Genomic DNA, 57,671 nt, shown 5'->3' with positions numbered 1-57,671 from the left:
CGATGCAGGGCTTCGCCGGCTTCCTCCGCCAGGACCTCGACGCCGTCACCGCTGGCCTCACTCTGTCGTGGAGTTCCGGCGTCGTCGACAGAAGGCCACGTGAACCGGGTGAAAACACTCAAGCGAGCCATGTATGGCCGGGCCTCGTTCGAACTCCTCCGCACTCGCATCCTCACCCAGCCGTCGATGCCCCTTCAGCGGGCCTCTTGGTGTGAGGAAGGTTGAGCTGTTCATGCAGGAGAGACGCGGCCTGGAGGTCATTGGTGACCATCACCTGAGCCAACCTGCCTGCGACTGCGATCACGTTGCTCCATCCTGGAGCATCTAGATAGATCTCGTCCGGAGCACCGCGACCTACCGCTTCCTGCACGGCCGAGTAGGCCTCCCAGCTCCTTGATGAGCGCGACTTCCTCCTCGCTCCGCAGGCTCTTGCCCAGACACGGCGCGGGATCGTCTGCATTGCAGAAGTCGTCGAACAGCACGGTGACCACGTAGTCCAGGTCCTCGAACTCCTCCGGTCGCAGCCAGACAACGCGCCGCCACGAGGGACTCGCAAGGGCGAGAACCGCTGGCACAACATGAAGTCGGAAGACCGGGAACTCAATGCCGTGATCCGTCACGTCGCGAGCCTACTGACAGGGCGAGAGACAGCACCCACTTGCCAGTGCGCCTGATCACGAAAACGCCGTCAGAGCCGTTTTTCTGTTCGCAGTTCCGTGAATGCCGAAGTCACTTCGTGGGCCGTCTGGTTCGCTACTGGCGGCTGGTTGCACGTGAGATGCCGGCGGCGACGGTCGTGGCCAGGATCCACCCGGCAGCGGTCAGCGCGTAGGCGAGCCATTGCCCAGTGTCTCGTGGTGCGAAGGCAGCTTCCTGTCCGAAGGCGGTAATCGGGACGAGCAGGTCGAGGGTGTAGAAGACGGCGTTGAAGGGCGGTGCCTTCTCCGCTTCGAGGTGCAGGTTTCGAACATCATCCGTGCACACTCCTTGGTGGCGGGAGATGCCCGCCGGTCACCGCGCCAGCGGGAGAGGACCTATGCAAACGCGTTGCCTTCGAGGCCCACATGCAGACCCGTCCCTCCCGCTGGAGGCGGGCCGCGAACTGGCCAGCGGGAGTTGCGCTTCGAGCGCCGAGATGAGGTACCAGCGGGGCCGCCCGGTCGGTGACCTGGACCGACAGGACGGAATCCATGGACCACTCGTTACCCACCAACCACACTGAAGCGACTGGGGTGTTCGCTGGCCTCGACTGGGGCAACGCCCATCAGCAGCTCTGCCTCGTGGACACGGCCGGTCAGGTCGTGCACCAAGGCCGCTACGCGCACACCGCTGACGGCCTCGAGCGTCTGGACCGGCACCTGCGTCGCCACACGCCGTTGGCCGGGATCGCCATCGAACGCGGCGAGGGCCTGCTGGTCGAGCGCCTCCAGGCCGCAGGTCACACCCTCTACTGCGTCTCCCCGAAGATCTCCGCGAGAGCGCGGGAACGCTACCGGATGGCCCCGAAGAAGGACGACGCCTTCGACGCGTTCGTTCTGGCCGACAGCCTGCGCCACGAGTACCGGCACTGGCGCCCGCTGCCGGTCGCATCGCCGCAGCTGGCCGAGCTGCGGGCGGTCATCCGCGACCGTGAACGTGTTGTCTGGAACCAGCGTGACCTGGAGAACCAGCTGTGGGCCATCCTCGAGTCCTACCACCCGGCCGTGCTACACCTGTTCTCCTCCCTCGACCGCGACATCAGCCTCGCGTTCCTGCAGGACTACCCCACCCCCGAACAGGCCCGCCGCATTGGACCCGAGCGGATGAAGGCGTTCACCGGCCGCCACGGCTACTCTGGCCGCACCCGCCCCGAAGTACTGGTGGAACGACTGCGTACACACCTGCTGACCGCGGCCCCGGGCACGGTCGCCGGCAAGCAGCTGACCGCCGTCCTGTTCGCCGAGCAACTCGCCCTGCTCAACGACCACATCCGCATCCTCAACAAGCGGGTCGACACGCTGCTCGCCTCTCATCCCGATGCGCCGATCTTCCTCAGCTTCCCCTGCATGGGTCGCTCCTGCGCGGCCACCCTGCTGGCCGAGATGGGCGAAGACCGCGACCGGTTCCCCACCCCGGCCGCACTCATGGCCGAGACCGGAGTCGCCCCGGTCACCCGATCTTCCGGCCGCACCCGACAGGTCCGCTTCCGCTACGCGACCAACAAGCGCATGCGCCACGCGGTGGACTGGTGGGTCTTCAACATGGCCCGCGAAGTCCCCTGGGTGCGCGAGGCATACGAGCAGGCCAGAGCCCGCCGCCAGCCCCACCACCGCACCATCCGCGGCCTCGGCGCCCGCTGGATCCGCGTCCTCTGGCGCTGCTGGCAGGACCACACCCTCTACGACCCCGAATTCCACCTCAGCAACCGCTCGGAGGCCGACCTCACGGCCTGAACACCACTCGCCGCATCTGCGCGACCACGAGGTGATCGAAACGACACCCCGCGGCTTTTCGGCATGCCCTCAATCAGCTTCCTACCGACCATGTCAACACGGCGCAGAACCAGGGAGGTGGACAGGGGGAGTCTGCGTCGTCCACCTGCTGCGGAACAGCTTCCGTTACGCAGCCCGCCAGGACTGGGACAAGGTCGCCAAAGCACTCAAGCCCGTCTACACCGCTCCCAGCGAGGACGCGGCGACGGAGCGGTTCCTGGAGTTCCAAGAGGCATGGGGCCGGAAGTATCCGGCGATCGTGAAGCTGTGGTCGGACGCCTGGGCCGAGTTCGTGCCCTTCCTCTCCTTCGACCTCGAGATCCGCAAGGTCATCTGCAGCACGAACGCGATCGAGAGTGTCAACGCGCGGATACGCAAAGCTGTTCGCGCTCGCGGCCACTTCCCTTCGGAGACCGCTGCCCTCAAATGCGTCTATATGGCGCTGATGAGCCTCGACCCGACCGGCAAAGGCCGCAAGAGGTGGACCATGCGCTGGAAGGCACCCCTGAACGCCTTCCAGATCGCCTTCGAAGGCCGGCTCACCCCGGCCAACAACTGAACCTCAACAACCAAGATCAGCCGTTAAATTGACACACCCGCTCCTGACCGAGCGCCGCGGCCCGGAACTCGACTCCTGGACGAAGGACGTACGCGAGATATCCCTGCCCGAGCTGGCCCCGTTTCTCAACGGCCTCGACCAGGACCACGACGCCGTCGCCGCCGGGCTCACCCTCCCCTACAGCAATGGACCCGCCGAGGGTGTGAACACGAAGACCAGCTGATCGCCAGGCAGATGTACGGCAGAGCGGGCTTCACCCTCCTCCGCCACCGCATCCTCCTCGGATAGCCCCACACTGCGTTACCACCGAATGCGAGACAGGGCCGCTCGTTTGACAGACCCATATCTGGGGGCGGCAAGCCAGGAGCCCTGACGCGTAGGCGCGTACGTACCACGCCCACCGTGTGTCGTCCGTGGCTCGCCAGACGTCATGGGCTGGCTGGACACCCGGCGCGCCTTGGGCAGGTCACAGCTGCCGATGGGGCGTGGGTCTTCATGCTCTTCAATCTCGCCTTCCAAGGCCTCGACCTTGGCACGCCAGTGGAGCCGACACGGATAAAGAGTCGTGCCGGTGGGCATCGTCTCCTTGGGAGAACCGGCGATCGAGCGCGACCCCGACTCCGCCTTGGGGAGGCATCAGCGCCGTCGAGCCCAATGAGGAAGCCGTGACGCTGCGACCCGCCCCCGGCGAGGGCGTCCCGCTCGGGGCAGTGGGCCAGAACGGACTTGAGCTTCAGTCGCTCGTTCCCCGAAAGGACGTCCGAGTGGGTGAGGATCCACCCGGCGACCGTCTTGGGCGATGGCGGCCGACCTTCCGGCATCCAGTGCGCGCGCCGACGATGTAGCCACCCACCCACCCACCGCACCGCGCGCCGCCCGGACGATGTCGTGCACTCTCGCGGTGTGCACGATGCACCGCACCGGCTGCATCCGCCGGGAGCGGAATGTGATCCGCAGGGGGCACAGCCCGGGCTGCAGGACGCGGCCGACTCGAAGACGCCGGAAACAGCAGCGGCAGGCCCGTCCAGGTGGCCTTGCAGCCGAGAAGGGACCGGGCGTCGTCTGTAGCGCCGTTACCGCTTGGAGCGCTGGGTGCGAGGGGTGCCGGGGGTGGTCCCGAAGGAGCACCCCCGGCCGTTTCACAGGGGTCCTGGCCGTCAGAGAGTCAGGCGGGGTCGCCGCCGCGGTTGAGCCAGGCGTGTACCGCGCCGTTGTCGTCGAGGACGAGGTAGTCGTCGCGTCCGTCGCCGTCCATGTCGGCGAAGACGACCGCCCCGCTATGAGCGCCTGCGGCGATCTGGCCGCGGGCGGTCCAGCCGGGTCTGCCACCGGAGTCAGCGCCACGGTTCAGCCACGCACGCACCGCACCGGTCGACCGGTTGACCACCAGGTAGTCGGACAGGCGGTCGCAGTTGATCTGGCTGAACGTGATCGTGTCAGTCCTGGACAGGGGAACGCCCGCGGCGATCTGACCACGAGGGGCCCAGCCGGCCGAACCACCGGAGTCACCGCCACGGTTCAGCCACGCGTACGCCACACCCGTCATGCTGTTGACCTTCAGGTAGTCGTCGCGTCCGTCCTCGTCGATGTCGGCGAACGTGATCCAGTCATCGCCCGTCAGGGGAACGCCCGCGGCGATCTGACCACGAGGAGTCCAGCCGGGCGTACCCCCGGAGTCACCGCCACGGTTGAGCCACGCACGCACGACTCCGGTCGAGGCGTTGAGCACCAGGTAGTCGTCGCGTCCGTCCCCGTCGATGTCGGCGAACGTGGTCCGTTCAGCTGCCGTCAGGGGAACGCCCGCGGCGATCTGACCACGAGGGGCCCAGCCGGCCGAACCACCGGAGTCACCGCCACGGTTGAGCCACGCACGCACCGCACCGGTCGACCGGTTGACCACCAGGTAGTCGTCGCGCCTGTCCCCGTCGATGTCGGCGAAGGCGATCTCGGTAAGGGGCGCGCCGACACCGGAGGCGATCTGCCCCCGGGAGAGCCACCGGTTGGGCGCGTCGTTGCACACGGGTCCGGGTCCGGGTCCGGCGTTCTTGACCATCCCCGAGAGGATCGACTGGTCGATCGCATGGTGGAAGACGTCAGCCATCTTCCGGTAGCCGCTGTCGTTCGGGTGCAGCCTGTCGACGAGGTCCGCGTTGGTGAGCGAGCTCATGCTGACGGCACGCACCTTCTTGCCGGCCCTGAACCTCTGCTCGGCCAAGTCCACGACCTTCTGGTTGAACGCGTCGATCCGCTTCTGTACCGCCGCGTCACGGGAAGGCACCAGGGTGGCGACCAGGACGGTCACGCCCGGGGAGTCCGCGAGGATCTGGTCGATCATCGCTCCGAGCCGGGCCGGTGCGCCGGTCGGATCCACGGTGCGGTCCATGTCGTTGGTGCCCGCGTGGATCGTCACCACATTGGGCCGGTACATCCCGACCGCAGTTCGCGAACGGTCGGCGATCTGCGAGATCAGGTTGCCTGAAACGCCCTCATGGTCGGTGTCCGGCAGCTGGCCGGAACGCTGACTGCCGACGAAATCCACGGTGTGTCTGTTGCCAGACAGGCTGTTCCACAGGTCGGCCCGGTAGCTGGAGCCGGTCGAACTGCCGACGCCCGAGGTGATCGAGTCCCCGAGCGGCATCACCCTGAGCGTGGTGGGGGCGCCCTTGATCCCTGCCTTCCCCACCACTTCGAGGAGCTTCGCGTACAGCTGCCCGCCGATCTGCCGGGCGACCCCGGCCGCGTAGTCGACCGCCGCGCGGAACTCCGTAGCCAGCTTGGATCCCAGGTCCTTGACTCCCTGGGCTATCTGCTGCATCAAGGGGTGGGAGTTGAGTTGGGCCCAGTTCATCACGCCGCCCATGACGGCACCGGCAACGGCCTGGGAGATGGCCACGGCGAACGCCTCCGCCCAGACATCGCCGTTGATCTCCCTCTCGTCGAACACGGCGTTGAGCAGCTCGTTGACCATGCCTCCTACGAAGCCGCCGACCGCCCCGCACACCGGCAGGGCGAGAGGCGCTCCCACGGCGAAGAAGCCGACGCAAATCACGGAGGACAGGGTGCCCGCTGCGAATCCCGCCCAGAAAGCGATGACCTTCTGCCACCAGTTCGCCTGAGGAACGATCTCGTCGGCGGGAAGCACCAGTACCAGGCTGCCGTCTACGACGTCAATGGTGCCGTCGAATTCGAGGCCGTCGCCAGGCACCGCGTACACGCCAAGGTTGTAGGTGCTCGCGCGGGACTTGAAGATGTCGCTCAGGGTCTGCCCCGCAGCCTGGGACTTGCGCACCTTCTCGACCTCGTTCTCCAGCTGCTTCTGGTCGATTTCGTCGGTCTCGTCGATCTCGAAGGTCATCAGGAAGTCGTCGGGGGCCGCCGCTCTCTCGGCGAAGCGTTCAGGGGCATCGGCCGCGCACCCCATGTGGAAGGACGCCTTCCCGGCGGCTCCCGGGCGTTGCCTGTCGCTCGCTGCTTCCGCCTCCTGCCAGTTGGAGAGTTCACAGGCGGTCATGGAGGCAGAGTCTGCGGACTGTGCCTGCGCGGAGGGAGCGAGGCCGACCACGGCCAGCGCCAGCGCCATCACGAGCGCGACGACGCGGAACTCCTTCCCGGCCAGTCTTCGGCGTGTTCGTCCGCACGGACGGCTGTAGGTCAACAAGGATTCCCCTTTGTCCTGCCCCCGGTCGGCCCGGCGGCCTTGAGTCGGTTTGCCGTCGCGGCGCCCGCACCCGCCCCGTGCGGAGGTGGAAAATCGCTCCCTCCGCTCGATTGGTCTCGGGCAAGGGCGCGCACACGGAGGGCCGCGCGAGGGAGGTGGGTTGATCCCCGGGAGCTTGCGCGGCGCGGGACACGCCGGCCCGTGACGATCGCTTCCTCCCGGACCGGCAGCAGGGCGAGCAGCTTCCCCCGATCGCGACGACTGTGTATGCCGGAACGGCACATCACCAGCGTCACGGACGCCGCTTTCGTTCCGCCAACGCGCCGCTAACGTCGCCCGCAGACGGCGTGCTCCAGGCAGCTCTCCCCGGGAGTCAGCAAGGCTCAATCTCGGACATGTCCCGCTCCACGGCGGGGAGTCGGACCGATATCGACACCCTACTGGCGGGTAGGGTGACACTGTGCACGTCCTCCTCCTCGGCCCGACCGAGCTACGCGGCAGGGACGGCGCCTCCCTGCACATCGGCGGGGCGAAGCGGCGGGCCGTGCTGGCCACACTCGCTCTGGACCTCAACCGGGTGGTACCGGTCGAGCGCCTGATGGAAGCCGCGTGGGGGGACACTCCGCCGGCGACGGCCAGGACCGCCCTACAGGGCCATGTGGCGGCGCTGCGGCCGGCGTTGACGGGCGACTTCCGACTGGTCACCCGGCAGCCGGGTTACTGCCTGGAGGCAGACCGCGGCCGGGTGGACGCCCATCGGGCCGCGGATCTGCTGGCGGCAGCAGCCAGTGAGGACGACGAGACAGCCGTACGGACCTTGCGAGCGGCCCTTGACCTGTGGCGCGGTCCCGCCCTGGTGGACTGCGGCTCCGACCTGCTGCGCAGGGTGTCGGCGCCGCGGCTGGCGGAGGTGCGCCTGCAGACTCTCGAGCAGTTGGCGGAGCGGATGCTGCGGACGGGCTGCGGAGGGCTCGTCACCGCCGAACTGGCCGACGCGCTCGAGGAGCAGCCGTTGCGGGAACCGCTGGCCCGCCTGCTGATGCTGTGCCTCCACCAAGACGGTCGGCACGCACAGGCACTGCAGCAGTACCACCGAATCCGGGAGCGCTTGGCCGAGGAACTGGGCGTAGATCCGGGGGCCGCGCTGCAGTCGGCGCTCGCCGACGTCCTGCGAGGCGGCCCACCCGAAGGCAGCCGGAGACCGGAGGAACCGGCCCCGAGCACGGCGACGATGCCGCCTCCAGTGGCGTTCCCGCCGTCGGCGAATGCCCCCGTGCCGGCACAACTCCCCCGACAGCCAGCGGCCTTCGTCGGGCGGGACGACGCGCTGGCGACGCTGGCTGCTGCTGTGGCCGATGACCCGGGCGCGCTGTGCGTGGTGACGGGGCCTGCCGGGGTCGGCAAGACGTCCGTGGCACTGCGCTGGGCGCACTCCGCGGTCGGGCAGTACCCGGACGGGCAACTGTTCGCCGACCTCCAGGGCTTCGACGATTCCGGCCCGGTGGACCCGGCGAGCGTGCTCCACGGGTTTCTGACGGCCCTGGGGGTCACGCCCCGGGACATTCCCGCGGACACGCTCGCGGCCCAGGCCCTGTTCCGCTCGACGGTTGCCGGGCGGCGGCTGCTCGTGGTGCTGGACAACGCCAGGCGGTCCGAACAGGTGCGACCGCTGCTGCCCGGCGGTGGTGCGTGCACCGTCGTGGTCACCAGCCGCAACCGTCTCGACGGACTGGCGGTACGAGACGGAGCCCGCCGAGTCGGCCTTGAAACCCTCACCGGACCGGAGAGCGTGGCCCTGCTGACCGCGGTCGTGACCGACGGGCGCATGGCCCGCTCCCCGGCATCCGGGCGGGCCCTGGCCCAGCTATGCGGCGGACTGCCGCTCGCGCTGCGGATCACCGCCGCCAGGCTCGCGGCACATCCCGCGTGGCCACTGGAGGCGGTGGTGGACGAACTTCTCGACGAACAGAACCGGCTGGCGGCGCTTTCAACGGAGGATTCGGACGTCACCGCGGCACTGAGTCTGAGTGTGCGCACACTTGACCCGGACGCCCGGGCGGTTGTGCCACTGCTCGGCGTCCACCCCGGCGCCGACACGGACCGCTACGCCGCCGCCGCGTTGAGCGGACTGAGCGTCGGCCAGGCCGGACGGGCGCTGGCGAAACTGGGCGCGGCGCACCTGGTGACTGAGACGCTCCCCGGCCGCTTCAGCCGCCATGACCTCGTGCGCCTCTACGCCCGCCAGTACCCGTCCGACGACGGGTCGGCGACACGGCGGCTGATCGACTACTACCTGCATGCGGCCTACGTGGCGTCCCGTCTGGCGGACCCCTCCGGCCGGCCGTGCTGTGACCTGCCGGCATGGTGCACGACGCCGCCGGCCATCCCGAGGTGGGAAAGCGCTCGGCAGGCGTTGCACTGGTACGCGGCGGAGGCCGACAATCTGGGCGCGATCGTGGAACTGGCCTTCCGTGCCGACCTGCCCGAGCGCGCCTGGCGCCTGACCGTGCTGATGTGGCCGCTGATGACCTGGCAGAGCCACCGTTACTGGATACCCGTGCTGGAACACGGGATGGAGGCGGCCCGCCGCGCCGAGGATCCGGTCGCCCGCACGCGGGTCGGCAACCTGCTCGGGTGGGCCCTGATCGAGGCGGGAAGCGCTGTGGCTGCCGTGCGGCACCTGGAAGAGTCGGTGGAGTCGGCCCGTCGCGGCGGCGACCGCTGCGACGAGGCCACCGGCCTGATCAACCTCGGTCTTGCCCATGGGCGCACAGGGCGGCCCACGGCCGCCCTGGCCCACTACGAGGCGGCCGCCGATGCCGCCGGATCCATTGGCGACCACCGGACCACGGCCCTGGCGCTGCACCATCTGTCCCAGCTCAGTCTGGGCCTGGACGCGGCCGAACAGGCGCTGACGTACAGCAGCCGAGCGCTGGAGCTGCGCACCACGGTCACACTCGGGCTGCTGGAGGTCCTGCTGCTGGACGACCACGCGGTGGCGCTGCGCAGGTGCGCACGGCCCGACCAGGCCATGCCGCTGCTGCGGGAGGGCCTGGCACAGGCCCGACGTGAGGAATTCATTTCCGCTGAGGCGACGATTCTCGACCACCTGGCCGACGTCCTGGCCGACCTGGACCGGCCCGGCGAGGCGGCGGCGCACCGCGAGCGGGCACGCGAGCTGCACGACCGGATGGAGTCGGCCGGGAACGCTCCCGAGCCGATGGACGCCGACGGTTCACCTACCGGTTGACGCCCCGGACTGAGGTTGATCCCCGGGGGTGGACACCGGGTTTCACGCGACGAGTGACAGCGTACGTGACGTGATCAATTGCTGTTCGTATTCGGCTGGTGTGAGGTAGCCGAGGGCGGAGTGGCGGCGGCGCCGGTTGTAGTACGACAGCCACCTGAACAGCTCCAGCCGTGCCTGCGCCTTCGAGGTCCAGCGCCTTTTGTGCAGCAACTCGCGCTTGAGGCCCTGGAAGAACGATTCGGCGAGGGCGTTGTCATAACTTGAGCCGACGCGGCCCATGCTGCGGCGGATGCCGTGCCGACGGCAGACCTCGGCGAAGGCGGCCGATCCATATTGCGCGCCCCTGTCCGTGTGAAAGACGACGCCGTGGACCGGGCCGCCGCGGGCGGCCACGGCCATCTCGATCGCGTCGGTGACCAGCGAGGTGCGCATGTGGTCCGCGATCGACCAGCCGATCACGCGCCGCGAGCAGATGTCGATGACCGTGGCGAGATACAGCCAGGTCGAGCCGACGGCGACGTACGTTATGTCGCCGCACCACTTGGTGTTGAGCATGTCCGCCGTGAAGTCACGCATCACCAGGTCCGGCACCGGCGGGGCCGCCTTGTCCTGAATGGTCGTGCACTTCTTGCGCCGCAGGTGCCGTCCGACGATGCGGTTGATCCTCATCAGTCTGCTCACGCGTTTGCGGTTGATCCTTCTCCCGCGGGAGCGGAGTTCGGCATGGACGCGCGGGGCGCCATAGGCGCCCTGGTGGTCGGCATGGATCTGTCGGATCTCCGACACCGTTCGCTCTTCCTCGACGGCTCGTTCGGCGCGGGCGTCTGCAGTGGCCCGGTGCTGGTAGCAGCCGGAGCGGGAGACGCCCAGGACCCGGCAGATCCGTTTCACGCCGAAGGTGGCGCGATTCTCGGAGATGAAGTCCCAGCGGCGGGGGCTCACTTCACCTCCCGAGCGAAATAGGCGGCTGCCCGGCGCAGGATCTCGCGCTCCAGCTGCCACTCCTTCTCCGCCTTCAGCAGCCGGGCGTTCTCCGCCCGCAACCAGGCCAGTTCCTCAGCCGGACTCCCGCCGGCCTCGCGGCGATCGGGCAGTGCCTGGGACTCGTTTTCCTTGCGGACCCACGTCCGCAGCGACTCAGCGGTGATGCCGAGGTCCGCCGCCACCGCCGCGTATGTGCGCTTGCCGCCCGCGGCGCGGTAGAGCGCGACCGCGTCCTTCCTGAACTCCTCCGGATACGGAGACTTGCGTCCCACCTGGACATCCCTCCCTGGACCATCAAGATCCATTGTCAGGGTGTCCACTCCAAAGGATCAGCCTCACCTCGGCATCGGCCCCTACAAAGAGTTCCGGCCCCACCGTGGGCAGGAAGCCCTCAAGCTGTACACCAGCGCGTCGAAGATCACCACAACGAGCAGCGGCGCCGCCAGCAGCAGCTCGATCAGCCTGCCGATCAGACGGGCCCGACCGTCGCCCCTCCCGCCTGACCCTGGGAGACGACGACAGCCCCGACGCCGGGCGCGGAGTCGGGGCTGTCACCCACACGAGTCCGCCGTGAGGGGGGGACGGAACAAGTACACGTGTCGAAGAGTCAACGCAACAGGACACCGCCTGGTTACGCCCCCGAACGGCGGACCGCCTGCGAGTGGCCGCGGTTTCTGACGGAGGCCCTGATCACATGGGCAGCGATCACCCTCATGAGCCGCCGTCTGACCCGATAGCACCGCTCTCGTCGACGGGCCCGGGGGCCCGCCCTTGCACCATCGCGCCCCGCGAACGGACAGCAGCGATCGCCTCGGCAAGCTGCTCGCAAAGCAATCGACCGACATCTGTGGACCCGGCTGCCACCGCGGCCGGCTCCTGGACGTCCTGCCTCTGACCGTTCATATCAGGCGGATGCCCTTACAACGCGATCCTGAACACCCCCGATCACACGATCGGGAGCAGACCCAGAACCGGGCGCCAATCCTCGTGTGTTCGCGTCGTCGGGCCTGAGCGCGGGTCAACACAGCTCCACCCTCACACCAAGGCCCCTCCACGTCCAGCAGTTCCCGCCCCGAGTGATCAACTTCGACGGCTGACAGCGGTTCGAGCGCGAGGGCATGCCCGGCAGGACCCGAACCCTCACCATCGGGCCCGCCAGGGCCCGAAGCGGCAAAGCCATTCTCGCTGCTGGCGATCCGGTCGAAGTCGACCGCAAGCCAGGTAGGCCTCGCCCTGGCGGGCCGCATCATCCTGCTGGGGTTTCGGAGAGCAGAAAGCAGGGCCGCGTCCGTGGGGTTCCCTGCCGAACATCTTCCCATCAACGTCATGCCGGACATGATGCGGTGGTCACCGTTTCAGGTGAACGAGTCAGAGGTCCGGCCCTGTGACAAGTATGACCGGCATGCTGTTCGTTGCAGATGCGCGCCGGCCTTCAGCCCGGTGAGCCGGTGGAGGGACTGAGTTGCTGGGTCGGGACAGTCTTGCTCAGGAATGGCCAGCGTGGGGGAGCCATGGTTGGCCGCAGTACGCAGCGGGTGCGGTTTCGGTGGCGCTTACTGCGTGCGCTCTTGGCGGGCTGGTGGCAGGACCGGGGGATCTGCCGCTCATGGCGCCCGTCAGCACACTCGCCGCGCAGGGAGTGGTGGCCGTCTCACTGTTCGCGCGTGCTTACCTGACTTCGGGGCGGGTGCGGCTTCGTCTGACACTGCTGGGCGCCTCGGCGGTCGGCGGTGGTGCGTACGAGGTGTCCAGAGGTGTGTCGGGGGCATTGGAAGGATCGGTGGGCGGGGACTCCCCAACGCTGGCCCCCCTGTTCGTCATGGCAGTGCTGGCGATCGCGGCGGGTATGGCGGTGGCCGGGCTGGTGGTTGCGGCCGAGGGCGGAGGGCTACTGAGGCGGCTGCTTGACGGGTGGATGACCGCCGGGTCCCTATTCACCGTGGGCTGGACGGTCGTATTGCGACGGACCGAAGCGGGCGACAGCCTGTCGGCGGGCGTCTCGGTGGCCGGCCGCACGGTGGTGCAGATCCTGGTGCTGGGTCTCCTGGCTGGGCTGTGGTTCGCCGTGCGCCGCCAGGAGCGAGCCACCGTGACTGTCGCCGCCGCCGGGCTCGCCATCATGCTGACTGGTGACATGCTGTTCCTGTGGTGTGCCGGGCCAGGTGCCTGGTGGACATGTTCCGGTGCGCTGGAGTGCCGCGTTGCGGGCCTGCTCATCATCGCCGTGTCACCCTGGATGCGCGGGGGCGGCAGCCTTCTGCGGGGCGGCCGCAGCGAACCAACGGTGCGAGAGACAGTCACGGCGCTCATCCCGCTCATCGTGTGCATGGTCAGCATGACCCTCCAGGCCCTGGCACTGCGACGGCTGGATGCCACCACACTTGCGGTCAGCAGTTTCGTGGTCGTCGGGCTGGGCGTGCGACAGGCCGCTGTGCAGGCGGACAACCGGCGGCTGAACAGGGAAATCACGGCCCGCGAGAAGTACTTCCGGTTACTTGTCCAGGAATCGAGCGACATCATCATGATCGCCGCGCACGACGGCGTCCTGCGCTACCTCAGCCCGGCCGTATACCCGGTCCTGGGACACCGGCCCGAGGATCTTCTCGGCACCTCACTCACGCATCTCGTCCACCCCAATGACCGGACCAGGTTGATGAGCATCGTCAGGAGACCGCAGGACCCCGGCACATCCGCGGAATGGGCTGGCGACCACGTTTCATACCGTCTGCGGGCAGCAGACGGGCAGTGGCGCCACATCGAGTCTGCGATCAGCAGTCATTGCGAGGGAGCCCTTCTCAGTAGCCGGGACGTGAGCGAGCGGGCCGCGCTGCACGCCAGGCTGGAACACCTTGCCTTCCACGATGCCCTGACCGGGCTGCCCAACCGTGCTTTGTTCCACGACCGAGTCCGCCACGCACTGAGGATGCGCTCGGCTGCCACCTACCCGCCAACGGTGCTCTTCGTAGACTTAGACGGGTTCAAGGCTGTCAACGACTCGGCAGGACATGCAGCAGGCGATGAACTGCTGGTCCAGACAGCACTCCGACTGCGAAGCGCAGTCCGGGCAGAAGACACCGTGGCCCGGCTGGGCGGAGACGAGTTCGCCGCGCTGCTCACAGGAGGAGCCGGAAGCGAAGGACACGCACGGGAGGTAGCGGAACGGCTCCTCCACACATTGTCCCAGCCCTACGACATAGGCGGAATTCAGGTCACAATCGCCGCCTCGATCGGCACTGCCGCCGCGGCTCCCCACACCAGCGCGGAAGAACTGATACGCAACGCCGATCTCGCAATGTACCGAGCCAAGGCAGCCGGAAAGGGCTGCATCAGAGCCTTCGATACTCGGCGGATTCCCATAAGCCGCCCGGCCGGCGACGGCAACTGACCTGGCCCATCGCATCTTCGCCGCAACGTGGGTTGAGGTCGAAGCCACCGCGGTCATCGACTGAACAGGTGTGCTTCGCTCTGACCTTGTTCGTAACCCCGGGCCTCGAACGGTGTCCGGAACTGGTTCGCTCCCCTGGGCATTCGCCGGACGTTGAGGCGGTCTTCGTCTGATCATGTGCTCCGGCCAAGGTGCACGTGACCACGACGAAGGCCGTGAGGGTGAGTCTGCTGCCTGATGCTGTTCCGGGAGAAGCGTTCGCGGAAGCGCGGGAATGTCGCCTCGGTAGTGCTGACGGGCATTGCGGACGGGCCCCAACCCTCCCGCTGAGGGGTGCGTCACTGAGGGGTGCGTCAACATTCAGGTTGGTGAGGCGTCAGTGGATCGGCCCGCCGGAGCTGCCCCGGCCGTCCAAAGGAGCGTCGTTTCCCCGCGGCGAGCCAGACTCCTCATCCAGGCGTAGTCATCACGGAAGCCTGGTAACAACCCCACAGGTGTGCTGAGTTCGGCCTGTTGCGCCGGATGAGATCCTCGCCGGGGAAGTCCGTGGCGTGGCTTCGGCTACGACGCTCCGGCTTCCGGCGCTTCCAGGACCATGCGGACAATGTCGTGGTGGAAGCCCCTGATGTGCGCTTCCACGAGGTCACCGGCCCGCTCGGCGTCTCGCTCCATGATGGCGTTGTAGATCGCGTGATGCTCCGCGCGTAGCCGGGCCGCGACGGATTCCCAGTCCGAGAGCTTGTGGAACGCGGTGAGCAGGGTGTGGCGTACCGCGCTGCGGACAGCGATCGTCATGTCGGCCATTAGCCGGTTGCCGCCGGCCTCGGCGATGGCAACGTGGAAGTCGGTGTCACAGTCGTTGAACTGCTCGCGTGCCAGTCCCGCCACATCCATGCGCACGAGAGAGTCCCGCATCTGGGCAAGATCGTCCTCGGTGGCCCGTTCAGCCGCGAGGCGGGCACTCGAGCGCTCCAGCGTGGCACGTGCCTCGACGACGTCACCGAGCGGGAAGTTGGCCAGCGCCATATGGAGCCGCAGCAGCTGGGTGAGGCCCGCGCTGGGCATGGCGGCGATGACGGTGCCCGACGCCGGTCCGGTGCCCACACGTGAGCGCAGCACACCTTGCGCCTCCAGCACCCGCAGAGCCTCCCGTACGGCGGCGCGGCTCACCCCGAGAAGGTCTACTAGCTCCCGCTCCGGTGGCAGCCGGTCGCCCACGCGCAGGTTGCCCGCCAGGATCTGTTCCTCGATCCGGGCCAGGACGAGCTCGAAAGTGCGTGAGCGCGGTACCGGTTCCCAGGCCGCGGTCGTCTCAGCCAATGGAAGCCCTTTCACCCTTTGGTCGCCCCGCGTCCGCGGTCGGGGCGAGTCCCCTGTTACCGCATCCGATCATAGCTTGAGGCATCCAGTCTTTGGTCAGACCAAGTCAAATTCCGATGACAGAACCCTGGACATGGGCACTTCTGGGTGCCTAGCGTGAGAAGGCCAAAGCATGGTCTGACCAAACACCTGATGTGAGAGTCGCATGTATCAGCCCAACCTTTCCCCCATCGCCGACAGCCTCGCGATCTCCGCGCTCGTCGCCGCCCTGCCGTTGCTCACCCTCTTCCTGCTACTCGGCGGTTTGCGACTGAAGGCCCACTGGGCCGGCCTCGCATCACTCGCCGTGGCGATCGCCGTCGCTGTGATCGGCTATGACATGCCCGCGGACCTCACCCTGCTGTCGGCGAGTGAGGGCGCGGCCTTCGGTCTCCGATCATGTGGATCGTTCTCACCGCCATCTGGCTCTACCAGCTGACCGTCGTCAGCGGCCGCTTTGAGGATCTCCGCCGGGCTTTCGGCCTGATCAGCGACGATCCGCGGATCCAAGCAGTGGTCATCGCGTTCTGTTTCGGCGGCCTGCTGGAAGCGCTGGCCGGATTCGGCGCTCCCGTGGCGATCACCGGCGTCATGCTCATGGCGCTGGGCTTCGCTCCTGTACGTGCGGCGATCACCGTACTGGTTGCCAACACGGCCCCCGTCGCGTTCGGCGCCATCGCGATTCCCATCATCACGGCAGGCAATCTCACCAAGATCCCCTACACGGACATCGGCGCCTACGTGGGTCGACAGACGCCGCTGATCGCCCTCTTCGTGCCCCTGCTGCTTGTGGCGCTCGTCGACGGCCGACGCGGGATCCGCCAGACCTGGCCGGTGGCGCTGGTGTGCGGAGTGGTGTTCGCGGTCGCTCAGTTCGTCAGCTCCAACTACATCTCGGTGGAACTCACCGACATCATCGCTTCACTGGCCGGCCTCGCGGCGGTCGTCCTCTTCCTCCGCGTGTGGCAGCCGCAGGGCGCCGATCAAGCCAGGGCCGACCTCGAGGCCGACGCCGCGTCCGACCGGACCGGTGACTCCGGCCCCCAGGCGCACGGCGGCCGGCCCGCCCCCGGCCCCGAGCCGAGCGGCAGTGCCGGTCCAGCCACGCAGGGCCGCCCGGCTCCGAGTGGCATAGCGACAGCCGAAGACCGCAGCAACGGCCCCCGTGTCGTGATGGCGTTCCTGCCCTATCTCATCGTGATCGCGGTGTTCTCAGTGGCAAAACTGTGGACACCGGTCAAGGAGTTCCTCGCCGCCGGCGATCTCAAGATCAGCTGGCCTGGGCTTGACGGGCAGGTCCTGACGGCCGCGGGCAAAGCATCGACCACCACGGTCTACATCTTCCCTTGGCTGTCCTCCCCGGGCACGCTGCTTCTCCTGTCCGGGCTGGTCGTTGCCGCCGTCTACCGGGTGAGCGCGGCGTCTGCGGTCCGCGAGTTCGCCGCCACGGTGGCCAAGCTGCGCTGGGCCATTCTGACCGTCGCCTCCGTCCTCGCGCTCGCCTACGTGATGAACCTGTCCGGGCAGACCATCACCATCGGTTCGTGGATTGCCGGTACGGGCGCCGCCTTTGCGTTCCTCTCGCCGATCCTCGGCTGGCTGGGCACCGCGGTCACCGGTTCGGACACCTCGGCCAACGCGCTGTTCGCGACCCTTCAGCAGGCGGCCGCGAGCAAGGCCGGTCTCGATCCGACACTGCTCGTCGCCGCCAACACCTCGGGCGGCGTGGTCGGCAAGATGATCAGTCCGCAGAACCTCACGATCGCCGCCACCGCGGTCGGTCTGGTCGGTCGGGAGTCCGTGCTCTTCCGGGGCGCGATCAAGTGGAGCCTGCTGCTCCTGCTCGGCATGTGCGTGCTGGTCTACCTGCAGTCGGGACTCCTCGCCTGGATGCTCCCCTAAGCGCCGTCGCACCCCTGTCGCGCATCGGAGGAATCATGCGTATCGCGCTGTTCATCACCTGCTTCAACGACACCCTCTTCCCTTCGACCGGCCGAGCGGTGGTGAAGCTGCTGGAGCGGCTCGGCTGCACGGTGGAGTTCCCACTCGAACAAACCTGCTGCGGCCAGATGCACTTCAATACCGGCTACCAGCGGGAATGCGTGCCGCTCGTACGGCGCTTCGTCGAGGCCTTCGCCGGATACGACGCGGTTGTAACGCCGTCGGGCTCGTGCGCCGCCATGGTGCGCGAGTACCACGGCCGGGTGGCCGAGGTGGCACAGGACACCGGGCTGGCTGCTGCTGTAGCAGCCACCCCGAAGGTGTACGAGCTGTCCGAGTTCCTCGTGGACGTCCTCCATGTCACCGACGTCGGGGCCTACTTCCCGCACCGGGCCACTTACCACCCGACGTGCCACTCCCTACGCATGCTCGGCGTGGGCGACAAACCGCTCACCCTGCTGCGGGCGGTGCGCGGCATCGACCTCGTCGAGCTGCCCGCGGCCGACCAGTGCTGCGGCTTCGGCGGCACCTTCGCGCTCAAGAACTCCGATACGTCGGCGGCGATGTGTGCGGACAAGGTCAGCCACGTCCTGCACACCGGAGCCGAAGTCCTGTGCGCGGGCGATAACTCCTGCCTGATGCAGATCGGCGGCGTGCTGTCCCGGCTGCGTACGCGTGTGCGCACACTGCACCTCGCCGAGATCCTCGCCTCTACCGAAGAGGAACCGGCCAAGGACGAACCGCGGCCGTCAGACCAGTCCCGGCCCATGACGGAAAGGGTGAAGTTCCTGTGAGCGACACGACGTTCCTGGGCATGCCGGCGTTCCCGAGCGCCGCAAAAGGCGCTCTCACCGATGCCCAGCTGCGCCGCAATCTCGCGCACGCCACCGGCACCATCCGGAACAAGCGGGCGGACGCGGTGGGCGAGTTGGAGGACTGGGAGGGACTGCGCGAGGCCGGGCGTGCGATCAAGGAACGCACCCTGCGTCACCTGGACCGCTATCTGTTGGAGCTGGAGGAACGGGTGACCGCGGCGGGCGGGCGGGTTCACTGGGCCCGCGACGCCGAGGAGGCAGGCCGGATCGTGGTCGACCTCGTCCAGGCCACGGGGGAACGGGAGGTGGTCAAGGTCAAGTCGATGGCCACTCAGGAGATCGGGCTGAACCGGGCGGTCGCCGACGCGGGCATCGCCGCGTACGAGACCGACCTGGCCGAGCTGATCGTCCAGCTCGGCCAGGACCACCCCTCGCACATCCTCGTGCCGGCCATTCACCGCAACCGGGCAGAGATCAGGGAGATCTTCCGGGGTGCCATGGCCGCTTACGGCACCCCGGCGCCCGCCGATCTGGGAGACGAACCGCGCGAGTTGGCCGAAGCGGCCCGGCGGCACCTGCGGGAGAAGTTCCTACGGGCAAAGGTCGGCATCTCGGGAGCGAACTTCCTGGTGGCCGAGTCGGGTTCCGCGGTCGTGGTGGAGTCGGAAGGCAACGGGCGGATGTGCCTCACACTTCCCGAGACGCTCATTTCCGTGGTCGGCATCGAGAAGGTCGTGCCCACCTGGCGGGACTTGGAGGTCTTCCTGCAGCTTCTGCCGCGTTCCTCCACGGGCGAGCGGATGAATCCGTACACCTCGGTGTGGACCGGCACCTCCGCCGGGGATGGACCGCGCACATTTCACCTGGTGCTCCTGGATGGCGGGCGGACCGACACCCTCGCCGACCCGATCGGCCGCCAGGCGCTGAACTGCATCCGCTGCTCAGCCTGCCTCAATGTCTGCCCGGTCTACGAGAGGGTCGGCGGGCACGCCTACGGTTCGGTCTATCCCGGCCCGATCGGCGCCATCCTCAGCCCCCAGTTGCGCGGTACGGCCTCGGAGGTGGACCGCTCCCTGCCGTACGCCTCGACGCTGTGCGGCGCGTGCTACGAGGTGTGCCCAGTCAAGATCAACATTCCGGAGGTGCTCGTCCATCTGCGCGCGCGGGTGGTGGACGAGAGCCGCGTGCACCGGATGCCGAAGCCGGAGCGGCTGGCGATGAAGGCCGCGCGCTGGGTGCTCTCCGCTCCGTCCCGGCTGGCGGCGGCACAGCGCGCGGGCTCCGCAGCCGGACGACTGCTGGCCCGGCGCGGACGCATCGGCCGCGTGCCCGGGCTGTCCGCCTGGACCGACGCCCGTGACGCGCCGCTCCCGGCTCAGGAAAGCTTTCGGGCCTGGTGGAAGAAGGTGCACCGATGAACGCACGCGAGGAAGTTCTCAACCGCATCCGCCGCGCGCTGAGGGACGTACCGGAGTCCGAGCGGCCCGAGGACGTGCCGGTTCTCCGGCACTACTCGCTGAGGGGTAGCCCGCCCGCCGGGTCGCGGAAAACGGTCGAGTGGCTCGCCGAACGGATGGCCGACTACGGGGCTCCGGTGCGGCTGGTGACGGCTGAGACAGCCGCGGCGGCCGTCGCGCAGGCCCTTGCCGCTCGCGGCGCCGGCAGCGTGGTGATCCCCCGCGGATTTCCGCGGGAGTGGCGGGCCGAGCTGGCTCCGGAGCGCGTGCTGAGGGACGACCCGCGGCTACCCGTCAATGAACTGGACCTGGTCGACGGCGTGGTCACCACGGTTGCCATCGCCATCGCCGACACCGGCACGCTCGTCCTCGACGGCGGCCCGGGGCAGGGGCGCAGGGCCCTGACCTTGGTGCCCGACTACCACCTGTGCGTGGTGCGAGCCGAACAGGTCCTCGCCGGTGTGCCGGAGGCACTGGCCCGGCTCGATCCGATGCGGCCACTGACGTTCGTGTCCGGCCCGTCGGCGACCAGCGACATCGAACTCGACCGTGTCGAGGGCGTTCACGGCCCACGCACGCTAGAAGCCCTCGTCGTCATCTGACGTACTCATTCGATCCGTTCGCTCCAGGGAGTTGTGATGCAGCCCCGTTACCCACCATCACCAGGACACCGCATTCAGGCGGCACTCAAACCGGCCATTACGCAGCCAGCGCGCCGCAGTGCCCTGGCATGCTGCACCCTGCCGACCTCGGAGCAAGCAGTATCGCGAGCACGAGCCTTCACCAAGGCGCGGCTGGCGGCATGGCGGGTCGGCGACGAGGTGGCCGACGCGGCACGCGTCATCGTCTCGGAACTCGTCACCAATACGATCCGGCACAGTGGTTCCCCCGACGTCAGCATTCGCCTCGCACACTCCTGTTCCACGGTGCGGATCGAAGTCCTCGACAAGGGACTGTGGCGGGTTCCGGACCAACCGCGCCAGGGCGAGGACGTTGCGGAAGGCGGCCGGGGACTCCACCTTGTGGGGGCTCTCTCTCAGCTACACGGAGTTCACCGGACACCCACGGGAACCCGTGTCTGGGCGCTTCTGCCTGAAACGCCGTCCGGCGGCCTTGCGGAGACATCCACCAGCCCCTGACCGGCACGCCTTGAAGGCTCGGGTCGACTGCCTGAAGGGACAATAGGCCCCCACGGACCTCGGCCCGGCCGGCTCGATGCCTCGGGTCTGGCCGACGGGTGCTTCGGGGCCAGGTCGACGAAGTCGGCGAACTTCCCGTACAGGGTGCGGCATCGGGCAGCTTGGGAAAGGGTGTCCGGCTCGGTGCCCTCCCGCAGGGCGTCCAGGATACGTACGAGGTTGTGGCCGGCTCCTGCATCCCGTCCTCCCTTCGTGATTCTGCCGACGGGGAGGTTGAGGTTGGGATGATCTTCTCGTACACGTACGGCCAGGGGCCGGAGGTACTCGAGTTCGCCGACATCCTCTCGCTGGTCACCCAGTCCGCCTGCCAGAAGCCGAACGCGGAGTCATTGGGACGGGCACGGAGTCCACGGACTCCGTGCCCTTGTCCCTCACCCGCGGCCGCTCAACCGCACCCCGCGAGTCCCCCCGGCGGCCAGAGTGAAACCCCGCAGGCGTGAGCAGAAAAGTGCCGCGAACCTGCGGCGGTCTCGTGATCGACCTGGCAGCATCTCGCGGACAACTCACCGCCCGCCCAGCAACCCTGGAGCCTACTCATCAACGAACCCGACAAGGGCAACACCGACCTGCCCAACGACCTGCAGCAGACGGCCGACCGGGCCGGCCACCACGAGGTCCGGACGCACACCGATGACCTCCGGCCGCACGCGCGCGCCGGCAGGTCCGCTGCCACGCCTTTCCCTTCCCGGTGATGACCAACAACGGCCGGAGCACTGCCGGCCGTGCGACCAGAGACACGGACACGATGCAAAGGGGTCTGCAGATCCGCCCCAAACCGCCCGTGATGACGTTGCGTACCTCAACACCGAGCGTCCACGATCGCGTCGACCACGGAGTCGATGTCGTCGCCGAAGGTGGTCGTCGGAACCGCGGCGCTACCGGCCACGCCGACGAGTTCGCCGGCCAGCACGTGCGCCTGGTTCACAGCGGTGATGTCGAGGTTGATGCACAACGCTCCGAAGACGCTGCCCGCGGAGTCGCGCAGGACCATGGTGGACGACTTGGCCGGGCAGCGCAGCCGGTCCGGGCAGCTGCGGGACAGCGAGAGCCGGCATCGGCTCCGGGGCCGACGGAGCGACATGACACGACTCCGGGGATTCCCGGCCGGCCGCGACGGGCCAGCCGGGAATCGCGCCTTGGACCGTCACCGGTTCGCGTGTCCCATGATCCGGGCCAGGTGCGTCCAGCACAGGTGCGGCGCCCGGGGGCGCGGATCACCACGTATGGGCGACGTCCACGATCAGCTTGTCGCCGGACTGGAGCACCCGGAACGGCAGCCGTGCCCTCACACCGAGCCCCACCTGCGTCTGTCCTTCGAAGCTCGCCCCGAACCTGGCGTCCCGGAACGTCCTGTACCCGGCAACTTCCACCCCGGGCAACGGCTTGCCGGCCCTGCCGGCATATGTCGGGCGAAGCGTCAGCGGGTCATAGCTGGGAGCGGAGACGAAGATCTGCAGAACGGCGCCCCCGCGCACGCGTATCGGGTCACCCGAGCCGTCCTGACGGAACGCCTCGACATAACCGACGTGATGGCCCACCTTGGCCGACGCGCCCGTGACATCGAAGACCATGCGGTCGAAGCACGCGCCCCGGCTCACCGTTACGTTCCTCAGCGGCACAGCACCGGCCTCAGCGGCCAACTTCACGCCGCTTCCCCACGCGGTCGAGCACGCGGAGGCGGATGCCGTCGCCCACCTGCCCGGCATCGCGGCGCCCGACGGCACCGCCGCGCCTGTCAAGCCCGCTCCCGCGAGCACCAGCGCCGCACTCACTGCCCATAAACGCTGCACAGCGTGCTCCCACTTTCCGCCGCTATCGGTTACGTACCCGTACGCATAGGCATACACCCGAATGCCATCGGCAAGGACACCGATGGTGGCCGAAACCACCGATCGATGCCCTTGAGCCTCTGCACCCGGATGCCCTCAGAATTCGAAGACGCCCGACCCTTCGGCATTCTTGATGCACTCATTGGAGAAGGTGTGCTCGTAGGTCACGCGCTTGCCGTCCCATACCCCCTGCGCGGTGACGGTGACGGGGTCGTACTCCTTGGTGCAGAAACGGGGCTGGCCACGGCTGATCTCCGCCAGGCTGCTGAAGACGCCGTTCACCTGGGTGAGAGCGGCGCAGGCGTCCTCGGCGGCCGGGTGCGTGCCGGTCGCGTCGGGCGTACAGGTGAGGGTCACGGCGCGCTCCGGAGTCGCGGTGGCGGCGTTCTCTCCGTGTGCCGTGGTCAGGACCAGCGCCGAGGGCGCGTAGAGCGAGGTGGGCTCGGCGTGCGCGGTACCGGCCGTCGATCCCAGCATCGCTCCTGCGACGAGAACGCCGGCCGCAGTCCATCGAGTGGTCTTCCGCATGGTGCGCATCCTTTCCTGGCTGTGCTGAATTGTGTGGGAACCGATCGGCGTCCTCGAGTTTGCCTAGCGCTCGCAGCAACGGCACGCGCACCCCATGCGTTTCAGATACCTTGCGGGTTCAATCAGTGGCCAGGACGCAACGGCGCGGAAAGGGAACTTCCCTGGCGACCGTCGACCCGCGTGCGTCCGTTTCGGGCGCGAAGGCCGAATCACCCCGGATCGCATTCGGCCGGAACGGTCCGCTCCCCAGTCAATGACCGGCGTGGCTCATTGAACATCGGAAGGGTGAAGCAGGGCGCTTGTCACGCCGTTGAACCTCCGGCCCTGCATAAAAGGGTGGTCGAGCGCCATGGTGAGATCCGGTCCGAGAAGCGACGCGGAAGGGACCCCGATGCGCGGCCCTCGACTCCGTCGCGAGCCGCAACCCGTGCGGACGGCCGGCGAAGAGCGGCGACCTGAACGTGAGCAGAGACGCCGTTACCGGAACGGGCAGCGCGACCGCGGCAAAAGGGGCTGAACCTGGGTACCGCCCCGGCCGGGGCGGCTGGCATGGTTGGAAGCCGAGCGCGCAGCGGCCGGCGCACAAGACGGGGCGCGATGGGAGGCGGGTACCGATCGGTCTGCGTCGGAGCGCGCCGCGCCCGAAGACAGGTCAGCCGGTGACACCCCGGTCTTCCAGCACATTCCGCAGGGGCCGCAGCGCGTAGTAGGAACGAGACTTGACCGTGCCGGGTGGAATGCCGAGGTGTGCCGAAACCTGGGCCACGCTGCACTCCAGGTAGTACCTGAGTTTGATGATCTCGCGGTGCTGGTCGGTCATTTCACCCAGAGCCTCGATGACGACCTGGGACGTGAGCAGGCGTTCCGTCCCGTCTGCCACGGAGATGTCCAGGAGTTCGAGCGACATGGTCTCCGCGGGGCGGCCCGACCCGGACCTGAAACGCCGTCACGCCGCTGTGACTTGCATGGCGTACGGCGGGCCGCCTTCGCCCTGGGCGGACTTCAGGGCAGCCGTACCTCGACGCGTAGACCGCCCCCGGGCCCGGGTTGGGCAGTGGCGGTGGCGGTGCCGCCGTGGGCGGTGGCGATGGAGCGCACGATGGACAGGCCCAGGCCATGGCCCCGGCCCGCTCCCGCGTCGGTGCGGTCCCGGCCGTGGCCCCGGCGGAACGGTTCGAAGAGCGTCTCGACGGTGTCGGGCTCCACCTCGGGTCCGGTGTTGGTCACGGTCAGCCGGCCACGGGAGACGGCCACCTCGACGCGTCCGCCCGGTTGGTTGTAGGCGATGGCGTTGCGCAGCAGGTTCGCCGTCAACTGGCCGAGCAGGACCCGGTCTCCCGGTACGGGCGCGGGCGACGGCTCGGCCTCGACAGTGACCACGACGCCCGCCTCGGCGGCAACAGCCCCGCAGGAGGCGACTTCCTCGGCGACCACGTCCGACAGATCCACGGTCTTGTGGGTCTCGATGCCCCGCTCGCTCTGCGCCAGGAGCAACAGCCCTTCGATGAGCTGCCCGTTGCGCCGATTGGCGTCCAGGAGGGACTGTCGCACCTGGGCCAGTTCCTCGGGCGTCGGGTTCTCCAGGCCGATCTGGAGGGCTGCGCGCTGCGCAGCGAGCGGGGTACGCAGTTCGTGGGAGGCGTTGGCGATGAAGCGGCGCTGGCTGTCGAAGGAGGTTTCCAGGCGGGCGAGGAGCGCGTCGAAGGTGTCGGCGAGTTCCTTGAGTTCGTCCCGCGGGCCGTCGAGAGCAATGCGTTCGTGCAGGTTCTCCTGGGAGATCCGGCGGGCCGTGGACGTCATGGAGTGCACGGGCCGCAGCACCCGCCCGGTGATCCACCAGCCGACGCCGACGGCGAACACCGCCATCACGAGCAGAGCCGCGCCCGACCAGAGCAGGACCTGCCGGGAGGCGAAGTGGGCGAGCTCGAGGCTGACCGTTCCGGCATCGGACGGCGGGTTCCCCTGCGGCACCATCCGTGGTCTGCGGTCCATCAGCTCGTTGGCCTTGGCCATGGCGTCCGCCCGGGACAGGAAGTAGACGAGGGCCAGCAGGATGCCGCCGAGCAGGACGAACACCAGGCCGTAGACGGCAGCGATGCGGATGCGGACTGTGGCCCGGTGCGCGCGCCCCCGCCCCCCGCCCCGCCCCCTCACAGCGCGTACCCCACGCCCTGGACGGTCCGGATCAGGGGCGGCTCGCCGAGTTTGCCGCGCAGCTTGCTCATGGTGACGCGGACCGCTGAGGTGAACGGGTCGGCGTGCTCGTCCCAGGCACGCTCAAGGAGCTCCTCCGCGCCGACCGGGGCCCCGTCGGCCGCCAGCAGCAGATGCAGTACGGCAAACTCCTTCGGCGTGAGATCCAGCAGCCGGCCGTCCCGTGAGGCGGTGCGCTGCGCAGTGTTGAGCACCACCCCCGACTTCTGCAGTACCGGCGGCAGGGGCGGTGCGCTGCGGCGGCACAACGCGTGGACCCTGGCGATGAGTTCGTCGTACTCGAAGGGCTTGGCGAGATAGTCGTCGGCCCCCAGGTTGAGGCCCTGGACCCGGTCGTGCAGACCGCCGGCCGCGGTGAGCATCAGGATGCGGGTCCTCGCCCCCGAGCCGGCCAGGTCCGCGGCGACAACATCCCCGTGCACCCCGGGCAGGTCCCGGTCCAGGACCACGACGTCGTAGTCGTTGACCTGGAGGCTGTGTGCCGCCTCGGCTCCGTCGTGGACGGTGTCCACCGCGAATCCGTGGCGGCGCAGCCCGAGGGTGACCATCTCGGCGATCAGCGCGTCGTCCTCGGCGACAAGTACCCGCATGTCGTTCTCCCTTACTTGCTCAGGATGTGATTCAACGGTGGCCGATCAGGGTGGTCAGGTCGCGGCGAGCGCGACCGTGGGGGCCAGCCCGGCGGCCCGTACCGCCGGATAGAGACCGGCCACGCCGCCGATCATCAGAGTCGAGCCGACCCCACCTCCCATCACCCACGGCGGCACCACCACCGGCCAGCCCTGCGTAGCGGCATACGCGGCGGTGACCGCCGAACCGATCACCACGCCCGCCCCGCCGCCGAGCGCGGACAGCAGCAGCGACTCGGTGAGGAACTGCAGGCACACCTGGCTCCGGGTGGCGCCCAGGGAGCGTCTGAGGCCCACTTCGCCGCGGCGCTCCAGAACCGAGATGACCATGGTGTTGGCGACACCGATCCCACCGACCAGCAGCGCCACGCCGCCCAGCCCCAGCAGCAGCCCGGTGAAAGCCTTGTCGCCGGCCTGCTGGGCGACGAGTGCGTCGGAGGGGCGGGAGACCTTCACGGTGGTGGGGTCGGCCGGGTTCGCGGTCGGGCCGATCAGCTCCCGTACCCTGCCGACGGACTTCTCGGCGGCCCGGGTGTAGACGAGGGTCGGGTGACCGTCGAAGCCGAGGTATTTCTTGGCCGCGTCCCAGCCGACCAGGGCGGCGGTGTCCAGCTCGGGTGCGAGCGGCACCGGGGCGAGGATGCCTGCGACGGTGAACCACTGGCCGCCGAGCCAGACCCTGGTGTCCGGCCCGGGTTCGGTGATGCCGAGCAGCTGCGCGGTGGTTGCGCCGAGGACGGTGACCGGATACTCGCCGGTGGCCTCGTTGAGCCAGTTGCCGCGCGCCATGGTGGCGCCCACAGACTTCAGCAGATCCTGCCGGGCACCCGCGGCGGTGATCCCGTTGGACTGCGCCTTGGGGATCTTGTCCGTCCGGTAGGTCTTCACGCCGTCGATCGTCCCGATCGCGGTGGCCGACTCCGCGCCCTCGATCCGGCCAATCATGTCCATGGCTTCCTCGGGCAGCTTTGCCGTGCCGCCGTCGAGGGCCTGCCCGGGCGCGGCGGTCAGCAGATTCGTGCCGAGCCGGGCGAGGGTGCGGTCCAGCTCGGCCCGGCTGGAGCTGGAGATACCGACGACCGAGACCATGGCCGCGATGCCGATGGCGATGCCGAGCGCGGACAGCAGGACGCGTACGGGACGGCTGCGCAGGCCGAACCCTCCGACACGTACACAGTCGGCGGGGCTGAGACGGGCCGGGGTCAGCATGTGGCCCCCAGCGCGGCGGAATCGGTGGCGGTCGCGGTGGCTGTGGCGGTGGCGGTCGCCGAATCGGACTGCACGCGTCCGTCGAGCATGGCGACCTGTCGGGGCAGCGAGTCCGCGATGGAGTGGTCGTGGGTGATGACGAGGATGGTGGTGCCCGATTCGTGCAGCTCGTGCAGCAGCTCCATCACCGCCGCGCCCGCCTTGGAGTCGAGCGCTCCGGTGGGCTCGTCGGCGAGCAGGACGGCCGGTTCGCCGACCACCGCACGGGCGATCGCGACGCGCTGCTTTTCACCGCCGGACAGCTCGTGGGGGCGGTGGTCGAGGCGATGGCCGAGCCCCACCCGTTCCAGGGCGGCCGCCGCCCGCTCGCGGCGCGTGCGCTGTCCGGTGCCGCTGTAGAGGAGTCCGTACGCGACGCTGTCGAGCGCGGAGACTCCGGCCGGGAGGTGGAACTGCTGGAAGACGAAGCCGATGCTCTGCGCGCGAAGGGCCGAGAGCTGCCGGTCGGCGAGGGCGGCCACGTCATGGCCGTCGATGACGACGCGGCCCGAGGTGGGCCGGTCCAGTGTCCCAATCACGTTCAGCATGGTGGATTTCCCAGACCCGGAAGGCCCGACGATCGCGGCCATTTCGCCGCGGTGAACGGTCAGGCTGACGCCGGCGAGCGCGGCGACTCCCCCGGTGTACGTACGGGTCACCTCCTCCAGTACGACGACGGATGAGCCGGCGGCAGAGGCGAGTGCGGTCACTTGGGCACCCCCACCCTCATGCCCTCGCGCAGCCCCTTGCCGGTGATCTCGACCCGGCCCTGGGCGAAAAGCCCGAGCGTGACGGGCACGGTACGGGTCCGGCCGCCGCCCTCGACGACCTGCACTGCGTACCCACCGTCGTCAGGCAGCGCCACCAGTGCGGTGACGGGCACGGACATGGCCTTCTGCGCGGTGGCGCTGATGAACTTCACATCCACCGTGGCCGCGTCCAGGCCCTTCAGCTTCTTCTGATCGGGGATCTCGATCTCCACCTCGACCTCGGTCTGCGGCTTTTCACCGCCGCCGCCCTGCTGTGCGGCGTCGTCCTTGGGCGGTGACACCGTCCGTACGGTGCTGACCTTCCCCGTGACGGTGGTGCCATCGGGCAGGATCACACCCACAAACGCGCCCTTCTTGGCCAACCCCTGGTCACCGACGTCCAGTTCGGCTCTGACGCGCTTCTCCCGGCTCGTGTGCCTCAAGATCCTGCCGTTCGCCGGATCGCCCACGGCGGCCTCCAGTGCGGCGACACGGATCAGTCCGGAGGAGGCGAAGGCGGCCTGCCCATTCTTGAGCTCGCCGGTCGTCTTCACGCCCCGCTTCTTCTGGAACTCGCGGAGTGCGGCAGCTGTACGGGCGGTGTAGCCGTCCCCGTCGGGGGCGTCGTAACCCAGCGCCCGCAGGTTGTCGTTGAGCTGCTCGACATCCGGTCCCTCGGTGCCGGGCACCAGGTCCCGGTACATCGGGACGGTGCCGTACATCAGCGTCACGGGCTGGTTGTCGACCTTGTAGAGCGTATCCCCGCGCCCCACCGTCGACCCCGGCTCCGGTAACCAGGTCACTGTGCCAGGCAGTCGGCCGCTCACCGTGACGGGATCCCCGTAGCCCAGTTCGCCCGCGACCAGCTTCGAGGCGGCCAGATCGCTGCGGCTGATCTCACCGGTGGCGGACGGCAGTTGGGCGGAATGTGTCGCGGCCGTCGTGTCGCCATCGCCGCCCAGCCCAAGTGCGGCAACGGACACCCCGCCCCCGGCCAGCACCACCACGCCAGTGACCAGCACGGTCTTCGGCCATCGCTTCCGGCTCACTGGCCGCTCACGTCCTGCTCCTCGCCCTTCATGTACTGCTTGCATGCCTTCATCGCCTTCTTGAAAGTCGGCGTGCTCTGGGCCGCCTCGCCCTGCGGCGGGATGAAGGCGCCGTTCACCGGGTCGTCGACCTCGACGCCGTTCTTCCGGAAGCATTTGGCCAGTTCCAGAGCCTCCTTCTGGAAGGAGGCCATCTCCTCTTCGGTGTGCGCCTGAGGGGCGTACTTCTTGCATGCCTCCTGCGCGGCTTCCACCTTGGCCCGTGGAAGGTCTGCGGGGAACTGGTTCACCTGTTCACCGGGCTTGGGGTCCGCAACGTCCACACCCTGGTCCCGCAGGCACTTCGCGTACTGAAGGCTCTTGTCCTTGCCGCTGTCGGCGGCCTCGTCCCCGCCTTCGCCGTCGCTACGGCCGCACGCTGCCAGCGACACGACCGCCGCAGTTGCCGCCCCGGAGACGACCAGCATCCGGCGGGCGCTGCGCCACCGGTTTCTCCGCGCCGTAAGCATCAGCATTCATGGCTCCTCTTGTCCCCGGCGGGCGGCCTCGCGCCGTCCCGCCGTAACAAGGGATACGGGGAGGGATGTTGCGCGGAGTTTTCGCGGCGTTCCGCGCCACACCAGAGGGCCTGGCCGTTTGGTCCCGTGGCGAGTTGGCAGACCCTGGATCAGAACTGCCTTACGAATAGCGCACTTTCCGAGTCCGCTGTCGTGTTCGTGGACCTGACCCACCGCAAGCTCTTCTCGCTCGATCCCAACGCTGACCCCGGTGACGAAGCGAGACAGCTTCGCGCTCAGGGCCCCCTGGTTCCGGCGGAGTTGCCCGGGGGTGTAGCAGCCTGGGCAGCCACGGACCTCGCCACCGCCAAGGCCGTTCTCGGCCACGAGGATCTGACCAAGGACCCTGAGCACTGGCCTGCCCTGCAGGCCGGCCGGATACCGGGCGACTGGGAGCTGATCGCCCTCGTGCAGCCCGCTCACGAGCCCATCAGCAGCACCACCTGCGCGGGACAGGGGTCTGCGACGCGCATCTGTTCATAGGTGCGGGTGGTGCTGATGGTTATGCTGCCCAGCGGCCACAGCGACCAGCTCACCGAGGCGTCCGCGGCGGGCAGGGCCGCGAGATCCATGGCGTGCGCAAGGTCACGGACGCGTCGGCGAGCGGGCTGGCGGAGTCTGCTGGCTGCAGCCTCCTACTGCGCGCGTGCCGCTCGGACCACCCGGCTTGCGGCTGCCGCAAGTTCCAGGGCCCGGGCGTTAATGAGTGACCCCCACAATGCGGTCCCCGGCTCCAGCCGGTGCTGGATTATGCGCTCGAGGTTGGCCAGGCTGTCTCGCACGGGATTCGGGGCGAGTTGCGCACTAGCTGCGAGGTCACAAGCAGCAGCAACGCGGCGGACAACCCACAGCGGGTCTTCCGCGGCACTCCGCCCTGCGCTGGATATCGGTGAGGCGCCAACAAAGCGAGCCTCGCGGTGCATGGCGAGCTGATCGAGATAGCGGTGTCCTGCCCGGTGGACAGTGTCGGACGTGCCGAGGCTCACGGCTGCCAGGGCGACCGCACCCAGCTCCACGGCGCCATCGCCCACACCGCCGAAGACACCTACACCCAACTGCCCCCCGACCAGGCCATCCTCGCCCGCCGTATCCTGCTGCGCCTGATCACCCCCGGGCAGGGAGCCCAGGACACCCGCCGCCCCGTCCACCGCACCGAACTCGACACGGGCAACCCCGCCGGCACCACAGCGGTACTGGACCGCCTGGCCCGCGCCAGGCTGGTCACCCTCGACGACACCACCGTCGACCTCGCCCACGAAGCCCTGATCACCGCATGGCCACGCCTGCGCACCTGGATCCAGGAAGACCGTGAACGCCTGCGCTTCCACCGGCAGCTCACCGACGCCGCCAAAACCTGGGAGAGCCTCGAGCGGGACCAGGGAGCCCTGTACCGGGGCACACGACTCGCCATAGCCGAGGAACAACTCGCCGGGCCGGAACACTACGAAGACCTCACCGAGCTGGAACGCTCCTTCCTGACCGCCAGCACCACCGCCCACGACCAGGAGCAACGCGCGACCGCCCGCACCACCCGGCGGCTCCGACAATTCACCGCGGCTTTGTCCGTCCTGCTCGTCCTCGCCCTTGTTGCAGGCCTGGTTGCCTGGCAGCAGTACGGGGCCAGTGAGCAGCAGCGGCAGAAGGCCGTTGCGGCGCAGCAGGTACTTCTGTCACGCCAGCTCGCCGCTCAATCCGCCACCCTCGTCGGCTCCACTCCCGACCTGGCTTCGCTGCTGGCCGTCCACGCCTACCGGACCGAGCCCACTACCGAAGCCACCGCCAGTCTCTACACGGCCGCTGCCCTCCCCCTCCAGCGCCGCCTTACCGGCCACACCAGCAAGGTCGCCTCTGTGGCGTTCAGCCCCGATGGCCGCACCCTAGCTTCGGGCAGCTACGACAGCACCGTGCGGCTGTGGGACGCGGCCACTAGCAAGACCCGCACCATCCTCACCATTCCTGGCAGCGTGTGGTCGGTAGCGTTCAGTCCCGATGGCCGCACCCTGGCCACCGCCCTTGACAGCACAGTGCAGTTGCTGAACGTGGCTACCGGCAAGGCGCGGGCCACTCTCACCCTCGGCACTGGCCTCGTGGCGTCAGTTGCGTTCAGCCCAGACGGACGCACCCTAGCCGTCGGCAGCAAAGACGGCACAGTGCGGCTGTGGGACCCGAAGACCGGCAAGGCTCGGACCACTCTCACCGGCCACACCGGCAACGTGACGTCGGCGGCGTTCAGCCCAGACGGACACACGCTGGCCACCGGCAGCGACGACGGAACTGTCCGGTTGTGGATCGTGGATTCTGGCAAGCCTCGAGCCACTTTCACTGGTCATGCGGCCACTGTGACGTCGGTGGCGTTCAGCCCCGATGGCCGCACCCTGGCCTCCGGGAGCTACGACAGCACCATGCGGCTGTGGGACCCGGAGACCGGCAAGGCTCGGGCCACTCTCACCCTCGGCACTGGCGTCGTGACGTCGGCGGCGTTCAGCCCAGACGGACGCACCCTTGCCAGTACCAGCGACGACAAGACCGTGCGACTGTGGGACCCGAAGACCGGTAAGACTCGGGCCACTCTCACCGGCCACACGAACGCTGTGACGTCGGCGGCGTTCAGCCCAGACGGACGCACCCTTGCCAGTACCAGCGACGACAAGACCGTGCGGCTGTGGGACGTATCCGTACGCAAACCTCGAGTCACCGTTAGCAGCCCCGCATTGGTGGAGTCGGTGGCGTTCCGCGCGGACGGCCATCCTTTGGTTACCGCCAGCGACGACAGGAGCGTGCTGTTGTGGGACCCGGAGACCGGTGAGGCTCGAACCACTCACGTCGGCCGCACAGAGGCCGTGAATGCCGTGGCGTTCAGCCCCGACGGACACACGCTGGCTACCGGCAGCGACGACGACACCGTGCGGCTCTGGAACGCACACACCAGCAAGACCCACGCCATCCTCGCGGGACACACAGAGGCCGTGAATGCGGTGGCGTTCAGCCCCGACGGACACACGCTGGCCACCAGCAGCTACGACGACACCGTGCGGCTCTGGAACGCGCACACCGGCAAGTCCCACGCCATCCTCAGACACACCAATTTTGCCTCGGTGACCTTCAGCCTGACGTTCAGCCCTAGTGGGCGCACCCTGGCTGCCCCCGACGGGGTTTTTGGGAAGGTGCGGCTGTGGGACGTGCCTACTGGCAAGACACGCACTACCGTCACCAGTCCTGCGTACGTGCATTCCGTGGCGTTCAGCCCCGACGGGCGCACCCTCGCCACCAGCAGCGATGATCACACGTTGCGGTTGTGGGACGTGACCACAGGCAAGACGAAAGCCACTATCCCCAGCCCTTCCGGCAACATCAGGGCGGTCGCGTTCAGCCCCGACGGACGCACCCTCGCCACCAGTGCCGACACCACGGTGCGCCTGTTGGATGTGGCCACCGGCAAGAACCGAGCCACCCTCACTGGCCACGAGGACATCGTGGAGGGGTTGACGTTCAGTCCTGATGGACGCGTCCTTCTCACCAACAGCAGAGACGGCACGGTGCGGCTCTGGGGCGTGGCCCTGCCCAGTACTGCTGCGTTGATCCGCAAAATCTGTCACGCCGTCCACCGGGACCTCACTCAGGAGGAACGCTCGATCTACCTGCCCGGGCAGCAGCCCCGGCAGGTGTGCCCGTCATGACCGTTAAGAAGACCAGCCGGGATGGCACGCACGGGTAGCTTGGGCCAGTTGGGCACCACGGGGTGTCTCAAAGGCATTTCCGGCAGCGTCTTTCGGTCCGTTCCTCACCTCCGTCCTCTCGCCGTTCGGCCGGAGTCCGTCCCTGTGTGGCAGAGCCTTCGACGGGGCGACACTGTGATGGCCAAGCCGTTGCTGTGCGGTCGCTGCTCAGGTGGACAGTCCTCGCGCGCACGGTACCGACCAGGGGCACCAGTTTGAAGCTAGGTTTTGTCCGGCGGGTCACTCAGAAACTTGCCTCGGTAGAGGCGGGACTGCCCCCTGTGCGGCCTTCGGTGGGGGCATGGGCGGCCGTGCACCCTCAAGGCGGGGGGACGGGGGTTTCCGGCTCTCGACCGAGGGTCTCAGACGCCGTCGACGCCCGTCCGGTAACGCCTCCTGAGCTGGGCTTATGTGTCAGGCGGACTTACGATCTCCCCATATGGAGATGAGGACTTGATGGACCGGAACATACGCACGGTAGACGACGTACTGAGACTCCTAGACGGCCTGTTCGCGCCGGAGGCCGACCGCTGGACGGCCGGTGCGGCCTCTTGGTGGGACGGTTTCTACGCGGACCGCACCAAGCCGGTGCCGTTCTTTGTGGCGAAGCCGGACGAGAACCTGGTCTCGTACCTCGACCGCGGCCTGATCACCCCAGGCCGCGCCCTCGACTTGGGCTGCGGCCCGGGCCGCAACGCCCTCCGCCTCGCCTCCCTGGGCTTCGAGGTGGACGCCGTCGACCTGTCCCCGGCGGCCATCGCCTGGGCCGAGGACCGTGCCCGCGAGGCGGGAGCCGACGTCCAATTCCACTGCGGCGACGCCTTCACGCTCACTGCGACCGAGCTGGGCGGTCCGTACGACCTGATCTACGATTCCGGCTGCTTCCACCACCTGCCGCCCCATCGCCGCATCAGCTACCTCACCCTCCTCGACCGCGTCCTCGCTCCCGGCGGCCATCTCGCCCTTACCTGCTTCGCGGGCGGCGAGATGGGCTCCGAACTCCCCGACGCCGACTTCTACCGCCAGTCCCGCCTCCATGGCGGACTCGCCTACACGCCGGAGTCGTTGCGCTGGATCTTTTCCGACCTGACGGAGGTCGAACTGCGCCCCATGCACGACGAACCGTCCGAGTCCCCCTTCTTCGGCGAATCCTTCCTCTGGACGGCCCTGTTCCGCCGGGCCACCCAGTTGTAGCTTCCACTCGCGGTCGTATCATTTCGAGGGCCGCCTGCGCCCCGCTGAGCCGACCGGGCGGGCGGGCGGGCGGACAACGATGCGTCGGCGGTGAGATCCCGCCACGCGCACTACCTCGGAAGGTTCTGAATGACTGCTGCTCCGCATCGTCTCGTCGCCGACAACGACCCGGCTCGCTTCACCACGCCGGTTCCCGGCTTCGAGGGACTCTTCCTCGAGCCCCGATATACCATCGCGTTCCCCCAGCCGGAAGACGACGAGGAAGCGGCTGCCGCACCTGTCGCAGCCCCAGGCCGCCACGCACCCTATCGCCGCTGAACTACCCCGTGCCCCTCGCGTGGAGCAGCCGGGTTTCGTGTTCCTCTGTTGCGGGCCTGAGGAGGCGGGTCGAGGGCGACATCGACCGGCGTCTGGGTGTGCCGCCAGCGGAGGTGCGGACGGCCGCCGTCCGTGGACCTGGCCGCGCGTTTCCACTGGGCCGGCCGTAGCCTGCGGCCATGACTGAGATATTGACGCCGACTCCCGATGATGCCTTCGAGATGCTGCTGGACGGCAACCAGCGGTTCGTCACCGGCTCGCCGGAGCACCCCAACCAGGACGCCGCACGCCGCACCGAGACCGCACCGGCTCAGAGTCCCTTCGCGGTGCTGTTCGGTTGCTCCGATTCCCGGCTGGCCGCCGAGATCATCTTCGACCGGGGACTGGGTGATCTGTTCGTGGTCCGCACGGCGGGGCATGTGGTCGGTTCGGAGGTGCTGGGCAGCATCGAGTATGGGGTGAGCGTGCTGGACTGCCCGCTGGTCGTGGTCCTGGGCCATGACTCGTGCGGGGCCATCGCGGCTGCCTGCGCCGCCGCCGACGGCGGCAGGGCGCCCGCCGGGTTCGTCCGTGACGTCGTCGAGCGGGTGACCCCGAGCGTGCTGGCGGCGCGCGCCGCCGGACGCGACCAGGCCGAGGAGATCCTCCACGAGCACATCCTGCACACAGTCGACCTGCTGCTGGACCGCTCCCGCGTCCTGGCCGAGCGGGTGGCCGCCGGCCGCCTCGCCGTGGCGGGTCTGTCCTACCGGCTGGCCGACGGCAGTGCGCAGCTGGTCGCCTCCCCTGGCCTGAGCAAGGCTGCTGCCTCCGCACGGTGAAACCCGCTGTCGGCCGCCCGCCTGCCCGTAGGGGTAGGCGGGCGCGCTGCTGGACGAGCAGATTGCGGTGCGCGGGCCCGGAGCGGGCTGGGATCGGACTCACGCGGTGCCGTCGTCCTTGGTTGGTCGTCATGCGCCAGCGAGACCATGGAATGTGGGCAGCGGAACAGTGGGAGGATTCGAGGGTGACGGCAAGAACCAGTGACATCGAGAAGGCGGCCGGTGTGCTGCGCGCCGGGGGCCTGGTGGCCTTTCCGACAGAGACCGTCTACGGTCTGGGCGCCAACGCCGAGGACCCCGCCGCCGTCTCGCCTATCTTCCAGGTCAAGGGACGTCCGCCCTCCCACCCGCTGATCGTCCACATCGGCAGCGCGGAGCACCTGGACGACTGGGTCCAGGACGTGCCCGCGACGGCGCGCCTGTTGGCCGAACACTTCTGGCCGGGGCCCCTCACGCTCGTCCTGCGGCGCGGTCCCCGCGTGCCCCTCGAAGCGACGGGTGGGCTGGAGACGGTGGCGGTGCGCGTGCCCGACCACCCCGTCGCACTCGCACTGCTCTCGGCCTTCGGCGGCGGTGTCACGGCCCCGTCCGCCAACCGCTTCGGCTCGGTCAGCCCCACAACGGCTGACCATGTCCGTGCCGAGCTCGGCGACGCCGTCGACTTCGTGCTGGACGGCGGCCCCTGCCAGGTCGGCGTCGAGTCGACCATCGTCGACGCCACGGGCGAGATCCCGAGCGTCCTTCGGCCCGGCGGGGTGACGCGCGAGGACCTCGAAGCGGTGCTGGGGTGCCCGCTCGCGGTCCCCTCGACCAGCCGGGTCCGGGTGCCGGGCCAGCATCCGTCCCACTACGCGCCGCGTGCGCGGGTCGTCCTCGTCGAGCCCGAGAAGGTCGTCTCCGAAGCGGAGCGGCGCAGGAGCTGGGGCACAAGGTGGGCGTCTTTCTGCCTGCCTCCTTCGCCGACGCTCCGGTGAAGGCGCACGCCGTGGTGGCGGTCCCCGATGCGATGGCCGCCTACGCGCGCGGGCTGTACGGGTTCCTGCGGGAGCTCGACCAGCAAGGGTGCGACCTCATCGTCGCGTCGCTGCCGGTGGAGGAGGGGCTGGGACTGGCGATCGCCAACCGGCTCCGCCGCGCCGCGGGGCCCCGGCCCTCCGTAGCCGGGTGAACGAACTCCAGATCGGGGACGACCCGGCCGCGTGATCACCGTCGGTGAAGGCTGTCACGTTTCGTGCTCGCAGAAATGAGTAGTTCTGAGAGACCCCGGACCCCCACCGGACCGCGTCCGGTTTGTCCCTGATCTTCGTTCTCGCAACCTCTCGCAAAACGGCGTTCGCGCAATGCCCCTCTCGATAGGTTCTGCGACATGCCCCAGCTCGCCGAACCGGCCGCCGCCGTCGAACAGTTCGACTGCCCCACTTGTGAGGTGCCCGCCGGAAGCACCTGCCGCACCCGCGGCGGCAAGGTCGCCCCGAAGTACCACACCCCGCGCTTCATGCTCGTCCCCCAACTCCGCGCCGAGCTCGAAGTCCGCACCCCCACCGACCGCGGCCCCGGCCGCGCGTGGGAGATGGGCCCGGCCATCGAGGCCGCCGTGCCCGGGGCCACCACGAAGCCCACGAGGGTGGGGTACGCCCGTTGCAGCACCGCCCAGCAGGAGCTTCAGAGCCAGCTCGACGCCCTGGCGGAAGCCAGGAGCGATCCGGTCTTCTCGGAGAAGATCAGCACGCGGGTCAAGGTCGGCCCGGAGTTCGTCAAGGCCATGGACTTCGCCCGCACCATCAAGACGGCCGTCCCCCACCAACGGGTGATCTTCACCGTGCACGAGATGAAGCGCCTCGGCCGCGGCGCCGCCGAGCTACTGGCCATCGCCGAGGACCTGCACCACCACGACATCCAGCTCGAACTCCTCACCGGCCCCCTCCAAGGGTTGTACGACCCGTCCGGGCACGGCGCCGCCCTGTTCGCGTTCTTCGCCGGCATGGCAGAGTCCGAACGCGAGTACATCCGGGAGAAGTCCCTCGAAGGCCAGGCGTCCGCCCGCGAACGCGGCCGGCACGGCGGACGGCCCAAGGTCGTCGACGACGACATGGCCGCCTACGCCCGCAGCCTGCGAGCCAACGGGGTTCCTGTCCCCGAGATCGCCCGCAAGCTGGTCATCACCTCCGGCAAGAACCCTCGCCGAGGACGACCCGGCGGACGGCACGACCTGAACCCAGACGTAGGAAAGCCGTCCCGGTGGCACGGGGGAAGCCACCGGGACGGCTCGGATCAGCGTAGGGCCGCCAGACCCGTGCCGGGCGCCTACTCCGACTTCTTGACCATGGTCTTGCCGCAGCAGCACGTCGGGCTCTGCTGACCGCCACAGTTATCTCGGGTGCGTTTTGAGCGTCAGGCAAGTCTGGCAAGTAGGGCCAGGAGCCCGTGCCTGACGGGTATCAACGGGTCATTCAGGCACGTACGGCATGTTTGTGAAGTGCGGCCCGGCCCTTTGGCTTCGTTCACTTCAAGCAGCAGCGTGTGTCCGCCGGTTTGGCCAACAGTTGACGATCTTGAGACTCGTGGATGTTCACGAGAGATGACGTCAGTGCCTGAGCTTGGGGTTGTGACGCACTTGGGCTGCCATCGCTCCTGCCTCCGCCCTCAGCGGTTCGAGGAAGGAGAGCTCCTCGGCTACCTCTCCGCCGAGGACATGGGGCGCGTGGAACGGGCTGTACGCGCCGTGCTCGACATGTATCCGCTGTCGGCGGTGTCCTCGTCGAGCCGGTCCACGAGGATCATCGCCACGTCGTCCGTCAAGCGGCCTCCGGTATGGCGGATCAACGCCTGGTGCAGTTCCTCCAGGAACTCCCGAGGGGTGGTGCTCGCCCGTATCCCCTCCATGGTCTCCGGCAGAGGGAAGAAGTCTTTGTCGCGATTGCGGGCTTCGATCACGCCGTCGGTGTACAGGAGCAGACGGTCGCCGCGTACGAACGGATAGCTCTCGGCCTTGGCGGTAAGGCCGTCCACGAGGTCTTCCAGACCCAGCGGCGGCAGCGGCGAGGCCGGCATCAGGGCCTGAACGCTGCCACGGTGCAGCACTAGCGGAGGCGGATGGCCACGGTTGACCACAAGCACCACCTGTTCCTCCGGCACCTGGGCCACGAGGGCGGTAGTGAATCCCTCCGTCAGAACTTCCTGAGAGTACGTACCGGGCACGGCCGCCTCCCGTTGCAGGGCGGCCTCGCAGCAGTACATGACCTCCGTCAGCTCGTCCTCGTAGTGCACGGACACCCGGAACGCGCCCAGGGTCACCGCGACCGCGCGCATGGCGGTCAGCCCCTTGCCCCTCACGTCCCCCACGATCAGCCGGACGCCGTACGGCGTCTGCACGGCCTCGTACAGATCACCGCCGACCAGCGCCCCTGTCCCCGCAGCGAGGCACAGGCTGGCGGCCCGCACCGGGCCCAGCCGCTCGGGGACGGGCCGCAGGACGACCTCCTGCGCCGCTACAGCGATCCGGCGGACCTGGTCGAGCTCGCCCTGCCTGCGCGTACGCATGGCGTTGCTCAGGATGACACTGGCCACGGACACCACGAACAGCCCCAGGAAGTTCCCGATGATCAGCTGGGTCAGCGTCCCCCACGACTGGTTGTAGGTCGCGGAGGCCGCGTTCACACCCGCGGCGAGGACTGCCGTGGACAGCGTGCCCATCGGCCCCATGGTCAGCGCGGCCAGCGCCGGCGTCGTGGTGAGCACGGGGCCGGTGACCAGATCGTGCGCGGGCGAGAGCTCGATGCCCAGCACGGCCAGCACGATCGCGAAGGGCACACACTGCCCCAGCATGAACGGAACCCCGCCGTGACCGCCCGCTCCTGGTCGAGTGGACGCTCCGGACCGCAGAGAGGGGCGGAGGCGGGAACGCATAGGTACAGCCTGCCTCGCCGGAAGGAAGCGCTCCACCCCTCGGCCCGTGCCGGGCTCCCGGATCAGCGGACCGGGAGAAACGGTTTGACCGAACCGTTTCCGACGCCACCTGTTGCCTTACTTGTCTGACAGCGGGCCATGCGGCCTGACCTGCGTGAAGTGCCTGCGGACCCTAATACGTAGTTAGCGGAGCCCATCCAGCGTGGCGGTGCGGTGGGCACCGGGTGCGACTCCAGCGGCCCTACGGCCCGTGAGGCCTTTATCTAGAGCGGAGCCCCCGGTGCTCTCCGAACCGCCACACGGCCACGCTCATGCTCGCTACGTTCGTCCCGCGAGCCCGCCGCACCGTGACCTCCCCTCTATCCCCGCGAGCCCTGGAGCTCTGGACTAGACCGAGGCCCGCGCGGCGCGCTGGCGCCGCGAACGGCTTGTGAGATGGCGGACCCCGAGTCCTGGTATTAGGTCGCCGCGCGGCCCGCATCTGCTCGCTACCAGCACAAATAGCACGACGAAGGGGAACAGCGTGACCGTGTTCTGCGGCATCGACTGGGCGGAGAAGCACCACGACGTCGCCTTGGTCAACGAGGCCGGGGAGCTGCTGGCCAAGGCCCGCATCACCGACGACGCGGCCGGCTACCGCAAGCTCCTGGAGTTACTCGCCGACCATGGCGACACCGCGGAAAACCCGGTGCCCGTGTCGATCGAGACCAGCCGCGGCCTGCTCGTCGCGGCCTTGCGTGCAGGCGGTCGTACGCGATCAACCCGCTCGCCGCGTCCCGCTACCGCGACCGGCACGGCGTCTCCGGCAAGAAGTCCGACGCGGGCGACGCCCTGGTCCTCGCGCATATCCTGCGAACCGACCTGGCCATGCACCGCCCGCTGCCCGACGACAGCGAACTCGTCCGGGCCATCGCGGTCTTGGCGCGCGCCCAGCAGGACGCGATCTGGAGCCGCGTCCAGGTCTCCAACCAGCTCCGTTCCCTGCTGCGCGAGTACTACCCAGCCGCCCTGGCTGCGTTCGTGACCGGCAGGGAAGGCGGCCTCGCACACCGCGAGGCCCGCGCGATCCTCGCTCTCGCCCCGACCCCAACCACGGCTACGAAGCTCTCGAAGCCGCAGATCCGCGCCGCCCTCAAGCGCGCGGGCCGCCAACGGAGCTTCGACGCCGAAACCGCTCGCCTCCAGGCGATCTTCCGAGCCGAGTACGCCCATCAGCCGCCGCTCATCGAGGACGCGATGGGCCGCCAGATGCTCGCCCTCCTGCGCCAGCTCGATGCCGTCTGCCAAGGTGCCGACGACCTCGCTGAGGCATCTGAAGCTGCCTTCCGCCAGCACGCGGACGCCGAGATCATCATGAGCTTCCCCGGCCTCGGGCCGCAGCTCGGCGCCCGGGTGCTGGCCGAGATCGGCGACGACAAGACGCGCTTTACCGACGCGCGCGCACTGAAGGCGTACGCCGGGTCGGCACCGATCACCAGGGCCTCCGGAAAGAAGCGCTACGTCGGACGCAGGCACGGCAAGAACGACCGCCTCGTCCACGCCGGCTACCTCTGGGCGTTCGCCTCTCTCCGCTCCTCCACGGGCGCACACGCCCACTACCGTCGCCGACGGGACCGCGGCGACTGGCACGCCTCCGGCCTACGAAACCTCTTCAACCGCCTGCTGGGGATGCTGCACCACTGTCTCCGGCACCGCGTTCCATTCGACGAGCAGCAGGCCTTTCCTCCCGCTGTGGACCTCGCTGCTTGACGCGTTAGCCCGGTGAGATGTCTAGATAACGGACGGTCGGCGGCGCCGCCTTGGTCACTGTCAGCTCGCACCCGCAGTTCTCATCGGGGCAGCGGTAGACCTCACCCTCGCGGAACGGCATGGTCATCACCTCTCGTCGTGTTCCATCCGAACGTGCGCGACGCTAGAACCCGGCCCCCGGGGCAAGGTCAAGAATGGAGGCGAGGAGGCACGACCATGGCGCTACCAGGACTGACGATCGGGCAAGCCGCCAAGGCCGCCGGGGTCACGCGCAAGGCGATGCGGGTGTACGAGGCCCGGGGCCTGCTGCCCGCCGCCGAGCGGACCGAGGCCGGCTACCGACTCTACGACCAGCACGACGTCGAGCTGCTGACCTTCATTCGCCGAGCCCGCACCCTCGGCCTGCACCTGGACGACATCCGCGACGTACTCGCCATCCGCAACGGCGGCACGCCGCCGTGCGCCACCGTCCGCGACCTGCTCGACGATCGGATCGCCGAAATCGACACCACCGTCGCCGAGCTTCTGGCCCTGCGGAAGACGCTCGCCGAGACCCGGCAGCGAGCCGACGACTGCACCGACGACCAGCCCGTTACCGTCTTCTGCGGGATCATCGAGGACTCGTAGACGTCAGCCCACCGCGCGGCTTCAAGATCATCCCATTGCCCCTTTGACGCGTATCTGGGTCACACCCCCACAAGATCCTGGCGGGCATCACCGACGAACAGGAACGGTTCGCCGCGATCCTCACACCGCCGGAGGGCAAGGCCCGCTGGTCGGCGGACGAGGCCCGGCGCCGGGTCGGCCGGCAGGTCGAGCACCCGATCACGCCGCAGGAGAAGGTCAGCGCGATCCACACCCTCGCCCGGGACGAAGACGTCGCCGCGACCGTCACCAGCGACTTCCTGCGGCGGCCGGCGGTGGTGTCCCAGGTCAGGCCGGAGGACAAGGTCCGGGTTGTCGAGGAGTTGACCAGGGATGACCACGTCGCTGCGGAGGTGACTACCGGTCTGCTGCGGCGCCCCGACGTCGCGTTCCGCGCCATGTCGGACGATTATCCGGACTACGGGTTGGATGCCGCCTGATCTCAATGAGGCCAGGTCCGCAGCGGTACGCCTGGATAGGTCGTTCTGCAGACAGGCTACTCGTGATGACTGCCTCACCGGGTCGTGTCCCGGGTCAAAGAGTGGTGCGTGTGCCTGGTTCGCAACGCACACGGGATGATCGCTGGGGCAGAATCAGATCTATGGCCACGTCAACTGATCCCGCTGCTCTGTATCCCGACGTTGCTATAGAAGGGAGCCTCGCCGCGGCGCTCCGAGCCGCCGCGCTCAAGGACGGCTTCTCGGTCCCGTTCACCGCCTCGGAATCCGACCCGCTGCGCCATACCGCCGTCGCAAGCACCGTTCCGCAACGGACGACCTTGGAGATCACCGCGTGGGTAGCCGAACGGCGGTGGTCAATCCGCGGCTGCGAGTCATTCCAAGGCATGGCACTGATCGACGGAACCACACAGGACCTGGCCCAGCTCGCCCGGGCGGCGCAAGCGTGGCATGACGGGGCAGCGCTGACCGACATCTCCCGAGCCGCGCCGTTCGTGCACCTCACTAGCCGCTTCGAGGTGGCAGACCACGATCCGGTGCGACTTGCCGAGTCCGAGTGGCAGCACTTGCTCACGGAGGCGGACGAGGTGGACTGGCCCGAGTACCGCGCGCTCGTGGAGGCGGCATACGCCGAGCCGGCACTGCGGAAGCTCTACCCGTTCACGAGCCACTGGACCCTGCGATTCTCCACCAGTACCCGCCCTCGCCTCGCGGTCATTCCGCTCTGCTTGGACGCGCATCGGGACAGCCGCTACACCCTCAGTGCCAGCATCATGGGTGAGGTCCTTGTCGATACGACCACGGTGGCGGACGCCGTGTTGACAGCCGTGCGTCATCTGCCCTCCGGCCTTGGACCTGTCACTTCTGGGAGCCGCCTGAGAAGCGCCTGGTCTCGGGTGGAAGGATGACGTGCATGGACTTGCCTCAACCTGATGATCTGACCTCGCTGGTCCTGCGCACCGACTTCAGCAGCGAGGCGGCCTGGGAAACGGTGCAAGCAGCGATCGACGGCTCGGGCTACCGCAATGCGACCTTCGTCAGTGACTCCTCCTTCACCGATGTCAGTGTTCAAGCGCTGGTCGACGCAGATGCCGCCGCTGATGACGATGACAAACTGTGCTACGTGTTCCTCGCTGACGCGACCACCATGACCAGCGAGGAGCATCCACTCCTGGCCGTCGACCTGTATGACGAACCCGGCCGGACATTCCGGGTTCCACCCCGTTGGTACGCCGATGTCTCCAACAACCTGACCATCGCCAACATGGACTTCTCCGAGTTCGCCGACGCCACCAACGAATCGGACACGTACTGCGGCTTCGAGGACAGCTAAGCACGCACGGTAGTTTCGCCCACCTCCTCAGGCAGGACCCGGCCGTGGCCTGGTGATGACGGGCATGCCGAGCTCGGTTGGACCGCCCCGACCGTTATTGTGTGTCCGCTCCAAACTGCGGTCGAGAGCGACGAGTTTCTCCTTGGCCTTGGGGTCGCTCAACCGGCCAGGCTCCGCAGCACCTCGTCTTCTTCGCCGTCCACGGCCTCGAGCTCGCGGCTGAGGGGGTTGAACGGTGTACAGATGACCTCGGGCCTGATCCGTTGGAAGAGGAAGGCGAACCGTGCCGCGCTCTCCCGGTTGCTTACGCAGGAGGCGGAGGCGGCCTGGTCGGTCACCAGGCGGGTGGGCCCCTGCATCCCGATCGCTTTGACGCTCCCCAGGTCACGCAGGGCCTGCAAGGTCTCCAGCGCCTCCTCGAGGTACCGGTCGCGCGGCCCGAAGTCGGTGTGGTGCAGGGTCAGGACATCCAGATAGTCCACCCTCAGGTTCTCCATGCTCTGCTCCACCTGTCCGTGCAAGTTGAGGGAGCTGTACGCGTTGACGCCGGTGCCCTTGAAGGCGCCGACCTTGCAGGTGATCCGTACGCTCTCGCGGGGCACTTGGGCGAGCATCCTGCCCAGCAGCCTCTGGGAATGGCCGAGACCGTAGATGTCTGAGGTGTCGTAGACGGTGCCGCCCAGCCCGTGGGCGCGGAGCAGGGCATCGACCGCGCGGTCATCGTCCACGGGTGCCCATCCTGCGGCGTGGCCAAGGTTGGTTGCCGGTCCTCCGATGGGCCGGCAACCGACGCCCAGAGGATGCTCGTTCCATCCGGCGATCAGGCGTCGCCGGGCCAAGTGTGAAGCGGTCACGACGGGGCTCGCTCTCATCGCGATGATCTGGGTGCCGACTCGGGCCCGGAGGGTGCGGCAGAGCATCGAGACGAAGGCCCGGGGAAAGGAAAAGGGGCGAAGCACAGCTCTGTCCGCCCCGCTCTCACCGTGGCATTCGCCTGAGCGAGACGCCAGATCACCAGAGGCTCATATCAGGGGTCATTCGCGAGGGCACCCCCGGCACTGAGCACTCAATCCGCCATGGAAAGTCGCCATTTGGAAGTTCTGTCAGCTGCAATGAAGCGTCGCTGAATGACCCCTGATATGAGCCCTTGGCGATCTAAGACTCCATCCGGTTATCGATGACGGGGCTGGTCTGGTCGAACAGGGTTCCTGTTCGGGTGATCGCGCGAGGGCCGGCGCATGACAGCAGGGCCTCTTGGTAGTTCGGGGGTGCGAACCAAACCGATCACCAGGAGGCCCTGTTGCCGCAGTCTTTCGCGCTCACCTGTGTGGAGTCCAACTCGACGTCCCTGTCGTGTGACTGCCTCGCGCACAGGTTCGGCAACGCGGCGGACGGGCCGGAGCGCGTGCGGTGTTACGGCTCGGACATGACGGACGCGGAATGGCAGGTCATCCGGGCGGTGCTGCCGGTGCCCGCGTGGCTTGAAGGGCGGGGCGGCCGACCGGAGAGCTATTGCCACCGTGTGATGCTGGATGCAGTCCGCTACGTGGTCGACACGGCGTCAAGTGGGTCAATCTGCCTGCGGATTTCCCGCCGTACCGGCGTGTGCACGCTTTCGCCCGCCGCTGGCAGGTGAGGGGTTTGCTCGCCGAGCTCCACGACCGGCTGCGCGACCGCGTGCGGGACAAGGAGGGCCGCAAGGCGGACCCGACGGCCGCGATCGTGGACTCGCAGTCACTGCGGGCAGCGGCGAACATCCCGCGCTCCACGTCCGGCTGGGACGGCGGGAAGAAGGTGGGCGGCCGCAAGCGGCACCTGGTGGTGGACTGCCTCGGCCTGGTCCTGGCCGTTGCGGTGACCGCGACGAGCGTGCAGGACCGCGACGCCGCCGTCCCACTGCTCGAGCAACTGCGCAAGATGTACTTCTCCATCCGCCTGGTGTGGGCGGACGGCGGCTATGCCGGGCGGCTGGTCGACTGGGCGGCCGAGAACCTCCACCTCACCCTGGAGATCGTCAGACGCACCGACGACACCACGGGCTTCGTGGTGCTGCCGCGCAGGTGGGTGGTGGAAAGAACGCTCAGCTGGCTGATGCGCTCGCGCCGCCTGGTGCGCGACTACGAAACCCTGCCCGCCATGCACGAAGCGATGGTGCTGTGGTCGATGACCATGCTCATGAGCGGCCGCCTCGCCGGACGCCGCCCCGGTGCCTTCAGCCGGCCGGCACCACGAGCGCGGTGAACACCCCCGGCCGCACCTGCCGAGCCCACCCCCGCTCCACCAGGCGTTTCGCCTTCGACCGCACCCCCTCGACCTTCGCCGGGACCACCTGAAGCCCCAGAGCCCTGGCCAACTGCTGGCAGCGCATGCCCTCCCGGCCCGCTTCCGACTCCAGCACCGACACGATCCGCTGATAGTCCGACGCCAGGACCGACGCCGTCATGCTGTCGGCCCGGTGCGGCACCACCGAGCCGACCACCGAGCCCCGCTGCGGCTCCGCGACCGCGGAAGGCGGCTCGGCCAGCACCTCGGCCACCGTTGCACGGGCATCCACCAGCCGCTGCAGCACGCGTTCCGCCTCGCCGAGTGCGGCCTGCACCCCGCTCCGCCTCCTCCCGCAACCGCGCGATCTCTTCCCGGACCCTCTTCTCCCGAGCCTCCAGCAAACCGAGCACCGACGCCACCAGCCACCTCCACGAGCCAGACGAACGGACCAACCACGCCCATCTCTCCCGCTGCCGACCGGAGTTCATACCCACCCACCCGAACTAAACGATCACGTTCGGAAAGCGGATGGCGTCTCAGAGGCCAGGTCCTCGTACTCCCTCATTGCCTGGTCCTCTTCCGCGGACCGGTACGCCTCCCATGGAAGGGCTTCGGAGTGTTCGTCACGCCAGTCCCTCAGGAGGTCGATTGCTTTCGCTGACGAGTGCCAGCACGCGCAGCGCACCTGCAGCACCAGCTCGGCGGGCAGCCGCACCGTGATCTGTTCCGGGCAGTCGACGTCCCGTGAGCCGGGCCAACGCCCGCCAATCAGGGCCTGCTGCGGCAGGGGCGGCCATTCCCGGTTCCATCCCCGCCTCTTCAACTCCTGCCGTACCCCGTACGTGACCAGCACATCGCGAGTGTCGACCAGTTTCCCGCGTTCCTGCACGCTCGCCTTGTACATCTGCCACTGCGCCCGCCGTACGGCGGCCTCACGGCTCGGGAGGCCATCAGCGCTCCACCGGGGTGTGCTCCTCAGCGACTTGGCCCGCCTCCGCTCAGCTGTGAACAGCGGCCTCAATGCCTTGAGCTTGTCCTTCGTACCGGCAGGCAGGGAGGGGGTGACGGGTGTGGTGCTGACGGTCATACGGCACATCATGCCGGGATCTTCCACACCGCCTCACCCCTCGCTCCGCAATCGCGTGATAGCCGAACCGCGCCATCTCCCAGCAGCGGCCAGCCTCTTGCTCACGAGCAGTTCAGATCGCGAAGTGTCTTGGGCATTTCCTACCGACGACCACGGAAGGGAACATATCGGCGTTGAGGCGTCTGTTCCCGGCGAGCACTGATGCGAGCTCGCCGGGGACGGACATGATCAGATGACGCGATTCAGCCTAGGATCCCAGCAGCGTCTCGGGCTGACGACCACGGATTTCATGGCAAGATTTATGGCGCGTTCGAGCCAGCCGGGCCGGGGTCTGCTGGCCGCGCACCGCCTTCCATCGCATCCCGCAGGTCTCCCAGCAGTTCCCCGGCGTCTGCTTCCCCGTCCGTGGCATCCCGCAGGTCCCCCAGCAGGTCCCGGGCGTCCGGTGTCGGCGGAGTGTAGGTGTACCTGGGCTCCACGCGCTCTGTCCAACGCCACGGGACCTCTGTCGGCGCAAGCAGCGGGCCATTCACCGTGTAGTCACGACGGTCGTCTATGCGCGGTGACGGCGGCGGGGAGTCGTAGGCAGGAGGCAGAGGGACCACGAGTGGGGGCCGGCCATTCCAATCCCGCAACATGGGGTCAATCCGAGACGGCGGATGGCGCGGCAGGCGTTACGGCACAGAGTCTATGTAGGGAGCCACGCGCGGGTCGGCTGCATCAGGAGCCCGGCCCGGGGAGGAGACCCCACCACCTGGAACATCCGCATCCGAATCCCCCTCACCGTCCGACGGAACAACCTCAGCACCTGGGCTGTCCTGATCGTCAGCAGACTGGTCCTGGTCCTGGTCCTGGTCCTGGTCCTGGTCCTGGTCCTGCTCCTGCTCCTGCTCCTGCTCCTGCTCCTGGTCAGAGTTCGCGGGTTCCTCCGCGGCAGGATCCCCAACTTCGCCGCCGGGACCAAGATCCCCCGTACCACGGCCCACCGGCGCAGGTACCACCGGAACCGGAGGCTGCATGCCAGGCGCACCCGGCCCGTCCTTCCCCGAATCCTCGGTCTCGGGAACCTCGGATTCATACCCCGAGTCGTAACCCGAGTCTTCGGTGTCCGAACCGGAATCCGCGTCCTGACCGTCAGCAGCCTCGTCCTGGTCCTCGTCGGAGTTCGCGGGTTCCTCCGCGGCAGGATCCCCAACCTCGCCGCCGGGACCAAGATCCCCCGTACCAGGGCCCACCGGCGCAGGTACCACCGGAACCGGAGGCTGCATGCCAGGCGGACCAGGCGCACCCGGGTCCTGGACTACCGGGCTGGACGGCAAGGGTATGGGGTGATCGCCGTGGGATTCCTCTTGTTGGCCGGGATCCAGGGGGTCCGTCTCACGTGTCGTGGAGTCCGGCTGGGTTTGGTGCTCGTCGGCGTCATCTCCGGCCGGGGTGGTGTCGCCGGTGGTGTGTTCGCGGTCGGTGGTTTCTTCGGGCTTTGTGTTTTTGTTCTGGCTGTGCTCGTCGTGCCCGGTGTCCTTCGGCAGTTGTTCACTGTCGTGGTCGTGGCCGTCGTTGGTGTTGGGCGACGCTTGCTGGGGAGCGTCCTGGTCGAGGCTCGGTGTTTCCGCGGTGTCGGGTTGCCGGTCGCTGGTGTCCTGCTGGTTGTCTCGGCCCTGGGTGCCCGGATCGTGGTCGTCCGGGGCGCCGGTGCGCTCCTTGGGGTGCCCGCCTCTTCGTCGGCCGGGAGGTCTCTCGCTGTCGTGTCGGAGTCGTCGACCGCGGGTTCGTCCGCGTTGTCGGTGTCTGGAAAGTGGTAGGGCGGGTCGGCTTCTTCGGGGCCGGAAGCGTTCAGATCGGATTGTGTACGGTCGGCCGTGGACTGAGTCGCGGGGTCGGGACTGTCCGCCGCGTACGCGGCGGACGCCGATATTCCCAGGGCGGCGAGGCCTAAGAGCGGGAGTGCGGCGAGTGTAGCCGGATTGACTCGCGTCCGAAGTCGCTGCGCGTGCCGGCCGTGTGATTTGAAGCCTGCCAAAGCTGCATTCCTTGTCTTGAGGGGTACGTGCTGCATCGGGGGCCAAACACATGAACCTGGTGGCTCCGGCGCCGGACTCCACCGGCCGCCATCTCCCCAGCGCCCTGTGCCGCCAGAGGGCCCGGCCAGAGTCAGCCACCCAGGCGTGAGTCATGCCAGGCCCCGTAGTTGGGGCCCGTCGGCCAGGAGGGTGGTCGCTCGATGTCGAATGTACGGATCACCATGCCGCCCACCCCAGCGGCAGATGCGACGCGTTCCATGCCGTTCCCGCCACAGGGATGCAGGCGCATTTCCGGGCCCGACCAGGCGCCCTGCCCCAGGTGTAGGCCCGCGACATCTCCTTCGTCCGCGCTCAGGTGGACCTTGGTGGTGAACCCTCCACGTGAACGGCCCAGGCCCTCACCTGTGCACCGCCTCCACCAGTCGGCCCACCAGGCTCTGCCACGGCGTTTCGAACGCCGCGCCGTCGTGCTCACCCTGCGGCGTCCGGCCCCCTCCTGCCCAGCCGATAGGGTCCAGACGACGTACGGCGCTGAAGGAGCAACAGGATGAAGACTGCGGTGCTGTCAGCCGGGTCATGGGGCACAGCGTTCGCAGCGGTCCTCGCCGACGCCGGCAGCGACGTCGTACTCCACGGCCGCCGCCCCGAGATCGTCGACGCGATCAACACCGGCCACGAAAACCCCGTCTATCTGCCGGGCATCATCCTGCCGACGTCGCTGAAGGCCACAACAGACGTGGCGCGGGCCCTCGCCGGCGCGGACTTCCTGGTGGTCTCGATCCCAGCGCAGTCGCTGCGCGACAACCTCGCCCGCTGGGCGCCGCTGATCGAGCCGTCCACGGTCGTTGTCAGCCTGATGAAGGGCATCGAAACCCACACGGGACTGCGCATGAGCGAGGTCATTACCGAGGTGACCGGTGTGCCCGCGGAGCGCGTCGCTGTGCTCTCCGGGCCGAACCTTGCCCGAGAAATCTCCGCCCGCCAGCCCGCCGCATCGGTGATCGCCTGCCGCGACGAGACCGCGGCCAAGGCTCTCCAAGAAGCCTGCCTGACTCCGTACTTCCGCCCCTACACCAACCACGACGTGATCGGCTGCGAACTCGGGGGCGCCGTCAAGAACGTCATCGCACTCGCCGTCGGACTCGCAGCAGGGATGGGGCTGGGCGACAACGCTCGCGCCCTGCTGATCACACGAGGCCTGGCGGAGACCGCCCGGCTCGGTGCGAAGCTGGGAGCCGATCCCCTCACGTTCTCCGGACTGGCCGGAGTGGGCGACCTCATCGCCACCTGCACCTCACCGCTCTCCCGCAACCGCACCTTCGGCGAACACCTCGGCCAGGGTATGACCGTGGCCGAAGCAACCGCCGCGACCAGCCAGACAGCAGAAGGCGTCAAGTCGTCCCAGTCGATCCTGGAACTCGCCCGACGGCACGGGGTGGAGATGCCCATCACCGAAGTCGTCGTCGCCGTTATCCAGGGAACGGTCACTGTCGCCGAGGCCGCCGCCATGCTGATGGCACGGTCCCCCAAGCCCGAGCAATACGGCACCTGATCATCCCGCGCCGCTAGGAGGTCATTCCCTCAGCGGCTTTGGCTGTGATGGAGCGAGTGGAAAGCCGAGGCGGCCGCCCGATCATCAACCGGTGATCGAGGACGAGATCGTGGTCGGATCCGGGCATACGCGCAGGCGCACCATCTACTGCCACCCGCGCAGGCAGCTGCCGAGGGTGAATCAGAGCCTGATGGCTGCCGGGCAGGTGACATCCGTGACGGGAATGCGGGGAGGCAATGGGGAAGATGCTTGACCGCAGGCGTGGGACCCTGCACGTTGCGCTTCGCCATCGGCAATCAGCCGTCTGAGTCGTGACGCGGCGGCTCGTCTGTCAGGCGCCGGATGAGGTCCATAAGGCGTTGTTCGGCTTCCGGACTCAGTGGGCCAGGTGGCTGCGGGACTTGGTCGCGCAGTTCGGCGGCAGTTGGGTCCTGGGCGGCCAGGCCCTCGGCGATGGCGGCTCCGAAGCGCCGGATGACTTCCTGAAGCCGGGCTCGCTGTTCGGGGGGAGCGTTGGTGAGCTGGGTGCGGAGGGTGTCGCGGATCTCCTGGAGGCGATCCACGTCCGCGATGTTCCCGGGGATCTCCTGAGTCATCAGCACCCGGATACTTGTGCTTGTCTCGTCCGCGGTAGGGCGGGCAGGTTCACTGTGCTCGTCGTCCGGCTCGTGGGCGATCCAGCTCCAGCCGTGCTCGGCCATGCCTTCCCTGGTCCACTCCATCAGCAGGTCCGCGCCCTCGTGGACGCGTGACATGTCGTGACCGCCGCCGGTGGCGAACCAGCGCAGCAGTGCGCCGGCTGCCGGTTTCTCGGTGTCGCAGGAGGAACACAGTTCCAGGTGGATCGGAATGCCGTTCGCGTCTTCCTGCGGCATGACGGCGCTGGAGATCAGCGGTCCTCCGCAGCGTGAGCACGACGGCAACTTCTCTGCGAGTTCCACCCGGGCCACGCCAGCCTCCTTGCTCTCACCTGCGCCCACCAAAGCCCGCATGAACTGCAGCGTCAACCTTCCCGACGATTTCCGACCCCAGGAGGTACTCCCCACCGAGTTCTGTCGCGATGAGGGGTCGGCTCACCAGAGTCCCGGCGCGCCCACGTCAGTCGGGGAAGCCCGATGCGCGTGCAGGGCTGCTCAATCCCTCCAGGGGCTAGCCAAGACCCCGGCCGGCCCGGCCTCAGGAAGCCAGCCGCTGGCTTCGTCGCCGGGCTTCCGTCGGGTCAGCCGACGCCGCAGAGGCCACCACTGGACGCGTCCATGCAAGCCACTGTGGCAGCCAGGACTGACAGGGGGAGCTGCTACGACGGTTCGTGTTGGGCCGTAGGGCAGCGGGTCGCCAGTCCTCGAGCGGGTCGAAGCCCAGCAGCTCAACCTTCCGGCGCCGGGTCGCCTCCTTCGGATTCCACTCCAGGTACGGCGGATACCGGAGCTCGCTCCCGCGAAGCGGCACCGGGGAAGCATGCCTGAGGGCAACCACGTGTTCTGGGGCAACTCCGTGTCCTGAAAGGGCTTCGCGGGTCATGATGTGGGGCACGGATTCCAGTCGGGGGGACATGTCTGTTGAGAAGCCGTGCGTCCGCGTGGGTCGTCGTCGTGGCCATGGTGGCCGCGTTGGGTGTTCTGGTCACTCCAGTCGGCTCGTGGGCGGCGAAGCCGTCGCCTGACGACCTATGTGAGAGCGCCGGGCTCGCCGGGGCACACCTGCGTACGCAGCGGCGCCCCGTCCCCCTGAGTCCGCGGCCGGTCAGCCCGCGCCCCCTGGAGTGACCAAACCCGTCTCGTACGCCACCACCACGGCCTGCGCCCTGCTGCCCAGGTCCAGTTTGGTCATCGTGCGATTGAGGTGCGTCTTGACAGTCGCCTCGCTGATGAACAGCTCGCCGGCGATCTCCAGGTTGGACAGACCTCTGGCGGTCAGCCTCAGCACCTCCACCTCGCGCGCGGTCAACGCCCCCAGATCGGGCGGCGGTTCGTCCGTTCTCCCGGTGTTTCCGGCCCGTTGGGCGAACGCCTCGACCAGGCGGCGCGTGACGCTGGGCGCGAAGAGCGCGTCTCCCCCGCCGACCGCCGCCACCGCGGCGAGCAGCCGCTCGGGCCCCGAGTCCTTGAGCAGAAAGCCGCAGGCACCGGCACGCAAGGCGCCGTAGACATACTCGTCCAGGTCGAAGGTGGTCAGGACGAGGACCCGGGGCAGCGGGTCCGGCGCGTCGGCGAGGATCCTCTCGGTGGCCGCGACGCCGCTCATGCCGGGCATCCGGATGTCCATCAGGATCACGTCGGGACGGGTCAGTGCGGCCAGGGCGACGGCCTCCTCGCCGTTGCCCGCCTCGCCGACCACCTCGATGCCGGGTGCCGCGCACAGCAGCCCCACCAGCCCGGCGCGGATCAGGAACTGGTCGTCGACGACGAGCACCCTGGTCATCCCGACGTGTCTTCTCCCTCGCGTACGGCCTGCGTGGAGGTGGGCAGGGTCAGACGCACCTCGAAACCCCCCTCGCTCCGCGGGCCGATGTCGACCCGCCCGCCGTAGAGCTTGGCCCGCTCACGCATGCCGATCAACCCATTCCCGCTGCCCGGCCGAACCTTGTCCGGAATCACCCCCTGTCCGTCGTCCGCGACGGTCACCTCCAACTGGCTTGGCTCGTAGCGCAGTTCCACGCTCACGCTGGCTCCGGGCGCATGCTTCAGTACGTTGGTCAGCGCCTCCTGCACGACGCGGTACGCGCACAGGTCGACGCCGGGCGCGAGCGGGCGGGCCATGCCCTCCATCCGCAGGTCGACCCACACGCCACCGGACCGTACGCGCTCGACCATCTCCCCCAGACGCGCGAGGCCCGGCATGGGCGTGGCCGGAACGCCGTCCTCATCCGAGGCCCGCAACACCCATAGCATGCGGCGGAGTTCATCGAGGGCCTCCGCGCTGGTGCCGGAGATCGTGGAGAGCGCGGTACGCGCCGTGTCGCGGTCCGAGTCGAAGACGAATCCGGCCAGACCCGCCTGCACCGATATAACCGACATGTGGTGAGCCACCACATCGTGCAGCTCGCGCGCGATCCTGCCGCGCTCCTCGGCCACTTCTCGGCGGGCCCGTTCGGCCTGCTCCTCGCGGAGCCTGCGGGCAAGTTCGGCGGCACGGCGGGCGGTGACGCCGAAGCGCCACAGCACGGCGGGGAAGACGAGGGCCTGGCCGACGACGGACGGCATGGAGTCGCTGTGGCTGACCACTCCCGCGTAGATCCAGATCCCGGCCATCGCGGCGGCGCAGGTGACGGATGTGCGTACGGGACGCAGCGACGCCACCGTATAGACGGCGAGCATCGGCCCGAAGGTGTTCACGACCGGCCAGTAGCCGGCGGTGACGTAGCAGAACCACACGAGGTGGACGAAGGCGCAGACGGCGACCGGCGCCCTGCTGCGCAGCGCGAGCGGCAGATTGACCAGCCCGACGAGCGCGTACGCGGGCGCGTCGAGCGCGGACCATCCCTGGATCGCGGCCTCCTGCCCGAGGAGCACGGCCACGCTGGTGAGCGCCACGGCAATCAGCGCGTCGGCTGCCAGGCCAACACGGCCTGGGGGACGGATCCGCATCGCCGCAGCGTAGCCGTGGGGCGGGCGGCGGGACGTCAAACTGCCGCGGTACCGCGAAAGGTGCAGGAACCGTGTGCCTACTGCCGCGGGTCTGCCGGGAGTTCAACCCGTCGCCGGACGCGGCCCGGTACGGGCCGCCCGTAGCTTCTTGGACCAGCACGACGGCGCCGCGGCCGACCTCCGGGCGCCACGCGGACACGGTCGACACGGGGTGCCCAACGGGGGAACCCGGCCGGTGGTCCAAGAAAGGATTCGACACGATGACGGCACGAAAGAGCCTCGCCCTGGCGACGGCCACGGTGGCGCTGGGCACCGGGCTCGCGATAGCCGCTCCGGCCGCCCAGGCAGCGCCGGCGGCGCACAGCGCACCGGCCACCGCCGCTTCGCGGACCGAAGCTTCCGCCGCGAAGGCGGGCTGGCACCTGATCTGGGGCCCGAAGAGCCACAAGCCCACCAAGTACTGGGCCACGCCCGACTTCGTCCCGCGCAGCGGCACGCTCGGCGTCAACGCACGCTGCTGGAACGGCGGTGACGGCACCAAGTACAAGATCGACGTGGTGCGGACCCGCGACAAGAAGGTCGTCAAGAAGGGCGGCTGGGGCCACTGCAACGGCGGCTGGATGACGGTGAAGGCGAACGCGTCGTCCGGCACGTCGTACTACATGCGCATCTACCTGAAGGGCAAAGCGCACACGATCGAGGCGAAGGCCTACTACTACCGCTGAGACGGGGGACCGTCGTCGCCGACGAACCGCGTGGCGCGACCGAAGTGCGGCCCGGTCCTCCCTTAGCGGGAGGGCCGGGCGGGAGTGTCGTCATAGTCCCGCCCGGCCCCCGCCCTTCGGACAGACGGCGGGGCGTGACGACAGAACCCAGGTCCCTTTGTCCGCACCGGACCCGCCGGACCAGACCGGACGGGCCCTCCGACGCTCAGGGGGCCCGAGTACATCCGGTGCGGTCAGAGCGCGGGCGGTATCGGCAAAGTACGACTCCGGGGCCGCTTCGGCCAGGCTGAGGGTGACTCCCTGGCTGAGGCCGACAAGGAGTGCTCTGAGCGCGGTGGCCAGACGTTGCGCCTGACGTGGCGTCACGGGGACCCCCTGGTGCGATCTGCCGACGAACAGCGCAGTCAGGCGTTCCTCGTGCGCCCGGACGGACGCGGCGAGCCTGGTCTGCAGATCCGGGTCACTGAGGGCCATGTCCTGCAGGCTGATCTCGAACGACAGGTGCCGCAACGCGTCGGGGTCGTCGCAGACGCGCCGGTAGTAGCGGGCGACGGCGCCGGCCGCCTCCACCAGGTCGAGTTCGGCGGGAGCGGCCTGCTCCATGCCTTCGTAGTGCGGGCCGAGGTAATCCGTGACCAGGGCGGCCATCAGGCCGTTCTTGCTGCCGAACAGCGAGTAGACGGCACCCGTGGTCACGTCGGCCTGTTCGGCGATCTCGTCGAGCCGGGCACGGCTGCCGTCCCTGGCGACGACCTGGCGCGCGGCGTCGAGCAGGGCGCGGCGGTTGCGTTCCTTGGCCTCCCCTCTTGGTATTCTCATGCCGCGCGCCGGGTGCTCAGTCGATCCGCACACAGATAGCCACCGGCAGTCTCGGCGACCAAGTCCTGGTGCTGTAGTCGTACGCCTGGGCGTAGCCGTTGTTCCCGGGGGCACAGGGGGCGGCGATGTTCGTCTCCAGATAGACGGCCCCGCCGGGAACGCCGGAATTCGTCTTCGCGATCACGTTCCCGTGGTACTTGACCTGCCCCGAGTTGAACTTGACGGCCACGTAGACCTTGCCGCCGAGGGTGAAGTTGCCGCCGCTGCTACCAGCTCGATGAACGATGGGCGATTGGCGACCTTACGATGAGGTGATTTCCCGATCCTTCGAGCGAGCTTGCAATAGCACCGGAGTCGAGTTCCGGCCGAGCGATCCCGCCAAGATTTTCGCGGCGATCCCAGAATGGGGGCCCCACCCCGATGTCCCAGAGCCTCGCGCGTGTCCGCCCCTCAGACCGTAAAGGGCGACTGCTTAACGAACCGGTTGTTGGTGCGGCCGGTGATGAACAGGTTCGGGCTCTGGGTGGCTGGCATCCTCTTGAGGATCTCGCGGTGGAATGCCTTGTACCCGCCCGTGAACCCACCGCCGTTCCAGACGTCGAGCAGGGTCGCGGTAAACAGGCCGTTGCGCAGACCGTCTGCTGCCAGTTGGTTGTCCTGGCATGCAGAGATCAGCAGTGCGGTTGCGCCAAGGTCGCGGTTGTCCTTGGCGTTGAGCTTGCGCTGGATGTCGTCGAAGAACTGCTGGTCCCGTCGGTACACCTCATCCTGCTTGTCCAGGGGCATGAGCCTGGACGTGACCTCGACCTGGTCGGGGTCGGCGGTCTGGAACTGCTCTTGCATGGCTTCAGGAGTGAGGATGTCCCGCACCCTGATGCCGCTGCCGCTGTGGCAGCAGTCGAGGAGACAGAAGATCCGAACACCCTCGGCGAAGCCCTCGAACTCCCTGTACAGCTCGTCGTCGATGTACTCCCGATCGAAGAAGCACATGGTTTCGTCGAGCCGGTCCGACTCATCCTCGGGCCCGTTGAGGTCGGGTACCTGGCCTCCGTGCCCCGAGTAGGTGAAGAGAAGGAAGTCACCGGGTGTGAGGACGCTCGCCGCCTTGCGCAACTCGGCGGTGATGTTGTCGACCGTTGCCTTGGCGGTGAGGAGAGTGACGCGATCTTCGATTCCTGCGTTCTTGGCAAGCTGGTCCATGTCCTGCGCGTCGTCCTCACAGGCGATGAGCTTGCCGTCCCAACCGCTGTACTTGGTGGGATCGACCTTGTTGAGACCGATGTGAATGGACATTCCCTGAGCCATGGGGAAGCTCCCTTCTGCGTGGAGCGGGTGTGCCGAGGTGTACGAGGGAAAGCGCATCGACTGGTCAAAGCCAGTCGATGGGATGCACCTGATTCCCGATCTTGATCGTAACCACCCGATTGGCGCATAGCTCGCTAATTCGACCATTTGGGTGATGCCGCTGCGCATGCTGGTAGGGACTCGGTGGCGCGGTACCTAGTAGTGCTTCGTGAGGTCTGCCGATCTTGGCTGGTCGGGGGCATGGTGAAGGTATGAGGCTTGGGGAGGTGGAACGGCTCCGGGGTGAGTT

The 57,671-nt window shown here is 68.4% G+C and carries 42 protein-coding genes and 9 pseudogenes; 26 read left to right on the top strand and 25 right to left on the bottom strand.

The annotated features are described in order from the left end of the window. Positions 1-11: 11 nt before the first annotated feature. Positions 12-225: pseudogene (locus ACFYWY_RS34865) on the top strand (hypothetical protein); the annotation flags it as partial. Positions 226-753: 528 nt separating this feature from the next. On the opposite strand, the pseudogene ACFYWY_RS34860 reads toward ACFYWY_RS34865, so the two are convergent. Beyond that, a pseudogene (locus tag ACFYWY_RS34860) lies at positions 754-954 on the bottom strand (oxidoreductase); the annotation flags it as partial. 236 nt (positions 955-1,190) lie between these two features. Here ACFYWY_RS34860 and ACFYWY_RS34855 point away from each other — a divergent pair. The 3 genes and pseudogenes from ACFYWY_RS34855 to ACFYWY_RS34845 all read left to right on the top strand — a co-directional run. After that, positions 1,191-2,432: an IS110 family transposase gene (locus ACFYWY_RS34855; protein WP_389194421.1), complete on the top strand. Its 1,242-nt coding sequence runs from the start codon at positions 1,191-1,193 to the stop codon at positions 2,430-2,432. A 133-nt stretch (positions 2,433-2,565) separates the two neighbouring features. Then, positions 2,566-3,030 (top strand): annotated as a pseudogene (locus tag ACFYWY_RS34850) (transposase); the annotation flags it as partial. Between the two features lie 67 nt (positions 3,031-3,097). Continuing rightward, positions 3,098-3,318: pseudogene (locus ACFYWY_RS34845) on the top strand (transposase); the annotation flags it as partial. An 877-nt stretch (positions 3,319-4,195) separates the two neighbouring features. Here the strand turns inward: ACFYWY_RS34845 and ACFYWY_RS34840 are convergent. Further along, a complete protein-coding gene (locus ACFYWY_RS34840; protein WP_389194418.1) occupies positions 4,196-6,685 on the bottom strand; it encodes a GDSL-type esterase/lipase family protein in 2,490 nt (829 codons plus the stop codon). A 463-nt stretch (positions 6,686-7,148) separates the two neighbouring features. Between ACFYWY_RS34840 and ACFYWY_RS34835 the strand changes: the two genes are divergently transcribed. Beyond that, a complete protein-coding gene (locus ACFYWY_RS34835) occupies positions 7,149-9,938 on the top strand; it encodes a BTAD domain-containing putative transcriptional regulator (protein WP_389194415.1) in 2,790 nt (929 codons plus the stop codon). A 42-nt stretch (positions 9,939-9,980) separates the two neighbouring features. On the opposite strand, the gene ACFYWY_RS34830 is transcribed toward ACFYWY_RS34835, so the two are convergent. Continuing rightward, a protein-coding gene (locus ACFYWY_RS34830; protein ID WP_389194412.1) for an IS3 family transposase occupies positions 9,981-11,194 on the bottom strand; the annotation gives its coding sequence in 2 pieces (ribosomal slippage) (positions 9,981-10,945 and positions 10,945-11,194; 1,215 coding nt in all). A gap of 1,334 nt (positions 11,195-12,528) precedes the next feature. Between ACFYWY_RS34830 and ACFYWY_RS34825 the strand changes: the two genes are divergently transcribed. Further along, the gene (locus ACFYWY_RS34825; RefSeq protein ID WP_389194409.1) at positions 12,529-14,307 is read left to right on the top strand and encodes a diguanylate cyclase domain-containing protein; all 1,779 of its coding nucleotides are present in this window, start codon (positions 12,529-12,531) and stop codon (positions 14,305-14,307) included. Between the two features lie 561 nt (positions 14,308-14,868). Here ACFYWY_RS34825 and ACFYWY_RS34820 read toward each other — a convergent pair. Beyond that, positions 14,869-15,627 (bottom strand): FadR/GntR family transcriptional regulator, encoded by a 759-nt coding sequence (locus ACFYWY_RS34820; protein WP_389194406.1) that lies wholly within the window; start codon positions 15,625-15,627, stop codon positions 14,869-14,871. 205 nt (positions 15,628-15,832) lie between these two features. On the opposite strand from ACFYWY_RS34820, the pseudogene ACFYWY_RS34815 reads away from it, so the two are divergent. The 5 genes and pseudogenes from ACFYWY_RS34815 (at position 15,833) to ACFYWY_RS34795 (ending at position 21,018) form a co-directional block, all read left to right on the top strand. Beyond that, positions 15,833-17,568: pseudogene (locus ACFYWY_RS34815) on the top strand (L-lactate permease). A 35-nt stretch (positions 17,569-17,603) separates the two neighbouring features. Further along, positions 17,604-18,401, top strand: coding sequence for a (Fe-S)-binding protein (locus tag ACFYWY_RS34810; protein ID WP_389194403.1), 798 nt, complete (start codon positions 17,604-17,606; stop codon positions 18,399-18,401). 20 nt (positions 18,402-18,421) lie between these two features. After that, positions 18,422-19,840 carry a LutB/LldF family L-lactate oxidation iron-sulfur protein gene (locus ACFYWY_RS34805; protein ID WP_389194460.1) on the top strand — a complete coding sequence of 473 codons (1,419 nt, stop codon included), beginning with the start codon at positions 18,422-18,424 and terminating at the stop codon, positions 19,838-19,840. Beyond that, a complete protein-coding gene (locus ACFYWY_RS34800; RefSeq protein ID WP_389194400.1) occupies positions 19,837-20,481 on the top strand; it encodes a lactate utilization protein C in 645 nt (214 codons plus the stop codon). Before ACFYWY_RS34805 ends, ACFYWY_RS34800 begins: the two co-directional genes overlap by 4 nt. 36 nt (positions 20,482-20,517) lie before the next feature. Further along, positions 20,518-21,018, top strand: coding sequence for an ATP-binding protein (locus tag ACFYWY_RS34795; protein WP_389194397.1), 501 nt, complete (start codon positions 20,518-20,520; stop codon positions 21,016-21,018). 868 nt (positions 21,019-21,886) lie between these two features. On the opposite strand, the pseudogene ACFYWY_RS34790 reads toward ACFYWY_RS34795, so the two are convergent. From ACFYWY_RS34790 to ACFYWY_RS34740, 11 genes and pseudogenes are all read right to left on the bottom strand, one after another. Then, a pseudogene (locus tag ACFYWY_RS34790) lies at positions 21,887-22,081 on the bottom strand (PAS domain-containing protein); the annotation flags it as partial. Between the two features lie 211 nt (positions 22,082-22,292). Next, entirely contained in the window at positions 22,293-22,967 is a 675-nt protein-coding gene (locus ACFYWY_RS34785; RefSeq protein ID WP_389194394.1) for a hypothetical protein, read from the bottom strand. 36 nt (positions 22,968-23,003) lie between these two features. Continuing rightward, positions 23,004-23,435: a subtilase-type protease inhibitor gene (locus ACFYWY_RS34780; RefSeq protein ID WP_389194391.1), complete on the bottom strand. Its 432-nt coding sequence runs from the start codon at positions 23,433-23,435 to the stop codon at positions 23,004-23,006. 652 nt (positions 23,436-24,087) lie between these two features. Next, entirely contained in the window at positions 24,088-24,342 is a 255-nt protein-coding gene (locus ACFYWY_RS34775; RefSeq protein WP_389194388.1) for a sigma factor-like helix-turn-helix DNA-binding protein, read from the bottom strand. A 95-nt stretch (positions 24,343-24,437) separates the two neighbouring features. After that, the gene (locus tag ACFYWY_RS34770; RefSeq protein ID WP_389194386.1) at positions 24,438-25,589 is read right to left on the bottom strand and encodes a sensor histidine kinase; all 1,152 of its coding nucleotides are present in this window, start codon (positions 25,587-25,589) and stop codon (positions 24,438-24,440) included. Beyond that, positions 25,586-26,239, bottom strand: coding sequence for a response regulator transcription factor (locus tag ACFYWY_RS34765; RefSeq protein ID WP_389194383.1), 654 nt, complete (start codon positions 26,237-26,239; stop codon positions 25,586-25,588). Before ACFYWY_RS34765 ends, ACFYWY_RS34770 begins: the two co-directional genes overlap by 4 nt. Positions 26,240-26,293: 54 nt before the next feature. Beyond that, positions 26,294-27,487, bottom strand: coding sequence for an ABC transporter permease (locus ACFYWY_RS34760; protein WP_389194381.1), 1,194 nt, complete (start codon positions 27,485-27,487; stop codon positions 26,294-26,296). Then, on the bottom strand, positions 27,481-28,236 hold the full coding sequence (locus tag ACFYWY_RS34755) for an ABC transporter ATP-binding protein (RefSeq protein WP_389194378.1): 756 nt from the start codon (positions 28,234-28,236) through the stop codon (positions 27,481-27,483). The genes ACFYWY_RS34760 and ACFYWY_RS34755 overlap by 7 nt, the downstream gene beginning before the upstream one ends. Next, positions 28,233-29,324 (bottom strand): peptidoglycan-binding protein, encoded by a 1,092-nt coding sequence (locus tag ACFYWY_RS34750; RefSeq protein WP_389194375.1) that lies wholly within the window; start codon positions 29,322-29,324, stop codon positions 28,233-28,235. Before ACFYWY_RS34750 ends, ACFYWY_RS34755 begins: the two co-directional genes overlap by 4 nt. After that, entirely contained in the window at positions 29,321-29,839 is a 519-nt protein-coding gene (locus tag ACFYWY_RS34745) for a hypothetical protein (RefSeq protein ID WP_389194373.1), read from the bottom strand. Before ACFYWY_RS34745 ends, ACFYWY_RS34750 begins: the two co-directional genes overlap by 4 nt. 461 nt (positions 29,840-30,300) lie before the next feature. Then, positions 30,301-30,453 carry a hypothetical protein gene (locus ACFYWY_RS34740; RefSeq protein ID WP_389194370.1) on the bottom strand — a complete coding sequence of 51 codons (153 nt, stop codon included), beginning with the start codon at positions 30,451-30,453 and terminating at the stop codon, positions 30,301-30,303. 345 nt (positions 30,454-30,798) lie between these two features. Here ACFYWY_RS34740 and ACFYWY_RS34735 point away from each other — a divergent pair, with 345 nt between their 5' ends. From ACFYWY_RS34735 to ACFYWY_RS34715, 5 genes and pseudogenes are all read left to right on the top strand, one after another. Beyond that, positions 30,799-33,558, top strand: a complete 2,760-nt coding sequence (locus ACFYWY_RS34735) for a WD40 repeat domain-containing protein (protein ID WP_389194367.1) — start codon at positions 30,799-30,801, stop codon at positions 33,556-33,558. A gap of 495 nt (positions 33,559-34,053) precedes the next feature. After that, positions 34,054-34,791 carry a class I SAM-dependent methyltransferase gene (locus ACFYWY_RS34730; RefSeq protein ID WP_389194365.1) on the top strand — a complete coding sequence of 246 codons (738 nt, stop codon included), beginning with the start codon at positions 34,054-34,056 and terminating at the stop codon, positions 34,789-34,791. A 497-nt stretch (positions 34,792-35,288) separates the two neighbouring features. After that, positions 35,289-35,930 carry a carbonic anhydrase gene (locus tag ACFYWY_RS34725; protein ID WP_389194362.1) on the top strand — a complete coding sequence of 214 codons (642 nt, stop codon included), beginning with the start codon at positions 35,289-35,291 and terminating at the stop codon, positions 35,928-35,930. A gap of 185 nt (positions 35,931-36,115) precedes the next feature. Continuing rightward, positions 36,116-37,098: pseudogene (locus ACFYWY_RS34720) on the top strand (L-threonylcarbamoyladenylate synthase). 198 nt (positions 37,099-37,296) lie between these two features. After that, positions 37,297-38,289 carry a recombinase family protein gene (locus ACFYWY_RS34715; protein WP_389194360.1) on the top strand — a complete coding sequence of 331 codons (993 nt, stop codon included), beginning with the start codon at positions 37,297-37,299 and terminating at the stop codon, positions 38,287-38,289. A 314-nt stretch (positions 38,290-38,603) separates the two neighbouring features. On the opposite strand, the gene ACFYWY_RS34710 is transcribed toward ACFYWY_RS34715, so the two are convergent. Beyond that, positions 38,604-39,755 (bottom strand): PP2C family protein-serine/threonine phosphatase, encoded by a 1,152-nt coding sequence (locus ACFYWY_RS34710; RefSeq protein ID WP_389194357.1) that lies wholly within the window; start codon positions 39,753-39,755, stop codon positions 38,604-38,606. Between the two features lie 562 nt (positions 39,756-40,317). Between ACFYWY_RS34710 and ACFYWY_RS34705 the strand changes: the two are divergent. The 5 genes and pseudogenes from ACFYWY_RS34705 (at position 40,318) to ACFYWY_RS34685 (ending at position 44,021) form a co-directional block, all read left to right on the top strand. Next, positions 40,318-41,585: pseudogene (locus ACFYWY_RS34705) on the top strand (IS110 family transposase). Between the two features lie 216 nt (positions 41,586-41,801). Then, positions 41,802-42,212, top strand: a complete 411-nt coding sequence (locus tag ACFYWY_RS34700) for a heavy metal-responsive transcriptional regulator (RefSeq protein WP_389194354.1) — start codon at positions 41,802-41,804, stop codon at positions 42,210-42,212. Positions 42,213-42,280: 68 nt separating this feature from the next. Beyond that, positions 42,281-42,640: pseudogene (locus ACFYWY_RS34695) on the top strand (DUF6192 family protein); the annotation flags it as partial. 191 nt (positions 42,641-42,831) lie between these two features. After that, positions 42,832-43,596: a DUF6193 family natural product biosynthesis protein gene (locus tag ACFYWY_RS34690; RefSeq protein WP_389194351.1), complete on the top strand. Its 765-nt coding sequence runs from the start codon at positions 42,832-42,834 to the stop codon at positions 43,594-43,596. A 5-nt stretch (positions 43,597-43,601) separates the two neighbouring features. Further along, complete coding sequence (locus ACFYWY_RS34685; protein ID WP_389194348.1) at positions 43,602-44,021, top strand: DUF6924 domain-containing protein; 420 nt, start codon at positions 43,602-43,604, stop codon at positions 44,019-44,021. A gap of 158 nt (positions 44,022-44,179) precedes the next feature. Here the strand turns inward: ACFYWY_RS34685 and ACFYWY_RS34680 are convergent, their stop codons facing one another. Then, on the bottom strand, positions 44,180-44,749 hold the full coding sequence (locus tag ACFYWY_RS34680) for an aldo/keto reductase (protein ID WP_389194345.1): 570 nt from the start codon (positions 44,747-44,749) through the stop codon (positions 44,180-44,182). Positions 44,750-45,447: 698 nt separating this feature from the next. Between ACFYWY_RS34680 and ACFYWY_RS34675 the strand changes: the two genes are divergently transcribed. Both ACFYWY_RS34675 and ACFYWY_RS34670 read left to right on the top strand, forming a co-directional pair. Beyond that, positions 45,448-45,657, top strand: a complete 210-nt coding sequence (locus ACFYWY_RS34675) for a transposase (protein WP_389194457.1) — start codon at positions 45,448-45,450, stop codon at positions 45,655-45,657. Beyond that, positions 45,627-46,262 (top strand): IS5 family transposase, encoded by a 636-nt coding sequence (locus ACFYWY_RS34670; protein ID WP_389194342.1) that lies wholly within the window; start codon positions 45,627-45,629, stop codon positions 46,260-46,262. Before ACFYWY_RS34675 ends, ACFYWY_RS34670 begins: the two co-directional genes overlap by 31 nt. Here ACFYWY_RS34670 and ACFYWY_RS34665 read toward each other — a convergent pair. Both ACFYWY_RS34665 and ACFYWY_RS34660 read right to left on the bottom strand, forming a co-directional pair. Continuing rightward, complete coding sequence (locus tag ACFYWY_RS34665) at positions 46,234-46,620, bottom strand: hypothetical protein (RefSeq protein WP_389194340.1); 387 nt, start codon at positions 46,618-46,620, stop codon at positions 46,234-46,236. The two genes, ACFYWY_RS34670 and ACFYWY_RS34665, sit on opposite strands and share 29 nt — an antisense overlap. Positions 46,621-46,797: 177 nt before the next feature. Next, on the bottom strand, positions 46,798-47,373 hold the full coding sequence (locus ACFYWY_RS34660; protein WP_389194337.1) for a hypothetical protein: 576 nt from the start codon (positions 47,371-47,373) through the stop codon (positions 46,798-46,800). A 659-nt stretch (positions 47,374-48,032) separates the two neighbouring features. On the opposite strand from ACFYWY_RS34660, the gene ACFYWY_RS34655 reads away from it, so the two are divergent. Both ACFYWY_RS34655 and ACFYWY_RS34650 read left to right on the top strand, forming a co-directional pair. Then, positions 48,033-49,175: a hypothetical protein gene (locus tag ACFYWY_RS34655; RefSeq protein WP_389194335.1), complete on the top strand. Its 1,143-nt coding sequence runs from the start codon at positions 48,033-48,035 to the stop codon at positions 49,173-49,175. Positions 49,176-49,941: 766 nt separating this feature from the next. Continuing rightward, entirely contained in the window at positions 49,942-50,946 is a 1,005-nt protein-coding gene (locus ACFYWY_RS34650; RefSeq protein ID WP_389194333.1) for an NAD(P)H-dependent glycerol-3-phosphate dehydrogenase, read from the top strand. A 296-nt stretch (positions 50,947-51,242) separates the two neighbouring features. Here ACFYWY_RS34650 and ACFYWY_RS34645 read toward each other — a convergent pair whose 3' ends face one another. The 3 genes from ACFYWY_RS34645 to ACFYWY_RS34635 all read right to left on the bottom strand — a co-directional run bounded on the left by ACFYWY_RS34645 (position 51,243) and on the right by ACFYWY_RS34635 (position 54,533). Further along, on the bottom strand, positions 51,243-51,896 hold the full coding sequence (locus tag ACFYWY_RS34645) for a DUF6300 family protein (RefSeq protein ID WP_389194330.1): 654 nt from the start codon (positions 51,894-51,896) through the stop codon (positions 51,243-51,245). A 793-nt stretch (positions 51,897-52,689) separates the two neighbouring features. After that, positions 52,690-53,367: a response regulator gene (locus ACFYWY_RS34640; protein WP_389194328.1), complete on the bottom strand. Its 678-nt coding sequence runs from the start codon at positions 53,365-53,367 to the stop codon at positions 52,690-52,692. Then, on the bottom strand, positions 53,364-54,533 hold the full coding sequence (locus ACFYWY_RS34635) for a sensor histidine kinase (RefSeq protein WP_389194326.1): 1,170 nt from the start codon (positions 54,531-54,533) through the stop codon (positions 53,364-53,366). Before ACFYWY_RS34635 ends, ACFYWY_RS34640 begins: the two co-directional genes overlap by 4 nt. Before the next feature lie 260 nt (positions 54,534-54,793). Between ACFYWY_RS34635 and ACFYWY_RS34630 the strand changes: the two genes are divergently transcribed. Beyond that, on the top strand, positions 54,794-55,258 hold the full coding sequence (locus tag ACFYWY_RS34630; protein ID WP_389194323.1) for a hypothetical protein: 465 nt from the start codon (positions 54,794-54,796) through the stop codon (positions 55,256-55,258). A gap of 90 nt (positions 55,259-55,348) precedes the next feature. Here the strand turns inward: ACFYWY_RS34630 and ACFYWY_RS34625 are convergent, their stop codons facing one another. From ACFYWY_RS34625 to ACFYWY_RS34615, 3 genes are all read right to left on the bottom strand, one after another. Beyond that, the gene (locus ACFYWY_RS34625) at positions 55,349-56,077 is read right to left on the bottom strand and encodes a TetR/AcrR family transcriptional regulator (protein WP_389194320.1); all 729 of its coding nucleotides are present in this window, start codon (positions 56,075-56,077) and stop codon (positions 55,349-55,351) included. Between the two features lie 16 nt (positions 56,078-56,093). After that, positions 56,094-56,306, bottom strand: coding sequence for a hypothetical protein (locus ACFYWY_RS34620; protein ID WP_389194318.1), 213 nt, complete (start codon positions 56,304-56,306; stop codon positions 56,094-56,096). 221 nt (positions 56,307-56,527) lie between these two features. Next, complete coding sequence (locus ACFYWY_RS34615) at positions 56,528-57,382, bottom strand: caspase family protein (RefSeq protein WP_389194454.1); 855 nt, start codon at positions 57,380-57,382, stop codon at positions 56,528-56,530. Positions 57,383-57,671: the final 289 nt, after the last annotated feature.

Source organism: Streptomyces sp. NPDC002870 (genome assembly GCF_042888505.1).
GTDB lineage: Bacteria > Actinomycetota > Actinomycetes > Streptomycetales > Streptomycetaceae > Streptomyces.
Note: the sequence above shows the minus strand (reverse complement) of the source record. Positions and strands in the feature narration are given on the sequence as shown.

Excerpts from the sequence above, each read along its gene's own strand:
- ACFYWY_RS34855 (WP_389194421.1), top strand. The coding sequence starts at position 1,191 with ATGGACCACTCGTTACCCACCAACCACACTGAAGCGACTGGGGTGTTC.
- ACFYWY_RS34825 (WP_389194409.1), top strand. The coding sequence starts at position 12,529 with ATGGCGCCCGTCAGCACACTCGCCGCGCAGGGAGTGGTGGCCGTCTCA.
- ACFYWY_RS34810 (WP_389194403.1), top strand. The coding sequence starts at position 17,604 with ATGCGTATCGCGCTGTTCATCACCTGCTTCAACGACACCCTCTTCCCT.
- ACFYWY_RS34805 (WP_389194460.1), top strand. The coding sequence starts at position 18,422 with ATGCCGGCGTTCCCGAGCGCCGCAAAAGGCGCTCTCACCGATGCCCAG.
- ACFYWY_RS34800 (WP_389194400.1), top strand. The coding sequence starts at position 19,837 with ATGAACGCACGCGAGGAAGTTCTCAACCGCATCCGCCGCGCGCTGAGG.
- ACFYWY_RS34795 (WP_389194397.1), top strand. The coding sequence starts at position 20,518 with ATGCAGCCCCGTTACCCACCATCACCAGGACACCGCATTCAGGCGGCA.
- ACFYWY_RS34780 (WP_389194391.1), bottom strand. The coding sequence starts at position 23,435 with ATGCGGAAGACCACTCGATGGACTGCGGCCGGCGTTCTCGTCGCAGGA.
- ACFYWY_RS34775 (WP_389194388.1), bottom strand. The coding sequence starts at position 24,342 with ATGTCGCTCGAACTCCTGGACATCTCCGTGGCAGACGGGACGGAACGC.
- ACFYWY_RS34765 (WP_389194383.1), bottom strand. The coding sequence starts at position 26,239 with ATGCGGGTACTTGTCGCCGAGGACGACGCGCTGATCGCCGAGATGGTC.
- ACFYWY_RS34760 (WP_389194381.1), bottom strand. The coding sequence starts at position 27,487 with ATGCTGACCCCGGCCCGTCTCAGCCCCGCCGACTGTGTACGTGTCGGA.
- ACFYWY_RS34745 (WP_389194373.1), bottom strand. The coding sequence starts at position 29,839 with ATGCTGATGCTTACGGCGCGGAGAAACCGGTGGCGCAGCGCCCGCCGG.
- ACFYWY_RS34740 (WP_389194370.1), bottom strand. The coding sequence starts at position 30,453 with ATGGATCTCGCGGCCCTGCCCGCCGCGGACGCCTCGGTGAGCTGGTCG.
- ACFYWY_RS34730 (WP_389194365.1), top strand. The coding sequence starts at position 34,054 with ATGGACCGGAACATACGCACGGTAGACGACGTACTGAGACTCCTAGAC.
- ACFYWY_RS34725 (WP_389194362.1), top strand. The coding sequence starts at position 35,289 with ATGACTGAGATATTGACGCCGACTCCCGATGATGCCTTCGAGATGCTG.
- ACFYWY_RS34715 (WP_389194360.1), top strand. The coding sequence starts at position 37,297 with ATGCCCCAGCTCGCCGAACCGGCCGCCGCCGTCGAACAGTTCGACTGC.
- ACFYWY_RS34710 (WP_389194357.1), bottom strand. The coding sequence starts at position 39,755 with ATGCTGGGGCAGTGTGTGCCCTTCGCGATCGTGCTGGCCGTGCTGGGC.
- ACFYWY_RS34700 (WP_389194354.1), top strand. The coding sequence starts at position 41,802 with ATGGCGCTACCAGGACTGACGATCGGGCAAGCCGCCAAGGCCGCCGGG.
- ACFYWY_RS34690 (WP_389194351.1), top strand. The coding sequence starts at position 42,832 with ATGGCCACGTCAACTGATCCCGCTGCTCTGTATCCCGACGTTGCTATA.
- ACFYWY_RS34685 (WP_389194348.1), top strand. The coding sequence starts at position 43,602 with ATGGACTTGCCTCAACCTGATGATCTGACCTCGCTGGTCCTGCGCACC.
- ACFYWY_RS34675 (WP_389194457.1), top strand. The coding sequence starts at position 45,448 with ATGACGGACGCGGAATGGCAGGTCATCCGGGCGGTGCTGCCGGTGCCC.
- ACFYWY_RS34660 (WP_389194337.1), bottom strand. The coding sequence starts at position 47,373 with ATGACCGTCAGCACCACACCCGTCACCCCCTCCCTGCCTGCCGGTACG.
- ACFYWY_RS34655 (WP_389194335.1), top strand. The coding sequence starts at position 48,033 with ATGGCGCGGCAGGCGTTACGGCACAGAGTCTATGTAGGGAGCCACGCG.
- ACFYWY_RS34650 (WP_389194333.1), top strand. The coding sequence starts at position 49,942 with ATGAAGACTGCGGTGCTGTCAGCCGGGTCATGGGGCACAGCGTTCGCA.
- ACFYWY_RS34640 (WP_389194328.1), bottom strand. The coding sequence starts at position 53,367 with ATGACCAGGGTGCTCGTCGTCGACGACCAGTTCCTGATCCGCGCCGGG.
- ACFYWY_RS34635 (WP_389194326.1), bottom strand. The coding sequence starts at position 54,533 with ATGCGGATCCGTCCCCCAGGCCGTGTTGGCCTGGCAGCCGACGCGCTG.
- ACFYWY_RS34630 (WP_389194323.1), top strand. The coding sequence starts at position 54,794 with ATGACGGCACGAAAGAGCCTCGCCCTGGCGACGGCCACGGTGGCGCTG.
- ACFYWY_RS34625 (WP_389194320.1), bottom strand. The coding sequence starts at position 56,077 with ATGAGAATACCAAGAGGGGAGGCCAAGGAACGCAACCGCCGCGCCCTG.
- ACFYWY_RS34615 (WP_389194454.1), bottom strand. The coding sequence starts at position 57,382 with ATGGCTCAGGGAATGTCCATTCACATCGGTCTCAACAAGGTCGATCCC.